General features: G+C 43.9%; 48 protein-coding genes and 1 riboswitch (1 of these 49 cut by a window edge). Of the genes, 12 read left to right on the top strand and 36 right to left on the bottom strand.

The features are described 5' to 3' along the window. Nucleotides 1-83 precede the first annotated feature (83 nt). The 4 genes from AB5618_RS12515 (at nucleotide 84) to mobQ (ending at nucleotide 3893) form a co-directional block, all read left to right on the top strand. Nucleotides 84-800: a replication initiator protein A gene (locus tag AB5618_RS12515; protein WP_368366802.1), complete on the top strand. Its 717-nt coding sequence runs from the start codon at nucleotides 84-86 to the stop codon at nucleotides 798-800. After that, nucleotides 797-1654 carry an ATP-binding protein gene (locus AB5618_RS12510; protein ID WP_368366801.1) on the top strand — a complete coding sequence of 286 codons (858 nt, stop codon included), beginning with the start codon at nucleotides 797-799 and terminating at the stop codon, nucleotides 1652-1654. Before AB5618_RS12515 ends, AB5618_RS12510 begins: the two co-directional genes overlap by 4 nt. Before the next feature lie 170 nt (nucleotides 1655-1824). Continuing rightward, the gene (locus AB5618_RS12505) at nucleotides 1825-2046 is read left to right on the top strand and encodes a DUF3847 domain-containing protein (RefSeq protein ID WP_368366800.1); all 222 of its coding nucleotides are present in this window, start codon (nucleotides 1825-1827) and stop codon (nucleotides 2044-2046) included. Nucleotides 2047-2183: 137 nt separating this feature from the next. Next, the gene (gene mobQ / locus AB5618_RS12500; protein WP_368366799.1) at nucleotides 2184-3893 is read left to right on the top strand and encodes a MobQ family relaxase; all 1710 of its coding nucleotides are present in this window, start codon (nucleotides 2184-2186) and stop codon (nucleotides 3891-3893) included. Nucleotides 3894-4097: 204 nt separating this feature from the next. On the opposite strand, the gene AB5618_RS12495 is transcribed toward mobQ, so the two are convergent. Together AB5618_RS12495 and AB5618_RS12490 are read right to left on the bottom strand one after the other, a co-directional pair. Beyond that, the gene (locus AB5618_RS12495) at nucleotides 4098-5051 is read right to left on the bottom strand and encodes an Abi family protein (RefSeq protein ID WP_368366798.1); all 954 of its coding nucleotides are present in this window, start codon (nucleotides 5049-5051) and stop codon (nucleotides 4098-4100) included. Between the two features lie 237 nt (nucleotides 5052-5288). Next, nucleotides 5289-5666 (bottom strand): TnpV protein, encoded by a 378-nt coding sequence (locus AB5618_RS12490; RefSeq protein WP_368366797.1) that lies wholly within the window; start codon nucleotides 5664-5666, stop codon nucleotides 5289-5291. 122 nt (nucleotides 5667-5788) lie between these two features. Between AB5618_RS12490 and AB5618_RS12485 the strand changes: the two genes are divergently transcribed. Further along, entirely contained in the window at nucleotides 5789-5959 is a 171-nt protein-coding gene (locus tag AB5618_RS12485) for a hypothetical protein (protein WP_368366796.1), read from the top strand. A gap of 54 nt (nucleotides 5960-6013) precedes the next feature. Here the strand turns inward: AB5618_RS12485 and AB5618_RS12480 are convergent, their stop codons facing one another. Both AB5618_RS12480 and AB5618_RS12475 read right to left on the bottom strand, forming a co-directional pair. Further along, nucleotides 6014-6925 (bottom strand): S8 family serine peptidase, encoded by a 912-nt coding sequence (locus tag AB5618_RS12480; protein ID WP_368366795.1) that lies wholly within the window; start codon nucleotides 6923-6925, stop codon nucleotides 6014-6016. 186 nt (nucleotides 6926-7111) lie between these two features. Next, the gene (locus AB5618_RS12475; RefSeq protein ID WP_313719365.1) at nucleotides 7112-8293 is read right to left on the bottom strand and encodes a sugar MFS transporter; all 1182 of its coding nucleotides are present in this window, start codon (nucleotides 8291-8293) and stop codon (nucleotides 7112-7114) included. Between the two features lie 97 nt (nucleotides 8294-8390). Here AB5618_RS12475 and AB5618_RS12470 point away from each other — a divergent pair, with 97 nt between their 5' ends. Together AB5618_RS12470 and AB5618_RS12465 are read left to right on the top strand one after the other, a co-directional pair. Then, the gene (locus tag AB5618_RS12470; protein WP_368366794.1) at nucleotides 8391-8555 is read left to right on the top strand and encodes a DUF6783 domain-containing protein; all 165 of its coding nucleotides are present in this window, start codon (nucleotides 8391-8393) and stop codon (nucleotides 8553-8555) included. Beyond that, on the top strand, nucleotides 8552-9454 hold the full coding sequence (locus AB5618_RS12465; protein ID WP_313719367.1) for an AraC family transcriptional regulator: 903 nt from the start codon (nucleotides 8552-8554) through the stop codon (nucleotides 9452-9454). Before AB5618_RS12470 ends, AB5618_RS12465 begins: the two co-directional genes overlap by 4 nt. 139 nt (nucleotides 9455-9593) lie before the next feature. Here the strand turns inward: AB5618_RS12465 and AB5618_RS12460 are convergent, their stop codons facing one another. The 4 genes from AB5618_RS12460 to rsxC form a co-directional block, all read right to left on the bottom strand. After that, nucleotides 9594-11315, bottom strand: coding sequence for an MATE family efflux transporter (locus AB5618_RS12460; RefSeq protein WP_313719369.1), 1722 nt, complete (start codon nucleotides 11313-11315; stop codon nucleotides 9594-9596). A 311-nt stretch (nucleotides 11316-11626) separates the two neighbouring features. Beyond that, nucleotides 11627-12505, bottom strand: coding sequence for a methylenetetrahydrofolate reductase (locus tag AB5618_RS12455; RefSeq protein WP_118071790.1), 879 nt, complete (start codon nucleotides 12503-12505; stop codon nucleotides 11627-11629). A gap of 41 nt (nucleotides 12506-12546) precedes the next feature. Then, nucleotides 12547-13167, bottom strand: a complete 621-nt coding sequence (locus AB5618_RS12450; protein WP_118580418.1) for a methylenetetrahydrofolate reductase C-terminal domain-containing protein — start codon at nucleotides 13165-13167, stop codon at nucleotides 12547-12549. A 1-nt stretch (nucleotide 13168) separates the two neighbouring features. After that, a complete protein-coding gene (gene rsxC, locus AB5618_RS12445) occupies nucleotides 13169-15133 on the bottom strand; it encodes an electron transport complex subunit RsxC (protein ID WP_173771538.1) in 1965 nt (654 codons plus the stop codon). A gap of 390 nt (nucleotides 15134-15523) precedes the next feature. Here rsxC and AB5618_RS12440 point away from each other — a divergent pair, with 390 nt between their 5' ends. Then, nucleotides 15524-16018 carry a hypothetical protein gene (locus AB5618_RS12440; protein WP_173771540.1) on the top strand — a complete coding sequence of 165 codons (495 nt, stop codon included), beginning with the start codon at nucleotides 15524-15526 and terminating at the stop codon, nucleotides 16016-16018. 86 nt (nucleotides 16019-16104) lie between these two features. Here AB5618_RS12440 and AB5618_RS12435 read toward each other — a convergent pair whose 3' ends face one another. The 12 genes from AB5618_RS12435 to prfB form a co-directional block, all read right to left on the bottom strand. Beyond that, complete coding sequence (locus AB5618_RS12435; protein ID WP_118580392.1) at nucleotides 16105-16719, bottom strand: NUDIX hydrolase; 615 nt, start codon at nucleotides 16717-16719, stop codon at nucleotides 16105-16107. A gap of 71 nt (nucleotides 16720-16790) precedes the next feature. Beyond that, on the bottom strand, nucleotides 16791-17426 hold the full coding sequence (locus AB5618_RS12430) for an ECF transporter S component (RefSeq protein ID WP_118580386.1): 636 nt from the start codon (nucleotides 17424-17426) through the stop codon (nucleotides 16791-16793). A gap of 183 nt (nucleotides 17427-17609) precedes the next feature. Then, a riboswitch (FMN riboswitch) is annotated at nucleotides 17610-17747 on the bottom strand. 94 nt (nucleotides 17748-17841) lie between these two features. Beyond that, on the bottom strand, nucleotides 17842-18750 hold the full coding sequence (locus tag AB5618_RS12425) for a mechanosensitive ion channel family protein (RefSeq protein WP_227198926.1): 909 nt from the start codon (nucleotides 18748-18750) through the stop codon (nucleotides 17842-17844). Between the two features lie 116 nt (nucleotides 18751-18866). After that, nucleotides 18867-19130, bottom strand: coding sequence for a DUF1294 domain-containing protein (locus AB5618_RS12420; RefSeq protein ID WP_173770296.1), 264 nt, complete (start codon nucleotides 19128-19130; stop codon nucleotides 18867-18869). 105 nt (nucleotides 19131-19235) lie between these two features. Then, the gene (locus tag AB5618_RS12415; RefSeq protein ID WP_173716543.1) at nucleotides 19236-21395 is read right to left on the bottom strand and encodes a Tex family protein; all 2160 of its coding nucleotides are present in this window, start codon (nucleotides 21393-21395) and stop codon (nucleotides 19236-19238) included. A gap of 30 nt (nucleotides 21396-21425) precedes the next feature. Next, nucleotides 21426-22253: a DUF975 family protein gene (locus AB5618_RS12410; RefSeq protein WP_173716544.1), complete on the bottom strand. Its 828-nt coding sequence runs from the start codon at nucleotides 22251-22253 to the stop codon at nucleotides 21426-21428. A gap of 162 nt (nucleotides 22254-22415) precedes the next feature. Next, on the bottom strand, nucleotides 22416-23303 hold the full coding sequence (locus tag AB5618_RS12405) for a DegV family protein (protein ID WP_148461034.1): 888 nt from the start codon (nucleotides 23301-23303) through the stop codon (nucleotides 22416-22418). A 49-nt stretch (nucleotides 23304-23352) separates the two neighbouring features. After that, a complete protein-coding gene (locus tag AB5618_RS12400) occupies nucleotides 23353-24564 on the bottom strand; it encodes a hypothetical protein (protein ID WP_148461033.1) in 1212 nt (403 codons plus the stop codon). Nucleotides 24565-24595: 31 nt separating this feature from the next. Then, a complete protein-coding gene (locus AB5618_RS12395; protein WP_118580501.1) occupies nucleotides 24596-25804 on the bottom strand; it encodes an aspartate kinase in 1209 nt (402 codons plus the stop codon). A 96-nt stretch (nucleotides 25805-25900) separates the two neighbouring features. Next, complete coding sequence (locus AB5618_RS12390; RefSeq protein ID WP_368366793.1) at nucleotides 25901-27118, bottom strand: homoserine dehydrogenase; 1218 nt, start codon at nucleotides 27116-27118, stop codon at nucleotides 25901-25903. 7 nt (nucleotides 27119-27125) lie between these two features. After that, the gene (locus AB5618_RS12385; protein WP_118580364.1) at nucleotides 27126-27578 is read right to left on the bottom strand and encodes an ACT domain-containing protein; all 453 of its coding nucleotides are present in this window, start codon (nucleotides 27576-27578) and stop codon (nucleotides 27126-27128) included. Nucleotides 27579-27702: 124 nt separating this feature from the next. Then, a protein-coding gene (gene prfB / locus AB5618_RS12380; protein ID WP_173773538.1) for a peptide chain release factor 2 occupies nucleotides 27703-28831 on the bottom strand; the annotation gives its coding sequence in 2 pieces (ribosomal slippage) (nucleotides 27703-28755 and nucleotides 28757-28831; 1128 coding nt in all). 383 nt (nucleotides 28832-29214) lie between these two features. On the opposite strand from prfB, the gene AB5618_RS12375 reads away from it, so the two are divergent. Continuing rightward, nucleotides 29215-29583, top strand: coding sequence for a NusG domain II-containing protein (locus AB5618_RS12375; RefSeq protein ID WP_227200250.1), 369 nt, complete (start codon nucleotides 29215-29217; stop codon nucleotides 29581-29583). 3 nt (nucleotides 29584-29586) lie between these two features. Beyond that, on the top strand, nucleotides 29587-30072 hold the full coding sequence (locus AB5618_RS12370; RefSeq protein WP_118580355.1) for a Gx transporter family protein: 486 nt from the start codon (nucleotides 29587-29589) through the stop codon (nucleotides 30070-30072). A 297-nt stretch (nucleotides 30073-30369) separates the two neighbouring features. Here the strand turns inward: AB5618_RS12370 and AB5618_RS12365 are convergent, their stop codons facing one another. The 6 genes from AB5618_RS12365 to dapF all read right to left on the bottom strand — a co-directional run bounded on the left by AB5618_RS12365 (nucleotide 30370) and on the right by dapF (nucleotide 39780). Further along, entirely contained in the window at nucleotides 30370-31425 is a 1056-nt protein-coding gene (locus AB5618_RS12365) for an FAD:protein FMN transferase (protein ID WP_243249204.1), read from the bottom strand. A 193-nt stretch (nucleotides 31426-31618) separates the two neighbouring features. After that, the gene (locus AB5618_RS12360; protein ID WP_173770299.1) at nucleotides 31619-32407 is read right to left on the bottom strand and encodes a 4Fe-4S binding protein; all 789 of its coding nucleotides are present in this window, start codon (nucleotides 32405-32407) and stop codon (nucleotides 31619-31621) included. Further along, nucleotides 32404-33039 carry an FMN-binding protein gene (locus AB5618_RS12355; RefSeq protein WP_173770300.1) on the bottom strand — a complete coding sequence of 212 codons (636 nt, stop codon included), beginning with the start codon at nucleotides 33037-33039 and terminating at the stop codon, nucleotides 32404-32406. The genes AB5618_RS12360 and AB5618_RS12355 overlap by 4 nt, the downstream gene beginning before the upstream one ends. Nucleotides 33040-33042: 3 nt before the next feature. Next, nucleotides 33043-34998 (bottom strand): FMN-binding protein, encoded by a 1956-nt coding sequence (locus AB5618_RS12350; protein ID WP_294432288.1) that lies wholly within the window; start codon nucleotides 34996-34998, stop codon nucleotides 33043-33045. Between the two features lie 135 nt (nucleotides 34999-35133). Continuing rightward, the gene (locus AB5618_RS12345) at nucleotides 35134-38523 is read right to left on the bottom strand and encodes a penicillin-binding Tp47 domain C-containing protein (protein WP_294432287.1); all 3390 of its coding nucleotides are present in this window, start codon (nucleotides 38521-38523) and stop codon (nucleotides 35134-35136) included. 408 nt (nucleotides 38524-38931) lie between these two features. Then, nucleotides 38932-39780: a diaminopimelate epimerase gene (gene dapF / locus AB5618_RS12340; protein ID WP_195590592.1), complete on the bottom strand. Its 849-nt coding sequence runs from the start codon at nucleotides 39778-39780 to the stop codon at nucleotides 38932-38934. A gap of 251 nt (nucleotides 39781-40031) precedes the next feature. On the opposite strand from dapF, the gene AB5618_RS12335 reads away from it, so the two are divergent. Further along, nucleotides 40032-40862, top strand: coding sequence for a helix-turn-helix domain-containing protein (locus AB5618_RS12335; RefSeq protein WP_368366792.1), 831 nt, complete (start codon nucleotides 40032-40034; stop codon nucleotides 40860-40862). A gap of 92 nt (nucleotides 40863-40954) precedes the next feature. Here AB5618_RS12335 and secA read toward each other — a convergent pair whose 3' ends face one another. Beyond that, on the bottom strand, nucleotides 40955-43531 hold the full coding sequence (gene secA, locus AB5618_RS12330; RefSeq protein ID WP_195478463.1) for a preprotein translocase subunit SecA: 2577 nt from the start codon (nucleotides 43529-43531) through the stop codon (nucleotides 40955-40957). 237 nt (nucleotides 43532-43768) lie between these two features. Between secA and AB5618_RS12325 the strand changes: the two genes are divergently transcribed. Next, entirely contained in the window at nucleotides 43769-44389 is a 621-nt protein-coding gene (locus AB5618_RS12325; protein ID WP_187565128.1) for a 4'-phosphopantetheinyl transferase superfamily protein, read from the top strand. 3 nt (nucleotides 44390-44392) lie between these two features. Here the strand turns inward: AB5618_RS12325 and AB5618_RS12320 are convergent, their stop codons facing one another. The 9 genes from AB5618_RS12320 to dapB all read right to left on the bottom strand — a co-directional run. After that, on the bottom strand, nucleotides 44393-44557 hold the full coding sequence (locus AB5618_RS12320; protein ID WP_173770386.1) for a hypothetical protein: 165 nt from the start codon (nucleotides 44555-44557) through the stop codon (nucleotides 44393-44395). 48 nt (nucleotides 44558-44605) lie between these two features. Continuing rightward, a complete protein-coding gene (gene raiA / locus AB5618_RS12315; protein ID WP_118582188.1) occupies nucleotides 44606-45133 on the bottom strand; it encodes a ribosome-associated translation inhibitor RaiA in 528 nt (175 codons plus the stop codon). A gap of 94 nt (nucleotides 45134-45227) precedes the next feature. Continuing rightward, on the bottom strand, nucleotides 45228-45998 hold the full coding sequence (gene hisA, locus AB5618_RS12310) for a phosphoribosylformimino-5-aminoimidazole carboxamide ribotide isomerase (protein ID WP_368366791.1): 771 nt from the start codon (nucleotides 45996-45998) through the stop codon (nucleotides 45228-45230). Between the two features lie 145 nt (nucleotides 45999-46143). Further along, on the bottom strand, nucleotides 46144-46587 hold the full coding sequence (locus AB5618_RS12305) for a lipoprotein (RefSeq protein ID WP_173717855.1): 444 nt from the start codon (nucleotides 46585-46587) through the stop codon (nucleotides 46144-46146). Between the two features lie 205 nt (nucleotides 46588-46792). After that, nucleotides 46793-48496, bottom strand: coding sequence for an amidohydrolase family protein (locus AB5618_RS12300; RefSeq protein ID WP_368366790.1), 1704 nt, complete (start codon nucleotides 48494-48496; stop codon nucleotides 46793-46795). A 6-nt stretch (nucleotides 48497-48502) separates the two neighbouring features. Continuing rightward, nucleotides 48503-49243 (bottom strand): amino acid ABC transporter ATP-binding protein, encoded by a 741-nt coding sequence (locus AB5618_RS12295; RefSeq protein ID WP_368366789.1) that lies wholly within the window; start codon nucleotides 49241-49243, stop codon nucleotides 48503-48505. Continuing rightward, nucleotides 49244-49894 (bottom strand): amino acid ABC transporter permease, encoded by a 651-nt coding sequence (locus AB5618_RS12290; RefSeq protein ID WP_368366788.1) that lies wholly within the window; start codon nucleotides 49892-49894, stop codon nucleotides 49244-49246. It lies immediately after the preceding gene. A gap of 153 nt (nucleotides 49895-50047) precedes the next feature. Then, a complete protein-coding gene (locus tag AB5618_RS12285) occupies nucleotides 50048-50935 on the bottom strand; it encodes a transporter substrate-binding domain-containing protein (RefSeq protein ID WP_118582167.1) in 888 nt (295 codons plus the stop codon). Nucleotides 50936-51329: 394 nt separating this feature from the next. Continuing rightward, nucleotides 51330-51600, bottom strand: the end of a protein-coding gene (gene dapB / locus AB5618_RS12280) for a 4-hydroxy-tetrahydrodipicolinate reductase (RefSeq protein ID WP_148461017.1). 488 nt of this gene lie beyond the right edge of the window; only the last 271 of its 759 coding nucleotides appear in the window; its start codon lies beyond the right edge, outside the window; it ends in the stop codon at nucleotides 51330-51332.

Raw genomic sequence — 51600 nt, 5'->3', positions numbered from 1 at the left:
GTGGCTTATTCACTGAGATATGAAAGGTTGAAAAACCTTGAATTTTCAATAAAAAACACTTGATTATATGAGGAGGTGAACACATGACAGAATTTCTAACATCCCATACAAGTTTTTCATCTTATATGGTGTTTCCCCGTTTTCTTCTGGACATGGAAATAAACGAAACTGCCAAAATGCTTTATATTATCCTGCTCGACCGGGCAAGGCTTTCCCAGAAAAATGATGGCTGGTCAGATACAGATGGTCATGTGTTCATTTACTTTACGATTGAAGCACTGGCAGAAGTTCTCCACAAAAGCCAGATGACGGTTAAAACTGCTCTGGCAGTACTGGAAGAACAGGAGCTTATCTTTCGAAAACGGCAGGGACCCGGACAGCCCAATCGAATTTATGTAAAACTCCCAAAAGAAACCATCCACTATACAGACAGATTTCTTTCCCTAAGACAGACAGAAAACTGTCCTATTGACAGACAGAATTCTTTCCCTGATACAGACAGAAAACTGTCTGGTAATAAGAAAGAGATAAAAAAGAACAATTTAGCAATAAGAGGGAGTAAGGATCCACTCTCACCCTATGGAAAATTTCAAAATGTTTTTCTGTCAGAGAAAGAGCTGGAAGATATCCGGCAGACAATCCCTGACTGGAAGGATTATATTGAACGCTTATCCGGTTATATGGCTTCTACCGGAAAGCGATATCAGAACCACGCAGCTACCATCATCAGTTGGGCAAGACAGGATCATCCTACTTCCCGGCAACGAAATTACGAAAGTGAGGAATACGAAACATTATGACAAAATTTATAGAAAAACCAACAGCTATAACCCCAAACAGAGAGCTTCAGTCTGATGAATATTTTAACGAAACAGACCACTTGATCTACTGTTCCAAATGCAATACGCCAAGACAATGCCGGCATGAATTACAGGGAAAGGTTCTTATTCCTTCTATCCGCTGTAAATGCCAGCAGGAAATCTTTGAGCAGGAAGAAGCCCAGAGAAAACTTCATGAAAAACAAATGGAAATAGAGCATCTTAAAACCAGCGGCTTACAGGACAAAGCACTCTATGACTACACTTTTGCCAGGGATAACGGCATCAATCCGGAAATAAAACTGGCACACAATTATGTAAGCAACTGGGAAGAGATAAAAGCAAACGCTTCCGGACTTCTCATCTGGGGTGATGTCGGTACTGGAAAATCTTTTTTTGCAGGTTGCATTGCCAATGCCCTTCTGGAAAAAGGCGTTCCTGTACTGATGACCAACTTTTCCCGGATTCTGAATACCCTTACCGGAATGCATTTTGAAGACAGAAACCAGTTCATCAACAGCTTAAACCGCTACAGTCTTCTGATTATTGATGATCTCGGAATTGAGCGGAACTCTGACTTTGCACTGGAACAGGTATTCAATGTGATCGACAGTCGTTACCGCAGTAAAAAGCCTCTGATCATAACGACCAATCTCACTTTATCAGAGCTGAATAACGCCGCTGATATCGCACACAAACGAATTTATGACCGTATTCTGGAGAGATGTATTCCTGTCCGTATCAATAACCGGAATATTCGTCAGGACAATGCAACAGCTAATTTAAAACAGGCAAAAAGAATTCTGTTGAACAATCATGCTCCGAACCAGAACTGAAGCAAAGAAGCATAACACGATAATTATTCTTCACTGACAGTGGTACTACTTTCTTTCCTTATTTATCACCAGAAACATGCCACTGTCAGTTATCCGAAACTATAGTACCAAACCATAAGATTTTAAAACCAATACTGCCCGGATACGGGCATAAAAAGGAGGTGCCAGATATGGCAGATAAAAGAATCATGACACCAGAAAAAAAAGCACTGTTACAGGCAAAACACCGTCAAGAAGAAGCCGAAGCAAGAAACCGAAAAAAAGAACGTGATGCCAGAACACACCGATTAGTCCAGGAAGGAGCAATTCTGGAAAGTATTGTTCCCCATATTAAAGAAATGGATTTAGATTCCCTAAAACGGGAGCTGATAATCCGCTTACGGGGAATGTAAGCACACAAATTCTACTCCCGAAGGGCGCACTTACTCACCACCCGATAAATCGGGCGGTGGTATCCCCTACGGGGCTCGTGCGCTCTGCCGAGGGCTTTGTCCGCTGTTGCAAGCAACATCGAAAGGAGGTGCCAGATATGGCAATTTATCATATGCAAGCCAAAGTTGTCAGCCGTGGTTCCGGGCGTTCCGCTGTCGCAGCTTCTGCTTATATGAGCTGCAGCCGGATGTACAATGATTACGATGGCATCCAGCATGATTACACCAGAAAGCATGGACTCATTTATCAGGAAGTAATGCTCCCACCGATGGCTCCACAAGAATGGAAAGACCGTGAGCAACTCTGGAACGCTGTCGAAGCTGCCGAAAAAACAAAGGACAGCCGACTGGCAAGGGAATTTGTTGTCGCACTTCCCGTTGAATTAGATAAGGACAGTAATATTTCTCTTCTTCAAAATTTTATTCAAAAGAACTTTGTAGATATGGGCATGTGCGCTGACTTTGCTATTCACGATACAGATGGACACAATCCTCATGCACACATTCTGCTTACCGTCCGTCCACTGAATGAAAACGGAACATGGCAGTATAAAACAGAAAAAGAATATCTCTGCATAAAAAATGGAGAAGAAAAAGGATTTACATCTACTGAATACAAAGCTGTTCAAAAAGATGGCTGGGAAAAGCAATACAAATATAAAGTTGGGAAAAAGAAAGTTTATATGACCGCATCTGTCGCACAGGAAAAAGGCTATGACCGCATTGACAAGCATCCAAAAAGCAGCCGCTATGGTAGGCAGAATCCCATTTCTGAACAATGGAACAGTGATGAACAGCTTCACATCTGGAGGGCAAATTGGGCAAATTCAGTAAATGAAATGCTTGCCCGTAATCGGATAAATGCATCCATTGATCACCGCAGTTTTGCAGACCAGGGGATCACTGAACAACCGACCATCCATGAAGGCTATATTGCTCAAAGTATGGAAAAGAAAGGAATAATCGCTGACCGTTGTGAAATCAACCGTCAGATTCGTGCAGATAACAAAATGCTCAGGGAATTAAAAGCTCAGGTAGAGAAACTGGCTCAGGCTGTCAAAAATTCTATTCCTGTAATTGCAGAAACAATGGAAACTATCCGAAATCATATGATTTTTACACAATATCATTTGTTTCATAATGAAATGCAAAAAGAAGTCATTCATGACTGGATGCAATACTTTAAACCTATTTTGAATAAATATGATGTCACCAAGAAAAACTTAAAAGATAAAATTGCTAAAAGAAAAGATCTGAAAACGCAAAAAGATAAAACCAGTTTTCTGAATCCCATCCAGCATATAAAACTGAATCAGCAGCTTACAACCGTAACAGAAGAAATCGAAGAATTGAAGTCACGGAAAGAGCAGCTAATTTCTCAGGCTCAATGCTCCACGGATAAAGACATGACGAACCTCTCCAAGAAATATGACCAGATGGATAAAAATCTGGATATCCTAGATTCGCAGGATGTCATTCTTAAGGAGCAGCTTGAAAAAGACGCCACAGCTTTCCGGGAAGAAAAATTCCGACCAGAACCAGAGCAGTATACCGAATTACTGGACACCAGAATCCAGCTTCGACCGGATTTTCGTGATAAGCTGATTGAACAGTTAAAAAAGACTTTCGGCAAGCATTATGATTATCACCGTCGTGATATTGCCGCAGATGAAGTGGATTATCTTAATGTGGAAGATCCTGATGTCTTCTCCCATCGTGCATGGGAACTGGAATATCAGAGGAAACAGGAAATGCGACGAAATCAGCCCGTCAAATCTAAGAAAAAATCACATGATATGGAATTGTAGTTACCCTCTGACAGATATAAGTGCTACTGAACTTTTGTTCAAATCAAAATTGATCCACCGAACCAATTATTGATATGCAGTGCAACAAAATAGGCAGCTAGTTCTTCTTAGCTGCCTACCCGCCAATGGAATATTTGGATTCAGGCATTACCCACGCCTTCCTACGGTCATTTTTATTATATTCTCAAATCAGTTTATTATTCCCTACAAATACAACGTCCTATCATATAAATCTTTCCAATCTGCTGGTAATATATTCATCTTATATATATCAATTTTTGTTTTTGAAATAAGTTTTTCTAATTCCTTCGCCAACATATCAGCATCTTTTTGTGGTAATATTTTCTTCAATGCATATAATCGTGAATAAAGATTTGTATTATCCGGAAGTACATCTGCACTATCCCTATTATCTGGAATTACCACAGAGGAAGTCATACCAACCACCATAGAATGATGGGCACAATAATTTCTTAAATTTCTAACGGCATCTAACCATGTGTCCATCTGCTTTGTTACTTCTTTTTTATAGTTATTTTGTGAATACGTGTAATCTAATACCTCTTTTCTTAGATCACCTCGCAGGTATGAATAAATCATCACCATTGTTCCCATTTCAAAATAAGAAAATGCTGCCCATACAGGTAATATATTATTTTGACGAGCTCCCCCTTTACGGTACTCTCTCAGTTCCGGATGTTTTACAACATCTCGTCTGAGTTTTTCCTCATCATTTGTTAAATTGACAAAAAATTTCGTATCAAAAAAAGATTTATTTCTATTTCTTGTCTTTTTATCTTTCTCACTCTTAGTAGGTGTGTAATATTGCCTATCCAAATAGAATCCCGCATCTCCAGTCTTTAACGAAACAGCATTGGCAATCGCACTTTTAAAACGGACCTCAGCTTTTTTACAATACTTAAATAATAATAGTCTTAATTGCACATCAAAATCATATAGTTCAAAGAAAACTTTTGAATCCGCTTTACTCCCAAACGCATTAACTTGTGTTAGGAGAAATTTTCCATAACGGCTTGCTCTGAAATATCCTGCATAACCAAGAAATTCTCTCATCTTTTTTCTCTGGCGAAAAGTAATATATTTTTTCATTAATATAACCTGGGATTCCAAATCTATTGGTAACTCAGTATTCGGCATTTATAGCACCCTCTTTCATAGTAAAAAAAAAGAATGGATATACCATTCTTAATCCCGCCAATGGAATATTTGGATTCGGGCATTACCCATGCCTTCCTACGGTCTACGATTATATTAACACATACCATCTAAAATATCAATAATTTATTCCAAAAAACTATCTTTTTCATTAGCATAAGAAAGCCGAACAAGACTTTTTATCCTGTTCAGCTTTTCCTATTGTTATGCCTATATTTGTTACGCAAAAATTATTTCATTACACACAATCTCTTCTGCAGCATTCCGAATATTATTGACTGCACCAACCCATGCCATCTGATCCTGTGCTTTCAGTTCTTCGGTAATTTCCTGTTTCTCCATCATCTGCCGTACCAGCACTTCCATCCTTTTTCTTGCCTGCTGATCCACTTCATTCAAATGTTCTGTTAATTTACCAGTCAGCAGATAAGAAGAATACAGCCCGGAACGATGTTCCTTCAAAAAGTTCTTTCTAAGTATCCCATATTTGCCATAATTGGCTTCTTCCTGCTCTTTCAATTCCAGATCCGGCAAATAATAATCTCCGTATAAAGTATAGCTGATTCCTGTTTTCTCATCCATAATGTGTTTTTTCATTTTGCATTCCTTTCCTGCAATTCTTTCTTGCAATAAATCCTTTTCTGTTTTTCCGTTTACATTGCCCCTCCTACCGAAATATGGTAGAATGAAGCTATTAAAAATGAAACCGGAGGTGCCATATGGCTATCAGTTCCAATAATGTTCAGGTCTATACTACTCTGTCCAAAGAACTGGTCGCTGAGATTGATAAGGATGCGAAAGAAAACTTTCGTACACGTTCCCAGCAGATCAATATGATTCTGACCGAGTATTATAAGACCAGAATGACAACCGAGCATGAGTCTGAGTAAAACACTGAATCTCCTGAAAACACAGGAAATATCAGTGTTTTCTTATGTTTACCCTTAATTATAAGGTTCATGTGAGCCATAATTATTTCCAAAGCTTAAATTGATCGCAATTGATCTTCCAAGCCGTATGGCCTGCCGAACCAGATAATCCACGCCTTGCATCAGCTCTGTAGTTCTTGGAAAAGAATCCTGTCTTGGAATTCCCATTTTTACAACCAGAAGGTCACTTTCATATGCCACACCCCGTTTCACTGCCCCACGGGAAAAATCGCTGCCAGCTGCCACTCCAAGCACAGCGGTTCCATGACCGCTTACATCTTCAGACGGAACAAGGCGCCGTCCCTCCTGCACAGAGAGGAACAACGCCTCATTAATTTCCTCATTGGTATATTCAGTTCCTGTTGCATAGCCCTCCGGTGGATTACCGGGAATGCTCTGATCCCACAAACGCAATATTCTGGACTTTCCGTCTGCTGTGAGAAATGCAGGATGACGGTAATCCACGCCGGAATCTACAATTCCGATCAACACACCGCGCCCTGTCAGCCGTAGATTTCCCGGCTCATCGCGCTGCACCTGGGTAATACAGCTTGCCTCTTTGGAAAACAGGTCTTCGAAATACAGACGGGTGGGCTTTTCTATAAATTCTATCTGGGGACGCTGGGAATATTGTTCCAGCATACTTTCAGGAAGCGTCACAATGGCATACCCGCCAAGGAGAGGGACCACGGAGATTTCGGGTCCACCTAGTAATATCTCAACGGAATCTCTATCATTTTCCGCACCATATTTCATTCCGTCAGAAACTTCCTCATTGGCAATCCCCATCTCACTATACTTCACAATAATTTCCCACTTTCGTGTCTGCTTCTCATACCCCACATTCAGATTTCGGGATTTCTCTCTTTCCTCTTCTGTGGCATCCAGCGCAAGGTTCAAAAGATTATTCAGCTTCTGATCTGGCATATTCCCTCCATTTTGCAGCATATGCATACTCAGAATATACTTATCTTTAATTTACGCCAACCCATTTTAAATAATGCCTCAGGGCCTTCTTATCAGATTGTAAAGCGGACATTCCAGGTCCGCTTTGCTACTTGCTCATGAACGCAGTTGCTTCGCGACCTGTCAGTGGGAGCTTTCAACTCCCAGTTATTTTTCCTCTACTTTCACCTTTTTCAGCAGAAAAACCATCACCAGCAGCACCACTGGGAAAATCAGGCCTACGCCCATACCCACGCGGATATTATCTCCGGCATTCTGGGTGACACGGCCGACAATTCCAGGGCCTATGCTGCCCCCAAGGTCTCCTGCCATGGCAAGAAGGGCGAACATGGCAGTTCCGCCTGCTGGAAATTTCTTAGAGGAAATGCTGATGGTGCCAGGCCACATGATTCCAACGGAAAATCCGCAGACAATACAGCCGATCAGTCCTGCTGCCGGATTTGAGGACAGAGATGCAAGAAGATAGCAGAATACGCATAAAATTCCGGATCCTGCCATAAATTTCATCAAGTCCATTTTATCTCCGTATTTTCCAAAGATCACACGGCTGATTCCCATCGTAATGGCAAACATGCAGGGGCCGGCCAGGTCTCCGATGGTCTTTGACAGTCCAAGTGCCGCCTCTGCATAGGCAGATGCCCACTGGGACATGGACAGCTCTGATGCCCCTGAACACACCATCAGACACACGGCAATCCAGAATACAGGCTTACGAAACAGTTCCCTGATCTTCATGCCTTCCCCTTCATCCACCAGATGTTCGATGGGACAGGTGGCAAAGTTGTAAACATTAACTGCCGGAACGATTGCCCACAAAACTGCCAGCCACTTCCAGCTGTCCATTCCAAAAACTGCGAAAAACAGGGTGGAAACTGCAATGGTTCCCACAGAGCCCCAGCAGTAGAAGGAATGAAGAAGACTCATGGTCGCCTCTTTATTTTTGAAAGGACATGCTTCCATAATAGGACTGCACAGCACTTCAATCAGTCCGCTTCCAACAGCATAAACAATAACACTGATGATAATTCCCACAAAAGGATCTGGCAAAAGCTCCGGAAGAAATGCCAGCCCCACCAGTCCTAAAGCGGAACTGATCTCAGAGGTCACAATGCACACGCGATATCCGATTTTGTCCACAAATCGGGCACAAAACAAATCAACCAGCAGCTGGGTAAAGAAAAAGCAGGTGGAGATCAGTGCAATATTTCCAAGGGAAATATGATAATCTGTGTGAAATTTCAGAAACAGCAAAGGTGCAAAATTCGCTGCTATGGCCTGGGTGATAAAGCCCATATAACAGGCTCGTTTGGTTTTCTGGTAATTTTGCATGATTGGTTCTCCTTTTTTCTTCTTTAAAGAAGATTTTTGTCTTATTGGATTATATTATATTTGATTGTGTTTTTCATTGGATTATTTATGATTTTTATTGTATAATATCGTAAAAACAATAATTTTCTATTTTTCGGGGCACTTCTCAGAGCATGTTCGAAAAAGGTTTTCTGCAAAATATACCGCAAAGTGGAGCGAGCAGATTGCGGGAATGATTTTCAAACAGGCTCCAGGTCTCGATTTGAGGATAAACAAGACATGAAAGAAACCAACGTATATACAAAAATTATTACCGATGAAAATTTAATGGAGACCATTCCCCACGGAAGCCAGGACTATCCCTTTCGCTACTATTATGAGCATTTAGCCCAGTTTGATTTTAACTGCATAGACTGGCACTGGCATACGGAGCTGGAATTTGTGTATGTTCAATCCGGAACCGTAACTGTCTGGATTGGGGAAAAGCAACTGGAGCTGCCATCTGACAGCGGCATTTTTATTAATTCCAAATTCCTTCACCGTTTTTCCTCTCCTGTGGATGCTGTCATCCCAAACTTTCTCTGCATGCCCTCTTTCCTTGCAGCTACAGACAGCTATATTTACCAGAATTATGTGAAGCCTATCATTTCATCGAATATTCCTTTTTGGATTTTTCGCAGGGAGATTTCCTGGCAGGCCAGAGTTCTTGATCTTATGAAGCAGATTATTTCTGCGCAGACTTCCGGTTCTTCCTGCCATCTTCTGACCTCTGCCCTTATGCAGCAGCTCTGGCTGGAAATATACAAGCATACAGACCTTTCCACTATACCGGAAATCACTGGACAATTCTCTGTAAACCGCGCAAGACTCCAGCTGATGATGCAGTTTATTCACGAAAATTACAGAAGAAATCTTTCCCTGGATGAGATTGCTGCACAGTCTATGATCAGCAAAAGCTCTGCCTTAAATCTTTTTCGGAGCTATCTTCACATCACGCCGGTTAACTATCTAATAAACTATCGGCTGAAACAGGCTGCCCTCCTACTCTCCCATACAGAGAAAAAAGTCAGCACCATTTCAGCCGAAACCGGTTTTCACAATGTAGATTATTTTTGCAGAGCCTTCAAAAAACACTACCAGGTGACACCTGGAGAATATCGGAAAGAAAAGTGGGATAAATAGCTGTTATTTGTTAATTTTACATTCCGCATTCAATGCATTTACAACAGCTTCATACATCGGTTTCGCCTGCGGTGCAGCTCCAATCAGCTCTGCCAGTGTCATTCCATACACAAACTGGATCATCGAACCATCCAGCATTCTAGATCGTCACATAAAGATAATTGAACACCAGCTTCCTCTGATACTCATAATACTTCGCCTTTTTCTTGATCATCTCCATTACCGCACGGTCAACCTCATCTCCGCGGAGGTCGAAGGGATTGTAAGAATTGACATTATCCCGAATCCGAAGTATACATTCGCCATTGTTGTCCATTACTTTTACAGATACATAATATTTCTTATCTGTTTCGCCGATGCCAAATTTCATAATGTTCAGAAGCAGTTCTTCCACGATCAGATGAATAAAAAACGACTGCTTAAAATCCAAGTTCCATTCATCACACAACCCTTCCAGATTCTGGGACATTTTTTCCATGCTGCCTTCCTCGATGGGATAATATTCCTCAAAAACCCGGTTGGTAAAACTGTATTTTTCTTTTATGTAATCTTTTATTTTTCCAAATATCTGTATTGCCAAAACCAGCAGCAGGCAAATTCCCTCACTTATCACATACACAAGCGCAAGCCCTACAATACCCTTTTTCTCAATCAGCAAAAATCCGGCCACCAGCATGAGAATGAAGTTGCGTAAAACAGATAACCCGGAAGCATACCTTGTCTTTCCTATTGTTTGCCAGAAAGATGTAGTTACCACATTCACTCCTGCCAGAGCCACACTTAATGCGTAAATACGAAACGCCACTGTTGCTGTTTCCAATGCCTGGCCATCATTCAGACCAAAGAAAACCAGAATATTCTTTGCGCCGGCAGCAAAAAACAATGCCATAAGCATTCCTGCAGCTGCAACGATCCGCAGTCCATCGTGGTACACTGCCAGCATTCCTTTCCAGTCCTTCTCACCGCCTAAAATAGAGATAACCGTTGAGGCTGCAGCTCCGGCTCCGTCAAACATGGCTCCCGGAATAGTGCTCATGGTATAAATAACGCCAAATACAGCCACAGAAAAAGTGCCATTTTCAAAATTTTCCTTTAACAGCATGGTATTAAACACCAGCATAACCACTGCCTGAAAAATAAATGCAGAGCCTACGCCAAATCCATTTTCCACATATTCTTTGATCTCATTCCAGGTGGGAATGTGAAAATGAAAGCTTAAAAGCGCCTGCTTGTTCCAAAAATGAGTAAGCAGAATCAGAGTTCCTACTGTTTCCGCAATACATAAAGACGCCGAAGCCCCAACAAGTCCCCAGTTCAGCACTTTCATAAACAGCAGATCCAGGCTTAAATTTGTGACAATAACGCCAGCTGAAGAAATGGCAGCCAGCTTTGGTGCGCCGTCTGTACGCACTGCTATGGAAAGAATATTATACACTACATAAATCGGGGCAAAAGCAAATACCACAGTCAGATACTGCAGGGCCTGTGGCAAAAGCTCCGGTGTGGCACCAAGCAGACTGCATAATGCGCTGCGAAATACGAGAGATACTGCTGCGAAAAGCACACCTGTTATCAGGCCTGCACTTAATACGGAGCCGAAAACCCGATTTGCACCTTTCAGATCTGCTTCACCAAGTTTTTTCCCAATTAAGACGCCTGCACCGCCGCCTAGGGTGATTCCCATAAGTAAATAAAGCAGAAATACCGGTGTAGCAATGTTCGCCACAGCCAATCCGGTACTGCCTATAAAATTTCCTACCAAGGTTGCGTCCACAAGGGTGGATACGGTAACCCCAAGAGAAGAGCATACTCCCCAGAATAAAAAGGTTCTGTATGCACTTTTGGCATAGTTTGTTTCCATATAATTTTCCTCCTGCCCCATCATTTTCCAATAATAAAATTATATCGTTTCTTTCCCCTTAAAACAATTCTATTTTTATTTCTATTGCGTCATAATTTCCAATTACGAAACAAAACGGGCAAGTTCTCTTCAAATTACAAAAAAAACGAGCCATCCTCCACAAACGCAGATTCCTGCGTTCATGTTTCAGACGGCCCGTGTAATTTTAATTTTCAGATTTCAGCTGCTTTTCGCAGATCCGAATTTCAGATTTCAGCTATTTCCAGCAAATTCGAAATTCAGATTTCAGCTAATTCCAACAGTTCCGAAATTTAGATTTCGGCTAATTTCAGCAGATCCGGAATCTTGGACTCCCAGCCAAGTGCCATGATATGAACACCCTGGCAGTATGGCTTACACTCTTTGATAATACGTGCAGCGATCTCAACACCGGTAATTCCAGCTTTTGTCTTTTCTTTGTCAGCCTTCAGCTCCTCGATCATCTCATCCGGAACATGAATGCCGGCAACGTTATTATTCATGAATTTCGCCATTCCAGCGGATTTCGGAATAATAATTCCAACCTGTACAGGTTTTCCGAACTGTTTTGCTTTTTCCATAAATTTGATAAATTTCTCCGGCTCAAATACAGCCTGTGTCTGGAAATAGTCAGCGCCTGCTGCAACCTTTCTCTCCATCTTCGCAAGCTGTGCATCAACAGAATCACTGCATGGAGACACGACAGCACCCTTGGAGAATTTCGGAGGCTCTCCAACAAGCTGGTTTCCGCCAAGATCCACACCGGACTCCAGAAGCTTCACTGTGTGAAGAAGGGATACGGAATCAAGGTCGAAGACCGGTTTTGCCTGTGGATGATCACCCATCTTGGTATGGTCACCAGTAAGGCAGAGAATATTGTCAATACCGAACATAGCTGCGCTGAGAAGATCAGACTCCAGAGCGATACGGTTTCTGTCACGGCACGCAAGCTGGAAAATGGGATTCATGCCTGCATCTTTAAGAACCTTACACATTGCAAGAGATCCAAGACGCATAACAGAAGACTGGTTATCTGTTACGTTAACTGCATGAACACCTGTAAGGTATGTTTTGGCTTCTTCTACCAGCTCATCTACATGGATTCCTTTCGGCGGTCCTACTTCTGCTGAAACTGCAAATTCACCACGATCGAATAATTCTTTCATTTTCATATTATATTTGCTCCAATCATTAAAAATTTAGGATTAACCTTTTATTTCACTTCATCATCTGTAGCAAAATTGTGGATCTGTGTCGGGCATTTCAGCACATCAAGGCGTCCAATCTCTTTCAGGCGTCTGTAAATACGCTCCCATCCACACTCCATTTCGCTGTCCACTTCGCATTTTCCATTCTTGGAACCGCCGCACTGACCATTCACAAGGCTCTTGGAACATGCTGTGATCGGGCAGATTCCACCTGTCAGATTCAGATAACACTCACCGCACTGATCGCATTTATATTCTAATGGTGTCACTCCCTGGAAACCAGGTACCGGATATGTATCACAGGCAGCACAGACCATCTTATCTTCCAGATATTCAGAAATTGTCTGCACGCCAACACCACAGGAAAATACAAGAACCAGATCTGCTTCCTGAATTTTGCTCATATGTTTCTGAAGGCGCAGCTCCATGTTCTCCGGATTACAAATATAATCAGTAGTCATAATTCCTGTCACATTTCCTTCAGCGGAAAGCTCCTTCTGAAGTTCAACAGCTTCTTTTTCCGGAAAATGTACCTCTTTACATCCATGACAGTTAATAATGAAAACTTTTTTTCCGGCTGTCAGTGATGTGATTGCTTCTTTTGCTTTTAACTGGGTAATCAACATATCACTTCATCCCCCTTACTGCATTTTTTCCGGCTTTAATACTGTCGATGATCGGAATCTTGGAAGAACAGATATACTGACAGCATCTGCACTCAACACAATCCATAACATTCATGTCCTTCATGCCCTGCCAGTTCTCGTCTTTGGCATATTTTACAAAATACAGCGGAGACAGTTCCATCGGACAGACATCTACACAGCGTCCGCATTTGATACATGGCTGCTCTTTGGTCTCATCTGTATCAATTGCAATGATACCGTTGGAGCCTTTCATCATAGGTACATCCAGTGTATTCAGAGGGAATCCCATCATAGGTCCGCCCATCTTAACCAGAACATCCTCATCTGTAAATCCACCACAGTAGTCGATCAGCTCTCTTACACTTGTACCAATTTTGATGATAAAGTTTCCAGGATTCTTGATCTTCTCACCTGTAACAGTTGCAACACGCTCAATCAGAGGCATTCCTGTCTGGATCGCATCTGAAATTGCCTTTACTGTACTGATATTATCTACTACAACGCCAACATCTGCCGGAAGACCGCCGCTTGGAACGATTCTGCCCATAACACGCTTGATCAGAGTTTTCTCAGCGCCCTGTGGGTATTTGGTTCTGGCAACAAATACTTCCATATCTCCGATATTAGCAACTTTTTCCTGCATTAATTCAATGGCATCCTGCTTGTTATCCTCAATAACAATGATACCCTTCTGGGCACCGGTTGTCTTAAGAACTGCTCGCAGACCAAAAATAATATCATCTGCATACTCAAGAAGTACTCTGTGGTCTGCTGTCAAAAGCGGCTCACATTCGCATCCATTGAGAAGGATGGTATCAACTGGTTTCGCCGGTTTCAGCTTGACACAGGTCGGGAAACCTGCACCACCCATACCAACGATTCCTGCTTCACGAATGATATCAATGATTTCATCCGGAGTAAGCTTGTCAAGGTCTCCATGTGGCTGTACGGATTCGTGCAGAGTATTTTTTCCATCCGATTCAATAACAACAGCCATCACTTCACTGCCTCTTGTGCCATGCATACGAGGTTCAACAGCAACTACCGTTCCGCTTACGCTGGAATGCACAGGAGCGCTGATAAATCCGGCAGCTTCGCCGATCTTCTGACCGACTTTTACAGTGTCACCAACCTGAACGATTGGATTCGCCGGAGCACCCAGATGCTGAGACATGGAAATTACAACCGTCTTCGGATCCGGGAACTTCTTAAGAGCAATGTGCTCACTGAATTCCTTGCGCTCTGACGGATGAACACCACCATAATAACCATCCAGTCTGTTTTCTCTGATTGATTTCACATAATCATTGATCACCTTGAAATTAACCTTGGAGAAATCACGAACCTGTACGGGCTGATTGAGGAATTCTTCCAGACGTCCCTGTTTCGCCAGTCTCTGGTAAATTTTCTCCCATGCGCAGTCCTTATTGGGATCTACTTCGCATTTTCCATTCTTTGCTCCACCGCACTGACCATTCACAAGACTCTTGGAACAGTCAACGATGGGACAGACACCACCGGTAATATTCAGATAACACTGTGCACATGCATCACAGCTCTTCTTGGTAAGTGCCATGCCATGATGACCTCTGTAGTTAAGGGTATTGCTTGCAGCAACAACCGGCTTACCTGCCAGATCTGCAACAGTCTGAATACCAAGACCACAGGAAATTACTACCACATTCTCTGTTCCTTCCGGAAGCAGATCCTGCAATTTTCTTTCTGTGTGCATTTTATTGCATAAGAAATCAACTTTCGCACTACCTGTGACAGTCTTTCCCTGCTCCTCAGCAAACTTCAGGAATTCATCGCAATCCGGTTCCTCAACCGTCTCAAATTCCTTAAAGCACTTATTACAGGCAATCACAAACAGGTTGTCCTTGCCGCTCAGCACTGATGCAAGCTCATCACTGCTTTTCAGCTTGTACTTAGTATAATTTTCCAATTGCTCACCTTCCTTATAATAGAAATTATATTCTTATACTATCTGTTCTTATCCGTTCCCTCCACAAAAAAACTTATAAAAGCAGATAAATAAGTTACTGTTTTTCCTTTATAATTTAACACAAACTGACTATTTTATCCAGTCTTTGTGACTATTCTGCCTTCAAATTATGTTTTATTTTTTCATTGTTGGTTCTTTTTCTTAAGTTGTTCGTATTATAGTTTATGGGAATGGATATGTATTGTAAAAAACGATACTATTTTTACAAAATCATCTGAAGATATGTTATAATGGGAATATCTGTTGAATATCGTTAAAAGAAATATTATGATTCCGTTCAGCATAGAACATTGAATCATTAATGAAAGATACTTACGAGGTGTAAAGCTTATGAAATACAGAGATGAGTTCCACATTGCATCCACTGCGATTCTGCTCAGTGTGGCCATGGTGGGAATTTCCGTAGTCGTTCCCAAAGAAAACAGAGTACCAACTGCCAAGACCACATTAACAGAGGCTCCTGAAACAGCTGCAGAAGCGGAAGCTGCACAGCAGGAAGAATTTCCAATTTACAGTCAGGACAGTAATTATGACGAGACTTACGATTACAGCCAGGGAGATAGTTCCTACGATAACAGCTATGATTCTTCTGGCGGTGATTCTTCAGGAAGCGACCAGATCACTTATCCTACTGAGGATTCTGGAGATAGCTCAGGAAGTGACACTTCCGATATTCCGGATTATACAGAAGATACCTCCGATGATTCCGGACAAGATAACGATGAGAACTGGGATTATATTGATAATGGAGATGGTTCTGGTTCCGATAACGGAGGAAACTATACGGAGGATACCTCCGATCAGGATATTGAATACTATGAATAAAAAGAATCCTGCCCGGCAGGGCTTGGAAATTCCAACAGAATTTCCTGCTACATAATAAAATCCCCGGATTTCCGGGGATTTTATTATTATCTGATCTTATTCAAAAATCCAAATGGTTCCTTATCTTCCAGAAAATGCATCAGCATATATGCCGTCATGATCGCTACATTCTCTTCCTTCAGAATCCGCTTCACTTCCTCGCGGTCCGCCAGAATCACTTCAATCTCTTCCGTATCTTCCTGTGCCTTGGAACTGATTTCGCCGCTGGCATATCCATATACAGTCGCACAAGACTCGTCTGTCATTCCTACAGTAGTGAAATAAGGCTTCTGGTAAGCTTCTGCTACCGGAATGGGATCAAGCTTCAGTCCGGTTTCCTCGTACATTTCACGAATTGCGCCTTCATGGTAATTCTCATCCGGCTCTACCAGACCAGCTGGAAATTCATAAATATAATCGCCTAATGTATAACGATATTGGCGAATCAACACCACTTTGTCATGTTTTTCGCCATAAATGCTATAAATGATCACACCGTCCGGATTGTTCTTATGTGTCACCATTTTCAAGCTGTCTACATCTTTTGCACGGGAAGACACAAAATAGTTTACCGGGGTATTGTGCACACTGGTGGCTTTTACATTATAAAGGTTTACATAACGATTATCTGTCTGTTTGGTAATGCTGTTGATTTTTCCCATAGGAACCTCTTTTCGTCAGTTCTTGCTGTTCTGGTCAGAGGTCTATCTAGATCTCACCAAGGAACAGAGAATCAGTCACCGCGAAGAATCACACGAATTCTTTTATAAATAAAGAACACGATCACTGAGGTTAATGTGTATTTGAATAAATTGAATGGTACAAGGATCATAATTGCAAAAGTAAGAAGGTTGGTTACACCGCTGTGTACTGCTGCACCCATTTCAATAAATGCCTGTACCGGCATTCCAAATGCCTTGCCGTATGCAGGAAGAAGTACAAATGCGTTTACAAAGCATGCAAGCACTGTGGTAAGAATTACACCAGCTGCCATACCTGCCACTGCATGTGTTCTTGTCTTCTTATGCTGATAACGATAGATCAGTCCGGCTGGAACTACATAAGAACAGCCAAAGAGGAAGTTTGCCACATCACCAACGCCTGCTGTCATAGTTCCCTTAGTTACCAGATGTACCAGAATCTTCACCAGTTCGATCAGTATACCTGCTACAGGTCCCATTGCAAAAGAACCGATCAGTGCTGGAATCTCAGAGAAATCCAACTGATAAAAGGACGGTGCCAGAAATGGCAGCGGTACCTCAAAATTCATCAACACACCTGCCACAGCGCCTAACATTGCTACCTGGGCAATGGTTCTGGTGCGGCTTCGCTCCATTACATTTCCATTTTTGATTACTTGTTCGCTCATACTCATTGCTCCTTAAATTATAATATTTAAAGAAAATTTCTGCAAGTATGGGATTAAAATGTTACCAGTAAACAGTAACGGTTACTGTTCACCAGTAACGTTAAAATCACCACATAAAAAGCCCCGAAATCTCTTCCGGGGCAATGAGCACGTACAAAAAAATCAACCGATCTAAATATTCTGCGCGTTCTTCTCTCATCCAGACTTTACTGTCGGTTTTGGAATTTCACCAAATCAGCCGCCAAAGCGGGTCGCGGACTATACCGCCGGTAGGGAATTTCGATTTCCAAGGATTTCGATCACCCTGCCCCGAAGAAATTTTCTTTTCATGGTGGATTATACAATAGAAATAGGATAATTTCAATAGGAAATCTATTTGTACATTTATTTCATATTTTCTATTATATATCTATTATCATTTGTCTTTATTTGCCTCCACAACATGCACATCCATCTGCGGATACGGAATAGAAATTCCGTTGGCATCAAAAGATTCTTTGATTTTCTCATTCAGCCGCCATTTGATCTTCCAGTATTTATCGGTGGGAACCCAGACGCGAAGCCCCATGACTACGGCGCTGTCAGCAAGTTCGTCTACAAAGACCAGCATGTCTTTGTCCGATTTGGTTCCGGGATCTTCCTGTAAAATGTGCTGCAAAAGCTTTTTTGCTTTCTTAATATCAGAATCATAGGAAATTCCCACTTTGATTTCCAGGTTACGCAAATTCTGCGCAGTTACATTGATAATGGTGCTGTTGGATAATTTTCCATTTGGAATGATTACATGCTTATTGTCAATGGTGATCAGGGTCGTATAGAACATCTCAACCTTATATACGGTTCCCTCCGTCCCACCAGCCTGATCCTGTATAATATAATCTCCTACCTGAAATGGCTTAAACAAAAGTAGCATAACGCCGCCAGACAGATTCTCCAGACCGCCCTGCAAAGCAAGACCAATGGTAACGCCGGCAGTTCCCAGAAGAGCTGCTACTGAAGATTCCTTCACACCGAAATTAGTAGCTATATTAAAAATCAGAATCAGATACAGCAAAAATTTTCCAAAAGAACAGATGAACTGGGCAACCCCCATGTCTATGCCGGCCTTTTCCATGGAACGCTTCGCAACTTTCAGCAGCCACTTGATCAGCTTTGTTCCCACATAAAAAGCTACAATAGAAAGAACCACTTTCATTCCGAAGCTGATCAAATCCGGAATATGACCGTTAAAGTAAGCCTTGATCTGATCCCAGTTGGAGCTTACTTTATCCACTGTTTCCTGGACAGTCTCCTGAACTGCATTCTCTATAACCTGTCCTTCCAAATTCCCATCTCCTTTTTTCAGTCCTTTCCCGTAAACAATTCTGTTTCTTGCTATCCAAAAACAATTTCGTCCTGTTTTCCACCGGAAATTCATTTTGGAAACAAATTATCCACCGTCTACTGCAAGACTCTCCACAGTATCAACTGCGCTGCCAGAATTAACGGCACACCCAGACGGAATTTCCATTTTCTGATTTTATGATGAAAAAATTGCATTCCAAGAAGAGCTCCAGCGGAACCGCCAATGGCAGCCACCGCAAGAAGCTGGGCTTCCGGGATGCGCCACTGTTTCCGGATGGCTTTCTGTTTATCGATGCCATACATCCCGAATGCTGCAATATTAACGAAAACCAGATATACAACAAGAATATTTTCTAACATTTTAATCCAACTCTCTAATTTCCCTGCCAAACACGCTATAAAGCGTGTTTGAAAAAGGCTTTCTACAAGGCAATGGCAAGAGAAATAATGTTTTCCCTCTTCTCTTTATTTATTTAATCCCTTCATAGAAAGGCTGATCCGGTTCTTCTTCTCATCCACACCGAGAACACGAACCTCCACAACATCTCCAACGCTTACAGCTTCCAACGGATGTTTGATAAATTTTTCACTCATCTGGGAAATATGAACAAGTCCGTCCTGATGAACTCCGATATCAACAAAAGCTCCGAAATCGATTACGTTGCGGACAGTTCCTTTCAGGATCATACCCTCTTTCAGATCCTTGATATCCAGTACATCTGTGCGGAGAATCGGCTTCGGCATCTCATCACGCGGATCTCGTGCCGGTTTCTCCAGCTCTTTTACAATATCCCGAAGAGTGATCTCTCCAATTTCCAGTTCATCAGCAGTCTTCTTGTAATCCCTGATCTGTCTGGAAAGTCCGGCAAGCTTGCCTCCTGCAATATCCTCAGCGGAATATCCCAGTTTCTCAAGAAGCCTGGAAGCCGCCTCATAGCTCTCCGGGTGAACGCTTGTCGCGTCAAGAGGATTGGAGCCGCCTGTAATACGCATGAAACCAGCGCACTGCTCGAATGCTTTCGGTCCAAGCTTCGCAACCTTCAGAAGATCTTTTCGGCTTGTGAAACGGCCATTCTCCTCACGGTAAATTACAATGTTCTTTGCAATAGCCTTGGAAACACCGGAAATATACTCAAGAAGGGAAGCAGAAGCAGTATTTAAATCCACACCTACTTTATTTACAGAATCCTCAACCACACCTGTCAGAGCCTCGCCAAGCTTCTTCTGGTTCATATCATGCTGATACTGCCCTACACCAATGGATTTCGGATCGATCTTAACCAGCTCAGCCAGAGGATCCTGCACACGTCTTGCAATGGAGGTAGCACTTCTCTGTCCTACATCAAAATTTGGGAATTCGTCTGTAGCAAGCTTGCTTGCAGAGTAAACAGAAGCACCTGCCTCATTTGTAATCACATACTGAACCTTCGCTTCCGGAATCTCCTTCAGCATATCAACAATAACCTGCTCAGACTCTCTGGAAGCAGTACCATTTCCAACAGAAATCAGGGAAATGCCATACTTCTTGATCATAGCTTCTACTGTATCCTTCGCAGCGCGAATCTTCTTCTCGTTAGTAGGAGCAGTTGGATAAACAACTGTGGTATCCAGAACTTTTCCAGTAGGATCTACAACGGCCAGCTTACAGCCTGTACGGAAGGCCGGATCCCATCCAAGGACAGTCTGTCCGGCGATTGGAGGCTGCATGAGAAGCTGCTCCAGATTTTTGCCAAATACTTTGATGGCTCCGTCCTCTGCCTTCTCAGTCAAGTCACTTCTGATCTCGCGCTCGATTGCAGGAGCGATCAGACGCTTGTAACTGTCCTCTGTCACTTCTTTCAGAATCGGTGTAGTAAATGGATTGTCTCGGGTGATCACCTGCTTCTCAAGGTAACGAAGAATATCTTCTTCTGGTGCAGCTACCTTGATAGTGAGGAATTTCTCTTTCTCACCACGGTTCAGCGCCAGCACACGATGTCCAGCCAGCTTCTTCACCGGCTCCTCAAACTCATAATACATCTCGTATACAGACTGTGCCTCCGGATCTTTTGCCGTAGAACTGATGGTTCCTTTTTTTGCAGTAAGATCACGGATGTGGATTCGATAATCTGCCTCATCGGAAATATGCTCTGCAATAATGTCCTTTGCACCAGCAATGGCATCTGCCACAGAAGCAACCTCTTTTTCCTCGGAAACAAAGGCTTCTGCTTCTTCCTCGATGGACTTGCCTGTCATCTGAAGCATAATAATATTTGCCAGCGGCTCCAGACCTTTTTCCTTGGCAATTGTTGCCCTGGTACGTCTCTTCGGACGGTACGGACGATAAAGATCCTCTACCACTACCAGTGTCTGTGCTGCCAGGATCTGTGCTTTCAGCTCTTCTGTCAGTTTTCCCTGGTCCTCAATGCTGGAAAGAACCTGATTCTTCTTGTCTTCCAGATTTCGAAGATAAGTCAGTCTCTCGTTCAGGTTACGAAGCTGCTCATCATTTAAGGTTCCAGTAGCTTCTTTTCTATATCGTGAAATAAAAGGGATGGTGTTTCCCTCATCGATCAATTTAACAGCAGCTTCTACCTGCCATTTCTGCACCCCAAGTTCCTGGGTGATTACCTGTAAAATATCCATTTTTTCAATCTCCTCTTGTTGCTTGTATTTCTAATTTCTGTAACCGTCATTATTTTCTGTATCATATCCGTTTCCAGAATCATTGGTCCAGTTATGAAAGCCGCCGTCAGCAGTTCCATCTCCTGGCAGTCTGTAGTCCAGTTCCCCATCCAGATCCCGATAAAATGCCACCATGGACATTTCCATATAAGGCATGATCCAGAAAAGTGCAATATAGAACGTGAACACAGATAATAACAAAAGCGGGATAAAGCTGAGATTCAGCTTCACATATCTCCAGATATTTCCCTTCATCAGCCTTGCGCTCTCTTTCAGTGCCTGGATTCCTCCAAGCTCTGTGTCATCCGCCATGAGAAAGTAGGTCATGGCAAATGGAAGGGAAATAAGAAAATTCAGCAAAGTGCTTACAGCCAGCAGTCCCAGAGTCATGGAAAGCCACTGGATCTGGGAATCCACAGTCAGTCCCGGATCTGTGGTAAAGCTCACATAATAGTAAGGGATTGCTGTGACCAGCTGGATCAGCGCCAGCACAAAGCCTGCAACGATCACCCTGTCTGGCTGGTTTTTGAAAAAGTAGCCCAGATCTCCCAGAGAAAACTCCTTTCCCCTGGAAATATTCAAAAGCATATACCCCAGACCAGCGGAAATGATCCCCACGATCAGTGACACCACCAGCATAAATACTTCACTGAGAACCAGATCCAGCGCGGATGTGCCAGAAAATAAATTGGTAGAAAGGATTGTTCCTAAAGTATTCAGACCATACACTGCCAGAAGCCCAAGGATCACAGTTCCAACATGTCCCTGCAATGCCTTTTTTGCCTGCAGTTTGATTTCCTTCGTACTTCTTTTTTTCATAATCATCATTCTCCTTTGCAGTGAAACAGCAGGCCGGGATTCTGATGCATCCCGGCCAGATATATTGCAGCACCATTTCGCTGTTTTCACTTTTTGCTCCATTAAGCCATGCCAGTTGTTCCCAATATAGCATTCTTCCATCTGACATCTGTAATTTTTTAATTACGCCGTTCTCTTGTTTCCCCAGAAAAACAGCGCTACCGTACCAGGACCTGTATGGCTTCCGATGGTAGTTCCGATGTTATTGATCTCAACCTTCCCATTTAATTTCGGGAAACGCTCTTCCACCAGCCTTGCCACTTCCCTGGCATCCTCTATACATGCGGACTGGGAAATATAACATTTCCCACTATAGTCAAGTCCGCCCTCAGCGTACTCTTCCATTTTGTCTACAACAGCCCGGATCACCTTTTTCTTGGTACGGATCTTAAATCTTGGGATCAGTTTTCCCTGATCATCCATATTCAGCAGCGGGCAGATATTCAGCATCGTGCCGAAAAAGCCGCTGGCCTTGGAAATACGGCCTCCTCTGATATAAAACGTAAGATCTGTGGAAAAAAACCAGTGATGCAGGTTCAGCTTGTGTTCCTCCGCCCAGGCATGAACCTCCTCAATGGGTCTGCCCTCATCCCGAAGGTCTGCAAGTTTATCCATAAAAAGCCCATATCCGGAGGATGCTCCCAGAGAATCCACCACCAGGATCTTACGCCCCGGATATTTTTCCTCCAGATCCGCTTTTGCAACGTTAGCTGAATTGATAACGCCAGAAATTCCTGAAGACAGGCAGACATGGAGCACATCTTTTCCCTCTTTCAGAAATCCTTCGAAATATTCTTCGAATTCATCTGCATTTACCTGGGAAGTCTTGGTGGATGCACCATCCTGCATGGCCTTATAAAATTGGTCAAATGGCATAGACTGTCCCAGATCATCTGCATATTCTTTTCCATTTAGTTCATAATGAAAGCAGATATAGGAAATATTTCTTTTCTCAAAATGTTCTTTCGTAAGGTCTGCTGTGGAACAGCAGCTGATCACATAGTCGCTCATATTTCCCTCCTGTTACTAATTTTGCAAAACCTCCAGATCGGGTTCTCCCTTATTCTGGAAGAATTTCATTTCTGTACGCAACACTTGCCACTGTATCCGGATCCTCATCCTTGTTAAACCAGAACTGTGCCCGGTTGTCAATCTTGGTATCTGCAGTCTTATAAATATTCAGGTAATCTCCGTCCTCATCACACGCATAGCCTTTTTCCTCTGCAGCTGCGATCAGGTCCGCCTTCTTCGCACCCAGGGTAAATCCACCGGAAAGAGTAAGGGTAAGAGCATCACTGTCGTAATTGCCTACCTCAAGCTCCCGTACAAAACAGTTCTCGATGGCAGTTGCATCCTGGGTAAAATTGTAAACACTGAAATGCACACTCTGGTTATTCTTCATCATGTCTACAAATTCCAGATCCCGGCCAGCCACATAAGCGCCATCTTCCACATCCTGAAGCTCCCAGCCATTCTCAAGGAATGCAGACACCGGAGCCGGAAGGGAATAAAGATCTCCGCAGAATTCCAACTGTGGAGCCAGCAGATCATCTCCCAGCTCAGTAGGAGCGGTATAGGAAGATACGATTTCTGGAACTTCCTCGCTTACACTTCCCTTGTCATATCCTTCTGGCTCTACGAAGTTACGCATATCTACCTGCTTCAGAGTATTGTCATCCTTATATACATAGAAATGAACTTCCTCGTAATAATCTTTCGAGTAGGAATACTTGGTATACAGGTCTCCCTCGTAAGTATCGCTTGGATCACCATAAGCAGCTTTGATATCATCAAAATTGGATTTTCCCATTACGATTCCGCCAGGCAGTTCTACAGGAGTAGCCGCCACATCAAAATCATAGCTTGCATCAATATCAATTCCTGCTACCAGACACTGGTTTAATGGCAGCTGGTTGATTCCAAGATTGATCACATCTACGGAAACGCGGTCGTCCCCTTTGTAAAAACTGATGGAACCATAGGAATTGGTTCCAACGCCCATCTCCGGGTCCTCGTTCTTGCCAAGTGTCCAGTCTGCTGCAAAATCCTGGTAATACATAGGGAACTGGTAAACCTTATCCCCGATCTTCACCTGAAAATCGTACAGGCTGTCGGACAGCTCTGTAACCGTTTCTGCACCAGCCTCAGGCTCATCAGCAGCCTCTCCTGCTGCCTCTGTAGTTTCGGCTTCCTGTGCCTCTGCATAAGCCGCGGACGGAACCGCACACAGGCACATTGCTGTAAAAAGCACTCCCAATACTTTTCTTTTCATACAGAAATTCCTCCTTAGAATGTATATTTGATCAGTCGGCAAGGCCGAAAGCATCGTGTACTGCATTCATAGCCCGGATTCCGTCTTTTTCGTTGATAAGGACGGTAATACGGATTTCAGATGTGGAGATCATATTAATGTTTACGCCTTCATTGTAAAGGCTCTCAAACATCTTGGCAGCCACGCCAGGATTGCTGAGCATACCGGAGCCAACAATGGAAAGCTTGGCGATATTGCGCTCAGAGTGAAGCTCCTTGAAGCCAAGGCGCTCCTGGCTCTCCTCCAGAGTGGCAACTGCATCATCCAGATCATCCTTATTTACGGTAAAAGAAATGTCCTTTGTTCCTGCACGTCCGATAGACTGCAGGATAACATCTACATTAATATTTTTCTTTGCAAGGGTATCAAATACCTTAAATGCAACACCAGGCACATCACGAAGTCCCAGTACTGCGATCCTCACAGCGTCTGTATCCAGCGCAACACCGCTGATCAGCATTCTTTCCACGCTAACTACCTCCTTAACTACCGTTCCTTCACTGTTATTCAGGCTGGAGCGGACCACAAGGGGCACTCCGTATTTCTTCGCCATTTCCACAGAACGGTTGTGAAGTACACCCGCTCCTGATGTTGCCAGATCCAGCATCTCATCGTATGTGATCTCTTTCAGCTTTCTGGCATTTGGAACCTTACGTGGGTCGGCTGTATAAACGCCGTCCACATCTGTATAAATCTCGCAGGCGTCTGCATGAAGCGCTGCTGCCAGTGCCACGGCAGTGGTATCAGAACCGCCTCGTCCCAGGGTGGTATAATCATCATACTTATCCACTCCCTGGAATCCGGTAACGATGACAATCCTGCGGGCATCCAGCTCACGGCGGATACGCTCTGTGTCAATTCTTTTCAATCTTGCATTCTGATGGCTGCTTGTGGTATGCATGGTCACCTGAAAAGCATTCAGGGAAACCGCCGGAACGCCCAGCTTGTGCATTACCATGGCCATCAGAGATACGGACATCTGCTCACCGATGGTAAGGAGCATATCCATCTCACGCTTCGGAGGCTTGTCGTCCATATCATGAGCCATACGGATCAGCTCATCTGTATATTTTCCCATGGCGGACAAAACCACCACCACGTCATTTCCTTTTTTATATTCCTCGATACAACGGTTGGCAACATTATACATTCTCTGTTTGTCCCCAACGGAAGTACCGCCGAATTTCTTAACTATCAGCATAGTTTTTCCTTTCACGCTGTCAGTTTTATTTTTATCTGCGCATACAGACAGTTTCGCGCAGCTGCCCATTACCTGAATAACTGCGGCTTCATGTTATCAGTCTTTCACGCGGATCATGCCCAGAACATTCTCTCCAAGCGCTTTCACACGCTCTTTGTACTCGCCCTGTGTCATAAGTCTGGTAATAAAACCAAATTCTTCCGGAAGGGAATCCGGCTCGATCACAGCCTCAACCTTACCAAAAGCCTTATCCACTTCATCCAGGGAAGTATCCTTCACACGGACAAAAAAACGGCCTTCTACAGAATCCGGCTCCATCAGGGTCATCTCTTCATTGCTCCAGTTATTCGGAATCGTATCATGAAGATGCTTTGCAGCCTCCACAACGTCTGCTACAACTGCACTTGCAGTAGGAAGCTTGCCGGCTCCGCTTCCATAGAACATGGCATCGCCAAGCATGTTTCCATGTACAAAAATACTGTTGAACACTCCCTTTACGCCATAAAGAGGATTCTCCTGTCCTACAAGGAAAGGTGCTACAAGTGCGTAGAAGGAATCGTCTCCCAATTTCTTGCTTGTGCCAAGAAGCTTGATACTTCTCCCCATTTCTCTTGCGTATTCCATATCCTCTGGTGTGATCTTTGTAATTCCTTCTGTATAAACATTTTCAAAATTCAGAAATTTTCCATATGCCAGAGAGGAAAGAATGGCAATCTTACGGCATGCGTCCTGTCCTTCCACGTCAGCGGTAGGATCAGCCTCTGCGTAGCCTTTTTCCTGAGCCTCTTTCAGAACAGTATTGAAATCAGCGCCTTCTGTGATCATCTTATCCAGCATATAGTTAGTAGTTCCGTTCAGAATTCCGCTGACCTCATCGATCTCATCTGCGGTAAGAGAACCGTTGATGGCACGAATGATCGGGATTCCACCGCCGCAGCTTGCCTCGAAAAGGAAGTTGATCTTTTTCTCTTTTGCAATTTTCATAAGCTCAGGACCGTATTTGGCAACCAGAGCTTTATTTGAAGTACACACACTCTTGCCGGCTTCAAGTGCTCTTTTTGTAAAAGTATAGGCAGCACCGGTTCCTCCCATTACTTCTACTACAATTTTAACTTCCGGATCGTTTACGATCTGCTCAAAGTCATGAACAAGAATCTCTTCTACCGGATCTCCAGGGAACTCACGAAGATCCAGTACATATTTGATCTTAATCTCTTCCCCGGCTCTTTTGTTAATCAATTCATGATTGGTGCGGATGACTTCTACTACACCGCTTCCAACTGTGCCATATCCTAACACTGCAATATTTATCATCTGTCCGTTACTCCCTGCCTAAAATTTTTAAATAATGGATTCCTTCCATCTGTTCAATGTCATCCACCATTGCCTCAGCATCCCCTTCTCCCTGAAGGATCTGCACACTTAAGGTAAGAGTGGCAATACCACTGATGGGAATACTCTGATGTATGGTCAGAATATTGCCATGGTTTTCTGCAATAGCTCGAAGAACATTGGATAAAATTCCCGGCTCATCATCCATCTGTATAATAAATGTGATGGTCTTTCCCTTGGCTTCCTCGTGGAAGGGAAAAATATCATCTTTATATTTATAGAAAGAGCTTCGGCTGATTCCCACAGCGTCTGCAGCTTCCTGAACCGTAGCTGCCCGCTTTGATTCCAGAAGCTTCTTCGCTGCAACTACATTCAGAAGCACCTCTGGCACAGCCCGCTCTTTTACTACAAAATATTTATTCTTATCTGTTGTCTTTGGCATCCTGCATTTCCTTCCACTTTCACTGCGCCCTGCAAATCTCTGCCATTACAGCCGCTGTATCCAGACATAATCCGGAAACTGGCCTTACCCTGTTACCGTTCACTCCGTGAACAGCAGCATGCTTTTACTGCTGTTCTGCAGGTCTCTTCGCAAGTGCAATCCATTTCAGATATGCATTAATAAAGATATCAATGGCACCATCCATAACTGCATCTACATTTCCGGTTTCTTCATTGGTACGGTGATCTTTGACCATAGTATATGGCTGCATAACGTAGGAACGGATCTGGTTGCCCCAGCCGATATCCGTTACTTCACCTCGGATTCCGGAAAGCTTGGCTTCTGCCTCCTGCTGTTTCAGAAGATATAACTTCGCCTTCAGCATCTGCATAGCCTTATCTTTATTCATATGCTGGGAACGCTCATTCTGACACTGTACCACGATTCCTGTTGGAAAATGAGTGATACGGATAGCGGATGAGGTCTTGTTGATATGCTGTCCGCCGGCACCACTGCTTCGGTAGGTATCAATACGGATGTCCTCATCATTGACTTCTACGTCCAGATCTTTTTCAATATCCGGCATTACATCGCAGGATACGAAAGAGGTCTGGCGCTTTCCAGCCGCATTGAACGGGGAAATACGTACCAGACGGTGAACACCTTTCTCAGACTTCAGAAGTCCGTATGCGTTCTCTCCGTTTACCTGGAAGGTAACAGATTTGATACCAGCTTCATCGCCGTCCAGATAGTCCAGAACTTCAATTGAAAAGCCCTTGCGCTCAGCCCAGCGTGTATACATACGATACAGCATACTGCACCAGTCGCAGGCTTCTGTTCCACCAGCTCCTGCATTCAGTTTGATAATGGCATTCTCGCCGTCATACTCTCCTGAAAGAAGTGTCTTCACACGGATACTGTCAAACTGTGCCTGGAACTCATCCAGCATTTCCTGGATTTCTTCGATCATGGACGGATCATTTTCCTCATAGCTCATCTCGATCAGGGTCTCCATATCTTCTTTCTGGGTTACCAGATTCTGATAGGTTTCCATGTCGTCCTTCATGCTCTTTAATTCTTTCATTTTCTTCTGGGATATTTCTGCATTGTCCCAGAAATCAGGCGCTTCCATTTCGCGCTCTAATTCTTCAACCCGCTTTTCTTTGTTAGCCAGGTCAAAGTGAATCCCTCACTTCCACTAATGGTTCTGTGTATGTTGCAAGAATGCTCTTGAACTGGTCTAATTCAACCATAGCTTCACCTTCTTTCTAATATTTCTGTGTAACAGTCCAGTGTTTTCTGAATCGTTACATTTCTCCAACAATGCCGCCGGCCTGGAACGTGTTTGAAAAATCATTCCCGCGATCCGCACGGCACACAGACTTTCAAACTATACAATAGCATATTCCGTGGAAAATTACAATAAAAAGCGGTGTGGAAAGGAACAGCCACACGTTACCGTTTTCTTTATGAATAACAGGCATTCTCTCTGTTGCGATTTTTTCTCAAAAATGGATTTTAGAATAGGTTGAAAAATTTCTGTATTTCTTATATCATAAACTAATAGTCCGTTTGTGGGTCATGGTTCTATGATATAATGATTTTGGTTAAAGCGATTAATGAAGAGGTATCATTTTTGAAGAAAAAAGAAGCGGTATTTATTGGTGCACTATTGGTTATTTCAGTGGTGCTTTGTATTTTTGTTTATGCGGTTCCACATGGAACTCATGGGTCGATTCAGATTATGGTGGATGGGGAGCTTTATGGGACTTATTCACTGGCGGAGGATCAGGTGATCCAGATTGGGGATACCAATGTGTGTGAAATTAAGGACGGCGAGGTAAAGATGACAGATGCGGACTGTCCGGATCATCTTTGCATGAAGCAGCCGGCAGTGGGCAGTGCAGGCGGATATATTGTGTGCCTGCCAAACAGAGTAGTCATTCAGGGAGAGGGCGATTCAGATTCACAGGATTCCGAGAGTGGATTTGACGCAGTGGTGTAAGTGATGGATCAGAAAAAGACAGCGTATCTTGGGCTGTTTGCAGCCATTGCCATTATTTTCGGGTATGTGGAGTCGTTGATTCCGTTTTTTGCGGGAATTCCGGGAATGAAGCTGGGGCTTGCAAATCTGGCGGTGCTTTTTGTGCTGGAGAGATATACGTGGAAAGAAGCGGCGCTGGTTTCCATTGTGAGAATTTTTATTATCGGTTTTATGTTTGGAAGCGGCTCCAGTATTATGTATAGTCTGGCGGGGGCGACCCTTAGTTTGATCGTGATGGTTTTTGTAAAAAATAAGATTGGATTCGGGCAGCTGGGTGTAAGTGTGGCTGGTGGCGTTTCCCATAACATTGGTCAGCTGCTGGTGGCGATTCCGGCAACACATACGGTGGGACTGTTGTATTATTATGCTCCGGCGCTGATGGTTTCCGGAGTAATTACAGGACTGCTGATTGGAGTGCTGACGAAGGAAGTTTTAAAAAGAATTCCGTAAGGTATTAGTACCGGACGCGTTTGGACTGGATATATTCCACGCGGGGAGGCGCAACATTCCGCGGAGCTAACTGCTAACTGCGACTAAACATCTCAGGAGAGCCTTCGATGTTAAGTCTTCGTAAGCAGTGGATCTCCGCTCCATTAAGGGCGCGCCTTGAATGCCCCGCTTAGGAATATACCCAGCCCAAATGCTGTTGGTTGAAAAAGAGCTCCAGGCGATAGTTTTGAACTATCGTCGGGAGCTCTTCTTGCTATTCCATAAGCTATCAGTTTCTATGAATCTATCATGGACAACTTATAATTCGTTTACTATATATCCGTCTTTCATTAATTCGAATTTATCCATCAATCCACTTGTCACATACACATTTTTGTCTTCATCAACGAATACGGCTTCTGCATCATATTTCTCTAAAAGAGGTTTCGCGGCGTCCATACCCAGGACGAAGCAAGCGGTGGAAAGGCCGTCGGCCAGATAACCCTGGTCGCAGATGATGGTAACAGAGGTGAGACCATTCCAGACCGGGTAACCGGTCTTTGGATCCAGGATGTGGTGGTAGCGGATTCCATCATCTATGAAGTATTTTTCGTAGTCGCCGGAGGTGGAAAGGAACTGGTTGGCGTCCAGGGTGATGGCGCCAAGGTAGTCACCTTCGGTGTCACGGGGATCGGTGAGGGCTACTTTCCAGGGGGAACCGTCTGGCTTTTCGCCGTAGGTCATGACACTGCTGCCGCCTAGGTTCAGGATCATACCAGAAACATCGGGCTGGCTTCTAAGGTAGTCCATAATCAGGTCACAGCCCATGCCTTTTCCAACGGCACCAAGATCCAGGGTACAGCCATCAAGAAGGGTTACATTGTTTCCGTCCATCTGAATTTTCTCGTATCCCACTTCGGGAAGAAGAGTGTCAATTTCGGACTGGTCCGGGACATGAGGATTCTCGCCGTCAATGTCCCACAGACGGATGATTTTTCCAAGGGTGGGGTCAAAAGCACCGTCGGATTCCTGGGAAAGCTGGCGAATTTTCTCAAGGTCGGCGGCAAGTTCATCAGAGACTTCCATGGTCTTGCCATCAGCATTGTTCAGCTGGGAAATCTGGGAGTTTTCCTCTGTCCAGGAAAGGAGGGTGGTTTCCATTTCGCGGAGCTTTTCGCCAATCTGGGTGTTGATGTCCTCGCCTGAGGTATAAAGGGTTTCGGAAACTACCGTGTCCATTGCGAAATCTGCGTTGGTGTATTTTTCCACGTCAGATGCATAAACAACTGTAGTTGTTTTTCCCAGTACTGTTGCGGAAATGACAGTGAGAAGCAGGCTGCCCCAGAGGATTCCTGCCGCACTTCTCTTTCTCAAATGCCTTCTCCCATTAAACATATCCAAGCAGGTAAGTGATTGACCTCTGGACTGCTTTTTATAATGTACCTTAATTAAATCGAATTCATTCTGAAATCTTACTTTACTTCTTTTTTTACTCATATCCTGTTCTTTCTGATTTTATTTTCTCTTACTTTCCAATAGCTTTCGCCCATCTTTTCCAAGCGCGTGTTTAAAAAGAGCTCTCATCTTTCATCTTCGGAATCCCGATCCGGATATTCTTCTTCGGGCAGATTCCCTGGCAGGCGTGGCAGCAGATACATTCTCCTGAGAGAAGGGTATCACCGTCAATGTCCAGATGAGCAGGACAGCGCTTTTTGCAGGCTCCGCATTTCGCCGGACAGGTGCTTCTGTCACGGTTGAACAGTGCAGAGGGTGCTATAGGCATTATAGCAAAAATCGCGCCCATTGGGCAGAGGAACTGGCAGAAAAATCTTTCCTGGGTGCACATTCCGATCATGATCAGAAGCAGCAGCACAATCCCCACCTTGTAGGCGGCGCCGGGAAGTCTGCCAGCGGTGAGCATGGAAAACACATCCCAGGGGCTCATGCCCTGAAGCTTGCTGTACCAGCCGGTAAGGATAGATACAAGGAGCACCAGAAGCCAGATATATTTCACCTTCTGCAAAATACGAATGGCTTTTTCTGAATATCCGTGACGGCCTTTTTTATGAAAAACCTTCTGGCGGATAAACACAGTCAGCTCATACAATGCATCCCCAAGGGAACCAAATGCGCAGGCATATCCGCAGAAATGCCGTCCGAACAGGCAGGTTACCACCAGCAGCACGGCAGTCACATCCAGAAAGGAATTCCAGCTGATTGTCTGATGTGCTGCGATTGCCTGAAAAATGGACTTCACGCCTGCGAATGCCGTGGAAAAAAGTGCCGGAGCAAAAATGAAAAACAGAAGCTGGATGCCGGCGCGGATCAGCCGGATTTTTCTCTGTCTCTTTTTCATTGATTTTCCGCCTTTCCAAGTGCATCATTTACAGCGTTGATAATTCCAGTGGAACTGAAGGTTGCGCCGGAAATGGTGTCAACGTCTGTACTCTGGGAAGCCAGAATGGTGCTGATCACGCCCTGTCCCTGGGAAAGGTATGCAGAGTCTTCGCCTGGTGCACTTACCACCTGAATGTCTGTAATCGTGTCATTTTCAAGTGTAACCTGAACCTGGATGTTGCCGCCAAAGCCCTGGCCGTCTCCTGTGTAGGTTCCGTTTTTGTAGACAAGATCTTCACTTTCTTCCTCAGAAGAAGCGTTCTCAGCCTCTGTCTCATCTGTATTTTCGTCATCTTTTTTCGCGTCCTCGGAAGCATCCCCGGAAGATATTTCTTTCTCCTGTGCTTTTTGATTCTTCGCTTCCTCTTCTGCTTTTTTCTTCGCCTCTTCCTGCGCTTTTGCAACCTCTTCAAGGGCACTTAATATCTCATCCTGCTGTTTTTCCAAGGCCTCCACTCTGGTTGTCAGACTGGCGATCTGCTGGTCTTTTTCGGTATCACTGTCTTTTTTCTGCATGGAGTTGTAGCCAAGGACGGCGCCAACGATCAGAAGCAGACATAAAACTCTCATAATAAAACTCTGGTATTTCATGGATTATGCTCCTTTTGCCTGATTTAATGCATTTCGAAATGCCTGAATAATTCCCTGGGAAGAATATGTGCATCCAGATACTGTATCTACACTGTCTGCTGACTGCTTTCCCATAACCTGTCCAAGAATTCCTGCCCAGGCTGTATCTACATATTCTTCATCATCATAGGAAAAATAGGTTGCTCCCACAATCTGTCCTCCGGATATTGTTACGGTAACCTGTACACTGTCTGGTCCGTCATTACCTTCTCCAATACCAGTGTAGGTTCCATCTGTATATGCACCAGCAGGCACAGGCGTGGGTTCTGGCGTAGCTGTGGGTTCCGGCGTTACAGAATTCTCTGGTGTATCCGTCGGTTCCGGTACAGAAGTTGGCTCTGGCGTTTCAGTAGGCTCTGGTACAGCTGTAGGCTCCGGTGCAGTCGTTGGTTCCGGAACAGAAGTCGGCTTTGGCGTATTTGTGGGTTCTGGCTTCTCGGTGGAATCCGGCGCCTCAGTGGGCTCTGGCGTTACTGAAGGCTGTACCTCTGTATTTTTTGCCTGCTCCAGTGCTATTTTGGACGCATCCAGAATTCCCATAGAAGAAAATGTTGCACCACTTACAGTGTCAATTCCTTCTGTACTCTGCTTTTCCAGTATTTTAGGCTGTATGGATCTCCATGCCTTATTGAAAAAGCTTCGGGTATCTGAGTTTGTATTTGTTACTTCCGTAATTTTTCCATCTTTAATCGTCAGTGTTATGTTAACCTGTCCGGAATATCCCATTGCAGACCCTGTATAGGTGCCATCTTTCAAAAGATTTACAACCGGCTGCTCATCTGACGGATTATCCGGAGTCTTGGTAGGCTGTGGAATCTCCGTTGGAATTGGTGTTACAGTTTCATCAGGTACAGTAGTCGGGGTTGGAGTTATATCTTCTTCCTTTGAGTCTGTAGTTCCTGATTGATCAGCCTTTGAAAGAGCCTGGGATAAAGCTCCGAGAATTCCATTTGAAGAAAATGTTGCCCCACTTACAGTATCAATTTCAGAAGTACTCTGTCTGGAAATCACATTGGACTTGATTGTTTTCCATGCTTTATAAAAAAATTCAGGTGTATCTGTATTTGTGTTGCTTATTTTTTTGATTTTTCCATTTTTTATTGTAACCTTTACCGTTACGGTTCCATCAAAGCCTTCTGCCTGTCCCTCATATACGCCATCTTTATAGCTGACAGAAGTATCTTTCTTCGGTTTCTTTGCAGGTTTTGGCGTTGGCGTTGGAGTTGGTGTGGCAGAATCACTGTTTCCTGCCTGTGAAAGGGCATTCTGTACTGCCTGGATAATTCCGTTTGAGGAGTAAGTTGCACCGCTGACTGCATCCACATTCGGGGACTGGCTTGATAAAACCTTACTTACAACGCCCTGTGCGGAGGCAAAATAAGAGCCTGTTTCTCCAGAGGCACTCAATATATCAACAGCTGTGATTTTCCCACCTGATACAGTTACCTGTACGGTAATCATTCCCCCAAAGCCAGTACCGCTGCCCTGGTAAGTTCCATCTTTATAGCCGCCTTCCGGAACTTCTGTAGTTGGTGTAGTGGTGGAGCCCTGACCTACCCCTGAAGATGCAGCCGTTTTTACTGGAAGGGTCTTTGAGCTTCCTTTTTTTATACCATTTTTTTTCTTTGAAATTTTGGAAGTTTTTTTCTTTGAAGAAGCTGATGATGTGTTTTTGCCTGTTTTCAGCAGACTCTCCTCTTCTGCCTCGTCATCTGCTGTCTCATAGGAATAGGCTGTTTTCAAAAGCGATTCCAGATCCTGGGATTTTACAACCTCTCTGGTTTCAGCAGTCACTTCTTTTCCACTGCTGCCAGCCTGAGCACCTGCTGCAGCCACAGCAGCAATAACCACTGCTGCCGGAGCAAGTTTCACCAGATTCTTTTTTTCAAAAGGATTCTTATCACCGTCTCGTTTTTTCATGCTGTCTCCTGTTAAAATATGTAGTAAAATAAGTTTCTTTTTACAAGCAAAAGCAGGGGCTGTTAAAAACGGCCCCCGTTCCTTTGCCTTGCTTTTGCACAAGTATTATTTGTTATCGTAAAAGCTTTGTAATCATTATTTTACTTTTACTTTGAATTTCTTAGATACTCCATTACTTGTAACAGTGATGGTTGCAGTACCTTTCTTCTTACCTTTTACAACACCTTTTGCAGTAACAGTCGCTACTTTCTTGTTGCTGGACTTATATGTTACTTTTCCGGATGGTGTTGCGGTTGCTTTGATTTTTACTGTTTTGCCTTTCTTGATTGTTGCAGAAGATTTTGCAAGCTTCAGAGAAGGTTTCTTAACCTGGATTACTACCTTCTTAGTGTAATTTCCAACCTTTACAGTAATGGTTGTCTTTCCCGCTTTTTTCGCTTTTACAACGCCTTTGGAGGAAACAGTCGCTACTTTCTTGTTGCTGGATGTAAATTTAACTTTTCCAGTTACATCATTTTTTACAACCGTAATGGTTGTAGAGGTTTTTCCTTTGGTGTAAATTGTGGAAGCTTTTGCAGTTGCTGTAATTCCTTTGGCCGGTGCTGCAGTCGGTGCCGGAGTTACAGTTGGCTGTGTAGGTGCTACAGTTGGCTGTGCAGGGGTCGGTGTTGCGGTCGGCTGCGCCGGGGCTGGTGTTGCAGTCGGCTGTGCCGGTGTTGCGGTTGGAGCCGGAGCTTTTACAAGCATGTTAAGAGCTTCTCTTAAATGTCCGATCTGCTCTTCTACGCCATAAGTTGTCTGATTCTTAATATTTGCAAGCATTTCCTCGCACTCTTCAAGCTCATTTGCAATGCTGTCTTTTGCAGCAGCCCAGCTCTCCGGAGTATAATCAGCCTCGTTCAGGGCTTTTGCTTCTGCGATAATGTTTTCCAGTGGTGTGGAATCTGCATCACCTGCAGGTTTTGCAATATTCTCAGCTGTTGCCTGGAATTTTACAACGTAATCCTGGTATCCAAGGGCATGAACAGTAAGGATCCAGTAACCAGTTCCGTCAGTTCCTTCCGGAAGCTTGCATCTTCCAGATTCTGTAAGACCAAGCTGGATACCCATCATTTTATGCATCCAGTTATCAGCTGCAAATTTTGTTCCATAGTTTGCAAGTCTGTTTGTATAAGTGGAATCATTTCCATAATATGCCCACTCAACAGACTGCATATGTGCACCAAGATCGCCATAGTTTCCAGTCAGGTCAACTCTCAGGAACTCACCATAAGAACCATTTCCAGGTTTTACAGTTGCTGTAATTCCGTCTGCCACTTTCAGCTCTGCATCTTTGATACCAGACTCAGTTCCGTTCTGTCTTGCTCCGATTACAAAGCTTCCGTCTTCAGCTTTTGTAACTTTTTTCAAACCATTTGTATTTGCAGTTACATTTGCAACAGCTTCATAGGATTTCAGTTCTTTCTCGCCATAACCGCCGATCAGCTGTCCGCCATTTTTTACAATTGCATGGCTTTCTGCAAAAGCAGCAAGGTCAGCTCTCTTAATCTCAACCGGTACATATTTCAGTCCAGTTACGGTATATCCGGTTACATTGTTCCGGTTAAATACTTCTGATGTTCCATCGGCATAATAAACTGTTTTTCCGTCTGCGCTCCAGTGGGAAACTGTTTTTCCATTAAGAACCGCGATTGCCTGGAAGCTTCCTCTGTGAAGGCCATGGTTTGCAGTTGCTCTTGTTACAGCATCAAATGCTCCAAGGTCTGACTCACCTCTTCTGTCTTTTTCTTCAGAAGAAGCTGTGGAGCCTGCATTGTATACATCCTCGGAAGCCCAGTACTCAGCCCATGTAAGACCTGCGTATACATATACGTTTTCGTTGTAAACAAATGTTACATCTGGGTATCCGGCAGCACTTACAACTACTGTATCTCCATCGTTTACAGCTGTTTTAGAATAATCAAGAGTTCCATCCTCCTGAACAATCTTCACAGCACCTTTTCCGCTTGCAGCATACTCTTGGTCACCAATTTTTACTTTTGAAACTGTTTTGGTAAATGCAACAAACTGCTCAGCGGTAATATCTGCCGCAGCAACCAGTTTTCCTTCATACTCATCATAGGAAGCCATTACAGTATCTGTTGTTGCTGTAAAAGTAGCGCTGACAGGAGCATATTTTCCATTTGCATCGGAAATTGTCAGAGTATGTGTTCCAGGTGTAAGATTTGTAACCTTTACTCCTGTCTCTGTTGTCGCTGCTTCCACATCATCAACTGCATATTTCTTTGAATAATCAGATGGAAGTGCTTCAGATAATTCAACTTTAACCTCTGCATCTGTTACCTTGATGTTGTCAACGGTTGCACTGACACCTGTTTTTACCGGAACATAAGTATCTGGAATATCAAAATTAATTTCCCCCTTATCCGTATAGTACGTTACGCTGGAAATAGTTTTTCCCATCATGGATTTGTAGTGGTCAGAGCTTATTGGGCAACCGTGAGATTCTGTTGTAAAGCCGGTGCTCCATGCAAGTTCTTTTCCTTTCCAGATATTCTCAAGATGACGGAGTGCATAAGTGGTTCCGTCTGTTGTATTGATGATTACACCATAAATCTTATCACCATTAGATGCATTTACTACTGCCTTTACTGCTGTCTCATCCAGCTCAAGCTGATAATCTCCATATTTGGAATTAAGCTTTAATTCAGCATTCACACTAACATTCTGTTCGGACATTCCCTGAACAGCGCCAAAAGAAATATTTTCGTTCTCATCTACGCTCATTTCCTTGTAATATGCAGGAGTTTCTGCCGGAACATAATAAGTATAGCTTGGCTGTTCAATAAGAGCCGCTGCACCAGTATATGTATTAGTACTTACCTGGCCTTTCATGTTCGTAGTAATCTCTATAGTAGTGCTGTCTGTAATCTGTTTAAAATTTTCCAAATCAGAAGCTTTATTCACTTTTACCGGAAAAGTAACACCTGCAAGTTCATTTCCTTCCGCGCTTGTATGATAAGCAGCATTTCCATTCATCACGCCGCTCATCTTTGTTTTTGCTTTCGTCGCGGATGTAAATGCATCTACTTTTACATCATTGTTTTTCAACTCAGATCTGTAAAAAGCTTCATAGGGAATGTTCATCAGTACGATCTGACCATCCTCCACTGTTTTCACAGCTCCCGCTTCATTGTTGGTTTCGCCCTCAGTGTCTGCTAAAAAAGCATCTTCTGTGTCTCCGGTTTCGCCGTCCTCAAATCCAGACTCCTCTTCTGCGGCTTCTCCAGATTCAAAACCATCCTCTGTGTCTGTACCAAAATCTGCTGAATCGTCAGCCTCTGATGATTCGTCATAGTCGTCTGAAATCTCATCAGAACCATATGTAGTCTCCTCAGATACCTCAACAGCTGCTTCTCCAGAAATAAATTCCTCTGCCATAACTCCAACCGGTGAACTGGTCATCGCTACAGCTGCACTCATAATGATCGGAGCAATTTTTCTTAATAACTTTTTGTCAGCCATTCTCTTCCTCCTTGTTTAACTATTATTAGTGTTTTCTAACCTTTGTTTATTTTACAGAATTATGTTAGAAATGTCTATCTATTTTTAGTTTAGACATTGCACTTTTTTTATCAACAAGAGGGGCTGTTTCGTATATCAACATGCTGATTCCGTCTCCATATTTTAAAAAATGCTTTCCTCTCTTTAGGCATAATGACATCGCTTACAGACATCCCCCCATTTGCAGCAAAAAAGAATCCAGGCACGGAAGTCTTCTTACTTCTATACCTGGATTCTCCTACATTGAAAATTAAGCAACTGCCATATTGACTTGTCTGATTTTTCATCTGCTGCTCCTACGTCAGTCGCCGTAGCTACCGCTACACAGCCCCGGCCGTTGGGATGCGCCATATGCACCATATTTTCTTTCTATGAGAAAAAGCTCTCAGCCACGCTCATCTCCGCAATATATCCAACAGTTCCTGTCATAAAAATAGTTCCGTCTTCTTTAATGTCGATCTGGATCATACCACCTGGCTGGTTTACATTGATTCTGTTTTCCATCAGACCTTTTCGGTAGGCTGCAATGGCTGCCGCACAGCTTCCTGTACCGGAAGCTTTTGTGTAACCGGAGCCACGCTCCCAGATCTCGATATCCAGATTTCCTTTATCAATCTGACGGCAGATCTGCAGGTTCACTCTTTCCGGGAACTCATCTGCATTTTCCACATATGGCCCCAGCTCCCTTACTTTTTCCTGAGATACCTGATCCATGAAAATAATGCAGTGTGGATTTCCTACTGTGAGACAAGTTGCCTTGTATTCTTTCTTGTTAAATGTAAATGGCTCATTGATCACCTCACGCACCTCGCCAGTTACCGGAATCTCTCTGGAAAGAAAAGAGGCTTTGCCCATATTTACGCGGAACTCTGTCGCTCTGGCATTCAGACACTCTACTTCGATTGTTCCGGATAAAGTCTCAATGGCAAATTTTTTCTCTGTAACATACTCATTGTCCATAAGATATTTTGCAAAAATACAGACACCGTTTCCACTGATTGCAGCTTCACTTCCATCGGAATTAAAAATACGCATTCCCATTTTTCCGTTAATGTCAACTGGTCCGTAAAGCACACCATCCGCTCCAAGTCCGAACCCCCGCTGGCAAAGAAGCGCAACTTTTTTGCCCTGCAGCTGAAGCTGGTTTTTCTTCGCATCCAGTACCAGATAATCATTTCCAAAGCCCTGATATTTTGTCATGATAATGCTGTCTCTCATTGTTTTCAATTCCTTTCTGACGAAGCGCCCGTGATCTTTTTTCTCAAATCACATCTTATATATCCAGTATAGCGTTTATTTTTCCCATGTACATAGAATAACTTGCGAAATATATTGCAAAAAATGCGGTATTTCATTTATAATAAAGTCATATTTCAAGCACAGAATTGAATTATGATGCTACGCAAACGTAGCTGCAAGCAAAGTTTGCGGTTCCATACACACTATAGTTAAAACAGGAGCCATAACATATGAATTCTTTCAATGAGCCTACTGAAAAAACCGGCTATCTGGAGCAGGATTTCCGGCTTTTTCACATCAAGGATCAGACCAAGCGAGAATTTTCCTACCATTATCATGATTTTCACAAGGTGATCATCTTTCTTTCCGGAAAGGCAGCCTACCACATTGAGGGAAAGTCCTACTACCTGAAGCCCTGGGACATTCTCCTTGTGAACCGTCACGCCATACACAAACCGGAAATTGATTTTTCGGTTCCATACGAACGTTTTGTACTATGGATCCGCGATGACATCAAATCCACAGAACTACTCCGCTGTTTTCAGAAGGCGATTGACCGGAGTTACAATCTAATCCGTCTGGACTCTGACTCTCAGGAAAAATTAAAGCAGCTTCTCTACGAACTGGAAGCTGCCTTGAAAGACGAAAAATTTGGAAGCGAGCTTCTTGGCTCAGCTCTTTTTACCCAGTTCATGGTTTATGTAAACCGCATTTTTCTGGAAAAGCAGTACATTTACGACACTCGCTCCTACAGCAGTGATTCCCAGATAGAAGAGCTTCTCCGTTATATTAACCATAACCTTACTGAAGATCTTTCCATTGAAACCCTTTCGCGGAAATACTACCTGAGCAAGTATCACATGATGCGGAAATTCAAGGAGGAAACCGGTTATACCATCCACAACTACATCATTAGCAAGCGCCTTCTTCTCGCCCGCACAAAAATTTCCGAAGGCACCCCCATCCTGAAGGCCGCCCAGTTAAGCGGCTTCTCCGACTATACCACCTTCTCCCGGGCCTATAAAAAACAATTTGGTACTGCGCCGAGCCAGATGCTATAAAGGACTGCTCCCGCAATTCTCATGTAACAATAAAAGAGCGAATTTCCAAGACCTCCCGCCTCTGGAAATTCGCTCTCTATAATCACTCTGATTTAAACATTAGCAGTCTTTCTGCCGCAGCACTGTTTGTACTTCTTACCGCTTCCGCAAGGACACGGATCATTCGGATAAACCTTAATTTCTTTTCTCTGAACCGGCTTACGAACACTGGAATCATCCTTGTTAGTACCAGTAACCTTAGCCACCTGCTCACGCTCGATTTTCTGCTCAACATGAACATGATACAGCATTCTGACGGTGTCCTCCTGAATGGAAGTGATCATGCTGTTAAACATATCAAATGCGGCCATCTTGTACTCAACAACCGGATCTCTCTGACCATAAGCAGTCAGACCGATACCCTGGCGGAGAATCTCCATGTCATCAATGTGATCCATCCACTTGCTGTCAATGCTCTTCAGAAGGATAACGCGCTCAAGCTCACGCAGCTGCTCTGGCTCCGGGAATTCGGACTCCTTCGCCTCGTAAAGCTTCACAGCCTCCTCCTTGATCAGATGCTTCATCTCATTCTTTTTCTTACCCTTAACCTTCTCAGCTGTAAGCGGCTCGATTGGGATGATCTGACGGAGAACACTGTTGAACTCATTCAGATCCCACTCTTCAGAATCTACATCCTCAGAGAAACACATATCTACTGCATTATCTACAATATCTGTAATCATCTTGTAGATGGCATCGCGCATGTTCTCGCCATCCAGCACCTGGCGGCGCTCTTTGTAGATGATCTCACGCTGCTCATTGTTAACCTGGTCGTAATCAAGAAGATTCTTACGAATACCGAAGTTGTTAAACTCGATTTTCTCCTGTGCCTTCTCGATGGCGTTGGAAAGCATCTTATGCTCAATCTGCTCATTCTCAGCTACACCAAGAGATGTGAACACCTTCATCAGACGCTCAGATCCGAACAGACGCATCAGATCGTCCTCAAGAGAAATATAGAAACGAGATTCTCCTGGATCTCCCTGACGTCCGGAACGTCCACGCAGCTGGTTATCAATACGTCTGGACTCATGACGCTCTGTACCGATAATCTTCAGACCGCCGGCTGCTCTTGATACATCGTCAAGCTTAATATCCGTACCACGACCTGCCATATTGGTTGCGATGGTAACGGCACCGGCCTGACCAGCCTGTGCTACGATCTCAGCCTCAAGCTCATGGAACTTGGCATTCAATACATTGTGCGGAATCCCTTCTCTCTTCAGCATACGGCTGATGAGCTCAGAAGTCTCAATGGTAATAGTACCAACCAGTACAGGCTGCTGCTTCTCATGAGCTTCCTTTACAGACTGGACAACTGCATTGAATTTCTCTTTCTTGGTCATATATACGGCATCGTCTAAATCCTTACGCTGAACCGGCTTATTGGTCGGGATCTCAACAACGTCCATAGCATAGATATCACGGAACTCTTTCTCCTCAGTAAGGGCAGTACCGGTCATACCGCCTTTCTTATCGTATTTGTTAAAGAAGTTCTGGAAGGTGATGGTTGCAAGGGTTTTGCTCTCGCGTTTTACCTTAACATGCTCTTTTGCCTCGATTGCCTGGTGGAGACCATCCGAATAACGACGGCCCGGCATGATACGTCCGGTAAACTCATCAACAATCATAACCTCGTCATCTTTTACAACGTAATCCTGGTCACGGTGCATCAGATTATGAGCACGAAGTGCAAGGATGATATTGTGCTGGATCTCAAGGTTCTCCGGATCTGCAAGATTCTCAATACTGAAGAATTTCTCAACCTTCTTCACACCCTGCTCGGTAAGGTTGACAATCTTATCCTTCTCATTTACAACAAAGTCACCGGTCTCGATAACTTCCTCACCCATGATAGCTGCCATCTTGGTCATCTCATGGCTGGCTTCTCCACGCTCCAGCTGCTGTGCAAGGATATCGCAAACCTCATACAGCTTGGTGGACTTGCCGCTCTGACCGGAAATGATCAGAGGAGTACGAGCCTCATCGATTAAAATGGAGTCGACCTCGTCGATGATACAGTAGTGAAGGTCACGCTGTACCAGCTGCTCCTTGTAGATAACCATGTTATCACGAAGATAGTCAAATCCAAGTTCGTTATTTGTAACATAAGTAATATCACAGTTATATGCCTCGCGGCGTTCTTCCGGCTTCATGTCGTTCAGAACTACGCCTACAGTCAGCCCAAGGAATCTGTGAACCTGTCCCATCTCGTCGGCATCACGTTTCGCCAGGTAATCATTGACTGTGACAACGTGAACACCTTTGCCCTCCAGGGCATTCAGATAGGAAGGCAATGTAGCTACAAGGGTCTTACCTTCACCAGTTTTCATCTCGGCGATACGGCCCTGATGAAGTACGATTCCACCGATGAGCTGTACTTCGAAATGCTCCATTCCAAGTACTCGCTTGGCAGCCTCACGGACGGTAGCAAATGCCTCTGGTAAAAGATCATCCAGGGTAGCTCCCTCTTCCAGGCGTTTCTTAAACTCTCTTGTCTTACCACGAAGTTCTTCGTCGGTTAATTTCTGCATTTCGGGACGCAGATCCTCGATTTTCTTAACGAGAGGCATGATACGCTTAACCTCTCGCTGGCTGCGGGTTCCGAAAACTTTTGAAAACATGTTCATTTAGCTTTTATACTCCTGTCTATCTTTTTAGATGCTATATTGTGTAATATAACTGATTTCATTTCATTTAAAATTATTTATTTTGTTTAACATACCAGTCTATTTTAACACTTTTTGTCATGGAAAACAATAAATATTTGATGAACAAAATATGTCTCCCATATGATATATTAAAGTAAAATGAATTTATACCCCAAATCAGCCTCAAATTATTTTATGTTTTAGGAGAATTTTTATATGATTTATCTTTTTCAGGAACTGGACTTAATTTCAAACGAATTGCTTCACCAGATGATTTTCTCATTGCCTGTTGCACGCAGGGAATATGTTCAGCATTTTAAATTGCCGGAAGACCAGAAGCGTTCTGCCCTGGCCTGGCTGCTTTTGCGTTATGGACTTAAACAGGAATATGGTTTCCGGGAAATCCCGGATTTCCAGAAAACCTCTTCTGGGAAACCATTTTTCCGTGGGGAAAATATGCCGTTTTTTAATCTCAGCCACAGCGGAAATTTCGTAGGCTGTGCCTTGCATGACAGGGAAATTGGTCTGGATATCCAGAAGCTCACCGAGCCCCGGGAATCTCTTATCCGAAGAGTCTGCACTCAGGAGGAGCTTATTTTCCTAAAGTCCCCCCAGGATTTCTGCCGGATCTGGGCTATGAAGGAAAGCGCCGTCAAACTTACCGGAGAAGGGATCACCGGAAATTTCCGGGAGATTCTCACTCTGCATCCGGATATGCACACCCATACCATCCCATTAGAAAATGGAACCGGATTTCTGGCCTACAGTATTTATGACGAAAGCAAGCTCCCTGTCCGCGTACTATCCGCCAGGGAGCTTGCTGAAGAATTACTTTAAAATTCAAACTTTTATAATTTTTTCATCAGGGAACGGATCATCCAGAAATCTGGTCACATGATACTGATCCGTTTCTGCCAGATGAAGCTGCAGCAGTGCCAGACCAATTCCAGCTGCTCCGTCAAAGCAAAAAAACAAGGGCATGTGAAAAAACTTTCGTTTTTTCACATGCCCTTCCTATTCACCTGTTTTATTTTTCAAACAGATATATCTCTATTAATCCTCCGGCTCAATCAGTCCGTAGGTATTCCCCTTACGCTTGTAAACTACATTCACCTGATCAGTCTCTGCATTGCAGAATACGAAGAAATTATGTCCAAGAAGTTCCATCTGGACACATGCATCTTCTGGATACATAGGCTTGATATCGAATTTCTTGGTACGAATGATCTTAACCTCTTCGTCCTCTTCATAATCCTTGTCCAGATATGCTTTCTGGAAGTTGGCAGCTGACTGCTGCTTATCTACGATCTTGTTCTTGTATTTCCTGAGCTGACGTTCAATTACTTCCTCTACAAGGTCGATTGATACATACATATCGTTGCTGACCTGCTCGGAACGGATGATGTTGCCCTTAACCGGGATCGTCACCTCGATTTTCTGTCTTTCTTTTTCTACACTAAGAGTTACGACAACTTCAGTGTCAGGAGTGAAATACCTTTCCAGTTTACCGAGCTTATCCTCTACTGCTGTACGAAGCCCGTCTGTCACTGTGATGTTCTTTCCGCTGATAATGAATTTCATGCTTCCATCCCCTTTGCTGTTTGATGGGTATATTATAACACATTACTCTAAAAATTAACATCATTTTCTGAAAAAATTACGAATTTTTTCACATTTATAAATTACCTATCAATTTTTCAAATGGTATGGTGCCACCGAACAGATCCAGGGCGCTTCCTACCGTCACATCCACTTTTCCTCCTGCTGCCTGTTTCAGGAGCTGGATATCCTCCACGCTTCCAACACCGCCGGCGTAGGTCACAGGATGACCTTCATATTTTCCCAGAAGCTTCGCCAGGGAAACTTCTATACCTTTTGCCTTGCCCTCCACATCCACTGCATGGATGAGAAATTCATCGCAATAGGCACCCAGCTTTTCCATCAGTTCCAGAGTTACCTCCTCCTCTGTAAATTTCTGCCAACGGTCTGTGACTACATAGTATGCATCTTCTTTTTTACGGCAGCTGAGATCAAGAACAAGGTGTTCTTTTCCAGCCGCATCTACCATCTTCTCCAGATTTTTCCAGGAAATATGGCCATCACGGAACACATAGGAGGTGACGATCACATGACTGGCTCCAGCAGCAAGATAATCTGCCGCATTGTCCGGGTTTACACCGCCTCCGATCTGAAGACCTCCTGGATACGCGCCAAGGGCCAGCATGGCCTGGGCTTTCGTAGCCTGGAAGTATTCAGAATCCGCACTGTTCAGAAGGATAATATGTCCTCCCTTCAGACCTTTTTCTTTATATAAGGAAGCATAAAAAGCTGCATCCTGCTCTGACACAAAATTCTCCTGTGCCTGGTTTCCCGCATCCTTCAGGCTTCCTCCTACGATCTGCTTTACCTTTCCATTATGTATATCTATGCATGGACGAAATTTCATGATGATCCTCCTTTTCTTGCATTTGTAATTAAGTTGTAGCTATCCTGTATTTTGCTCACAAATTTATTGAAATCATATCACAAAAAGGCGTTGAATGAAACACCTCTCTTCATTCAACACCTTTTCATTTTACCTCTATTTTTTATTATCTTCCATTCGCCGCATTATCCACAGCATCTCCAACACCTTCTACTGCGTTGCCCACACCTTCACCAACATCACGGACACCGTCAGCTACTCCATCGCCTAATTCTTCTACACCTTCGCCAAGGGCACCGGAAACGGAATTGTTATTGTCTGTCACATTATCACCGGGAACATCTGCATCTCCAGCAGTGCCTGCATCATCTGGTACTGCGGTATCAGCAGTTCCAGCTCCGTCTGCACCATTATTTACGCTGTCGCCCGCGTCATCCAACTTTTCATCCTCTGCAGTTCCATCCTCCACGTTATCCTTATCAATGGCATCCTCATTTGCATTATTTTGAACCTCATCCGCTGCATTGTTATTGTCATTTCCACAGGCTGTAAGCATACATAATGTAAATACCAGCAAAGTACCTATGAGCATTCGTTTCATTTTTTTCATCTCATCTGTCTCCTTTTCTTATTTTCAGCTGAAAACACGTTACTGTCCACTTTCGCGAAAATGACCGTTCCGCCTGGCGGAACTCAGCCTGCGAACAGTAAACATTGCTGTATGCTCCTAATATGTACAGATGAGAAAGAAACTATTCTGGAAGAAATTTACAATTTAAAAATCCGTCAATCCGGACATTTCCCTTCTTCGCTTATCACTGTTGTTTCCGCACGATCCTGCCGCTTTTGGAATTTCTCCACACATCCTGTTCCACCGCGATCTCACCGCCCACCAGCACATAATCAAATCCTGTACAGTACTGGTTTGGATTCTGGAAATCTGCGTGAACGCTTAACTGGTCCAGATGAAATACATTGATATCTGCGGGCATTCCTTTTTCCAGAGTTCCCAGAGGGAGCCCCAGAACATGCGCCGGTTTTGCTGTCATTTTATATACAGCATCTTCTATGGAAAAGACCTTTTTATCACGCACATAGTCGGTTAGCAACTTTGGAAAAGCCCCATAAACTCTGGGGTGATATTTGCCCCCTGCGGGATAGATCGCATCTGAAATCAGATTTGCCCGGCTGTCTTTCAGAAAATACAGCATGTCCTCTTCTGAGGCAATGGTATCCAGCATGGTAACCTGACAGCGCTCTGCCAGGAGGATGTCATACAGGGTATCATAAGGATCCTGTCCAAACTGTTCTGCGATTTTTGCAATAGACTGTCCTGCAAAGCTGCCGAATTTCTCCGTATGTAAAGTGCTGGCATAGATCATGTCAAAGCCAGCCAGCTCCACAATGTTCTCAAAAATATCGGAAGGCTGCTTCAGCACCTTCGTAATCTCTTTCCTGCAAGACGGATCTGCCAGCCTTGCACAGATTGCATCGATACCGCCCTCCTGAAACTGTGGCGGAAGAAGATGTACCAGCTGGGTGGAACCAGTCAGATAGGGATACAGGTCAAAATCCACCTTTCCCCCCCGCTCTGCTGCCTGGTCAAACAGTTTCAGGATCTTCACCGGAGTCTCCTTCCAGTTTTTCCGTCCGATGCATTTCATATGGCTCACATGCAAGGGAATCTGCAGCTCTTCCGCCACAGAAATCACTTCCTGCAGAGCCAGCAGGATTCCATCTCCTTCATTTCGGATATGGGTGGTAATGGGAATGTCCGTCCCCTTCAAGGGCTGCAGTGCTTCCACAAGCCCATCTCTGTCATATTCAAATTCCGGGGCATAGGCAATTCCAAGGCTGATTCCAAGCGCTCCTGCCGACAGAGCTTCCTCCACAGCCTTCCAAACCTGGTGTAATTCTTCCTTGGAAAGCTTCCCCGGAGCATAGCCTTTTACACCGGCGCGGATGGTTCCATTTCCTGCAAGCATTCCAGTGTTGACGCTACGCGTTTCCTTTCCAAGAGCTGACAGATAGGCAGACATAGTTGACATAATTCTAAAGGCATCTATCTCGCTTTCCTTCGCTGAAATTCCGCAAGACTCCCCTTTCTTTTTTGAGGAAAATACATCTTCTGTATCATCTATCTTTTCATTTTTTCTCCAACGAAAATCCCCTGTCACACTGCTGAGAAATCCGGCAATCTCTTTCCCAAATTTCTCCCCAGCCGGAGCCACCGAAAGCCCACAGTTTCCATTCACCACAGTCGTCATTCCCTGCCGGTTCAAAAGCTCATCATCCCCGTTTCCAAAAGCCTGCCAGTCTCCGTGTCTGTGAATGTCAAGGAAGCCGGGGGTTATATAACCACCGGCCGCATTCAAAACACGCTCTTTTGGAAAATCGGCTGGAATCTCCACATGAGTTCCCACTTCCGCAATTTTCCCATTTTCTATTACAAGATCTCCATGAAATGGCTTTTCCTTTTTCCCATTTACGATCCAGCCATCTTTGATTATATAGTCCATCCCGAATTACCTTTCCTCAACTTTCCTGATAAACTGACGAATACGATCATTCTTCGGATGCTCAAAAAACTCTTCTGGAGGCGCATCCTCCACGATCACGCCATCTTCCATAAACAAAATCCGATCCGCTACTTCTCTGGCAAAATTCATCTCATGGGTGACGATAACCATGGATACTCCTTCTGCTGCTACTTTACGGATAACACTTAAAACCTCTCCAACCAGCTCTGGATCCAGTGCGCTTGTAGGCTCATCAAAAAGGATCACTTCCGGATTCATGGCCATTGCTCTTGCGATTGCAACCCTCTGCTGCTGGCCGCCGGAAAGATTCTTAGCCATTGCCTCTTCCCTGCCTTCCAGCCCAACCATTTTCAGCAAATCTTTTGCCTTTGCAATTGCCTCCTGTTTGGGGACTTTTTTCACATGAACCGGTGCCTCGATCACATTCTGCAGCACACTCATATGGGTAAAAACGTTAAATTTCTGGAAAACCATTCCAATATGCTGCCGCAGCTCATGCAGTGCCTGACCGGAATTCACAGGTTTTCCCATATAATCGATTTCGCCGCTGTCGTAGGTTTCCAGCTGGTTGATACACCGGAGAATTGTGGATTTACCAGAACCGCTAGGACCAAGGATTGCAATCTTTTCCCCTTTATGTATGTCAAAACTGATTTCCTTCAGCACCTGAAGATTCCCAAAGCTTTTGCTGATATTTTTTACACTTAAAATAACATCTTCTGCCATTTATGCCATCCTCCTTTCCAAAACTCCTGCAATCTGGGTAAATATAGTTGTCAGGATCAGATATAATACCGCAACAGCTATGTACGGTTCAAAATAATGGAAAGAATTATAAGCGATCAAGGTTCCCTCTCTTGTCAGCTCTGTCAAAGTGATGGCGGACAAAATAGAAGTATTTTTGATGGTGGCAATAAACTGGTTTACAAGAGGAAGAATGCAGATCTTGGTTGCCTGTGGTGCCACAATTCGAAGCATTTCCAGATGCCAGGGCATTCCAAGTGCTTTGGCTACTTCTCTCTGGCCCGGGTCAATAGCATGGATACCGGAACGGACAATTTCTGCAATGTATGCGCCTGTATTTAAAGACATGGAAAGCACACCTGCTGTCATAGCGCTGAAAGTAATGCCCAGGTTTGGCAAGCCGAAATAGATCAGAAATGCCTGCACCATCAGTGGGGTTCCTCTCCAGATCCAGATGTACAGCTGTGCCAGTCTGGATACTACTTTTATGTGGCTGTCCCTCATCAACGCAAGCATAACGCCCAGAATTGTACCAAAAATAAGCGTGAGAACCGATATTTCCATCGTCACTGCGCATCCCTGGAGCAGTGATGTCATTTTGTCAAATACAAGTGACCATTTCAATGTTACCATACTATTTCCCCTGTGACCAGTAATTATAGCCGGTTTATCCTTTCTTCCTTACTTTTCCGGTATTACTGGTCACGGAGTGACCAGTAACGCGCTTTCTGCATAGAAACATATCTGTGTTTTATTGTAACTGTTCAGTCCTTTCACTATTATGCTTTATTCAGCGGTTTCCGCATCTTCTGCTGCAGCTGCTTCTTCTCCCTCGCCGGAAGCATCGATCCATTTTGTCCAGAGTGTATCATAAGTGCCGTCTGCATAATACTCGTCAATACATTCATTGATAAATGCAAGCAGATCATCTTTTCCCTTCTGTACGGCGATGGCGTTCTCTGCATGGGTAAATGGATCACACACGATCTTGGCACCTTCATATTCCTGGGAAAGAATCTTCTGGTTCAGAAGATCGTTTACCACAACATCCACACGGCCTGCCAAAAGGTCAGATACGCATCCTACTGTATCCTTGTACTGAACAATCTCATAGGAAACATCCGGATTCTCATCCAGGAAGCTCTGTGCTACGTTATAAGAAGTTGCCCCCTCTTTTACGGCAACCTTCAGACCATCGCAGTCAGCCAGACTCTTAACGGTATCTGCATACTCTGAATCTTCTTTCACGGCAAGGATCATACCACTGTCGCAGTAGGATTTGGACATATCCACAACCTCGCATCTTTCGTCTGTCTTATACATTGCTGCAATGGAAAAATCATACTCCCCATTCTGGATAGAAGGAACAATGGACTGGAATTCCATATCTGTCACTTCCATGTCAACTCCAAGCTTGTCTGCAATATACTGTGCCAGGTCAATATCAAAACCTACAATATTGTCGTCATCATCTCTGTATTCAAATGGTACATAAGTTCCGGTTGCGACGGTGATCACACCTTTCTCCTTAATTGCTTTAATATTTTCACCGTTTTCCCAGTCAACTGCTGCCGTGTCCTCTGTATCTGTACTCTCTGCGTAAACCGGGGTAAAAGCTGTCATAATCATAGAAGCTGCTGTAAGAAGTGCCATTGCTTTTGCTGTTTTTCTCATAATAATTTCTCCTCTCTGACTCTCACCGGTACAGATAGTCTTCTGTTATCGTTTCCAAAGTGGACAATAACAGCCTGCGCAGTTATGCTATCCCGATTTCCAGCTTTACTAACGCAAAAAGGACCGCCCTGTGGCAGCCCTTTCTGCATGGCAGAAATGCGATATTGCATTTCTCTCTTATGAAGTTTCGGTACGTTATGGAAACAAGTGCAAAAATGCTTTATCAGCAAATACTCTGACCTGCCATACCATAAACGCAAAAAACGGAGCAAACTCTCTAAGTAGTTTGCTCCGTTGCAACTTATGATGGAATTATAGCAAACACATTGCTATCTGTAAATCCATAAATTCAACAATTATTTTGTATGCATTTTACAATTTTTGTATATTTCTGTTAACCTTCGATCACGTTGCTCATATCATATCTTCCAGCTGGTTTTCCGGCAAGATATTTCGCTGCTTCTACAGCACCCTTGCCAAATACAGCCTTAGAGTATGCTGTGTGCTTAAATTCGATCACTTCATCCGGTCCGGCAAAAATCACTTCATGCTCGCCGACAATAGAGCCTCCGCGAACTGCGGAAATACCGATCTCCTTAGCGTCACGTTTCTCTCTTCTCTGGCTGCGGTCATATACGTAATGATACTGGTTGTCCATTGCCTCG

This window comes from Ruminococcus sp. J1101004sp1_RTP21198st1_B9_RTP21198_201120, from assembly GCF_040924245.1.
GTDB classification, from domain to species: Bacteria; Bacillota; Clostridia; order Lachnospirales; family Lachnospiraceae; genus Blautia_A; species Blautia_A faecis.
This window is presented reverse-complemented; position numbering and strand designations above follow the sequence as displayed.

What these genes read in the sequence shown, in the direction of transcription:
- AB5618_RS12515 (WP_368366802.1), top strand. Translation starts at nt 84, where the DNA reads ATGACAGAATTTCTAACATCCCATACAAGTTTTTCATCTTATATGGTG.
- AB5618_RS12510 (WP_368366801.1), top strand. Translation starts at nt 797, where the DNA reads ATGACAAAATTTATAGAAAAACCAACAGCTATAACCCCAAACAGAGAG.
- AB5618_RS12505 (WP_368366800.1), top strand. Translation starts at nt 1,825, where the DNA reads ATGGCAGATAAAAGAATCATGACACCAGAAAAAAAAGCACTGTTACAG.
- mobQ (WP_368366799.1), top strand. Translation starts at nt 2,184, where the DNA reads ATGGCAATTTATCATATGCAAGCCAAAGTTGTCAGCCGTGGTTCCGGG.
- AB5618_RS12495 (WP_368366798.1), bottom strand. Translation starts at nt 5,051, where the DNA reads ATGCCGAATACTGAGTTACCAATAGATTTGGAATCCCAGGTTATATTA.
- AB5618_RS12490 (WP_368366797.1), bottom strand. Translation starts at nt 5,666, where the DNA reads ATGAAAAAACACATTATGGATGAGAAAACAGGAATCAGCTATACTTTA.
- AB5618_RS12485 (WP_368366796.1), top strand. Translation starts at nt 5,789, where the DNA reads ATGGCTATCAGTTCCAATAATGTTCAGGTCTATACTACTCTGTCCAAA.
- AB5618_RS12480 (WP_368366795.1), bottom strand. Translation starts at nt 6,925, where the DNA reads ATGCCAGATCAGAAGCTGAATAATCTTTTGAACCTTGCGCTGGATGCC.
- AB5618_RS12475 (WP_313719365.1), bottom strand. Translation starts at nt 8,293, where the DNA reads ATGCAAAATTACCAGAAAACCAAACGAGCCTGTTATATGGGCTTTATC.
- AB5618_RS12465 (WP_313719367.1), top strand. Translation starts at nt 8,552, where the DNA reads ATGAAAGAAACCAACGTATATACAAAAATTATTACCGATGAAAATTTA.
- AB5618_RS12460 (WP_313719369.1), bottom strand. Translation starts at nt 11,315, where the DNA reads ATGGAAACAAACTATGCCAAAAGTGCATACAGAACCTTTTTATTCTGG.
- AB5618_RS12455 (WP_118071790.1), bottom strand. Translation starts at nt 12,505, where the DNA reads ATGAAAATGAAAGAATTATTCGATCGTGGTGAATTTGCAGTTTCAGCA.
- AB5618_RS12450 (WP_118580418.1), bottom strand. Translation starts at nt 13,167, where the DNA reads ATGTTGATTACCCAGTTAAAAGCAAAAGAAGCAATCACATCACTGACA.
- AB5618_RS12440 (WP_173771540.1), top strand. Translation starts at nt 15,524, where the DNA reads ATGAAATACAGAGATGAGTTCCACATTGCATCCACTGCGATTCTGCTC.
- AB5618_RS12435 (WP_118580392.1), bottom strand. Translation starts at nt 16,719, where the DNA reads ATGGGAAAAATCAACAGCATTACCAAACAGACAGATAATCGTTATGTA.
- AB5618_RS12430 (WP_118580386.1), bottom strand. Translation starts at nt 17,426, where the DNA reads ATGAGCGAACAAGTAATCAAAAATGGAAATGTAATGGAGCGAAGCCGC.
- AB5618_RS12420 (WP_173770296.1), bottom strand. Translation starts at nt 19,130, where the DNA reads ATGTTAGAAAATATTCTTGTTGTATATCTGGTTTTCGTTAATATTGCA.
- AB5618_RS12415 (WP_173716543.1), bottom strand. Translation starts at nt 21,395, where the DNA reads ATGGATATTTTACAGGTAATCACCCAGGAACTTGGGGTGCAGAAATGG.
- AB5618_RS12410 (WP_173716544.1), bottom strand. Translation starts at nt 22,253, where the DNA reads ATGAAAAAAAGAAGTACGAAGGAAATCAAACTGCAGGCAAAAAAGGCA.
- AB5618_RS12405 (WP_148461034.1), bottom strand. Translation starts at nt 23,303, where the DNA reads ATGAGCGACTATGTGATCAGCTGCTGTTCCACAGCAGACCTTACGAAA.
- AB5618_RS12400 (WP_148461033.1), bottom strand. Translation starts at nt 24,564, where the DNA reads ATGAAAAGAAAAGTATTGGGAGTGCTTTTTACAGCAATGTGCCTGTGT.
- AB5618_RS12395 (WP_118580501.1), bottom strand. Translation starts at nt 25,804, where the DNA reads ATGCTGATAGTTAAGAAATTCGGCGGTACTTCCGTTGGGGACAAACAG.
- AB5618_RS12390 (WP_368366793.1), bottom strand. Translation starts at nt 27,118, where the DNA reads ATGATAAATATTGCAGTGTTAGGATATGGCACAGTTGGAAGCGGTGTA.
- AB5618_RS12385 (WP_118580364.1), bottom strand. Translation starts at nt 27,578, where the DNA reads ATGCCAAAGACAACAGATAAGAATAAATATTTTGTAGTAAAAGAGCGG.
- AB5618_RS12370 (WP_118580355.1), top strand. Translation starts at nt 29,587, where the DNA reads ATGGATCAGAAAAAGACAGCGTATCTTGGGCTGTTTGCAGCCATTGCC.
- AB5618_RS12360 (WP_173770299.1), bottom strand. Translation starts at nt 32,407, where the DNA reads ATGAAAAAGAGACAGAGAAAAATCCGGCTGATCCGCGCCGGCATCCAG.
- AB5618_RS12355 (WP_173770300.1), bottom strand. Translation starts at nt 33,039, where the DNA reads ATGAAATACCAGAGTTTTATTATGAGAGTTTTATGTCTGCTTCTGATC.
- AB5618_RS12350 (WP_294432288.1), bottom strand. Translation starts at nt 34,998, where the DNA reads ATGAAAAAACGAGACGGTGATAAGAATCCTTTTGAAAAAAAGAATCTG.
- AB5618_RS12345 (WP_294432287.1), bottom strand. Translation starts at nt 38,523, where the DNA reads ATGGCTGACAAAAAGTTATTAAGAAAAATTGCTCCGATCATTATGAGT.
- dapF (WP_195590592.1), bottom strand. Translation starts at nt 39,780, where the DNA reads ATGAGAGACAGCATTATCATGACAAAATATCAGGGCTTTGGAAATGAT.
- AB5618_RS12335 (WP_368366792.1), top strand. Translation starts at nt 40,032, where the DNA reads ATGAATTCTTTCAATGAGCCTACTGAAAAAACCGGCTATCTGGAGCAG.
- secA (WP_195478463.1), bottom strand. Translation starts at nt 43,531, where the DNA reads ATGAACATGTTTTCAAAAGTTTTCGGAACCCGCAGCCAGCGAGAGGTT.
- AB5618_RS12325 (WP_187565128.1), top strand. Translation starts at nt 43,769, where the DNA reads ATGATTTATCTTTTTCAGGAACTGGACTTAATTTCAAACGAATTGCTT.
- raiA (WP_118582188.1), bottom strand. Translation starts at nt 45,133, where the DNA reads ATGAAATTCATTATCAGCGGAAAGAACATCACAGTGACAGACGGGCTT.
- hisA (WP_368366791.1), bottom strand. Translation starts at nt 45,998, where the DNA reads ATGAAATTTCGTCCATGCATAGATATACATAATGGAAAGGTAAAGCAG.
- AB5618_RS12305 (WP_173717855.1), bottom strand. Translation starts at nt 46,587, where the DNA reads ATGAAAAAAATGAAACGAATGCTCATAGGTACTTTGCTGGTATTTACA.
- AB5618_RS12300 (WP_368366790.1), bottom strand. Translation starts at nt 48,496, where the DNA reads ATGGACTATATAATCAAAGATGGCTGGATCGTAAATGGGAAAAAGGAA.
- AB5618_RS12295 (WP_368366789.1), bottom strand. Translation starts at nt 49,243, where the DNA reads ATGGCAGAAGATGTTATTTTAAGTGTAAAAAATATCAGCAAAAGCTTT.
- AB5618_RS12290 (WP_368366788.1), bottom strand. Translation starts at nt 49,894, where the DNA reads ATGGTAACATTGAAATGGTCACTTGTATTTGACAAAATGACATCACTG.
- AB5618_RS12285 (WP_118582167.1), bottom strand. Translation starts at nt 50,935, where the DNA reads ATGAGAAAAACAGCAAAAGCAATGGCACTTCTTACAGCAGCTTCTATG.